Origin of the sequence: Bradyrhizobium sp. SZCCHNR1093, from assembly GCF_032381175.1 — a bacterium.
Taxonomy (GTDB): Bacteria; Pseudomonadota; Alphaproteobacteria; order Rhizobiales; family Xanthobacteraceae; genus Bradyrhizobium.
On the sequence record NZ_JAUHJJ010000002.1, the window covers coordinates 1 to 56,779 of the forward strand.

Here is a 56,779-nt window from a genome sequence, read left to right on the forward strand (position 1 = left end):
ATCCTCCGAGGGCCGGATGGTTCGGAAATCCAATCCTAACCCTTCTTGACCACCCGCCGCCCCATAGGATCTGTGGTACCTGCCGCCTGCATTTTTTTCTGCAGGCGGGCCGCAGGCCTCAGCCGAGGCCTGGCCTTCCCTGCGCCCTCTATTTGCAGAGGGCGGATGAATGGGCAAAGCTCGGACGCGAGATGCGTCGCGAGAACGATGATGTGCGGCGTGAGTACAGGATCCATCGTATTGCACTTCGTCCGCTGGCGCGTTGTCGGAAGCTTGCCGGGACGACAGCGGGCCAAACATCGGCAGGCGAGGCGAGCCGCAAGGACAAGGTATTGAACGTCGAGAGCAGCACAAGAGACAGCGAGCGGATGACTGGGGAGCAGTCGAACTGCATGCCTTCTCAGCTAATTCAACACCCGCTTGCCGTCGGGGCTGTCAAGCGAGAAGGCTGGCACGGCGATGTCGAAGTGCTCACCGCTCTCGCTCTCCATCTGGTACGAGCCGGCCATGAAGCCGGACGCGGTGGTGAGCGGGACGCCGGAGGTGTATTCGAAGCGCTCGCCCGGCGCGAGCACCGGCTGCTCGCCGACCACGCCCTCGCCGCGGACCTCCTGCTGCCGGCCGATCCCATCGGTGATGATCCAGTGCCGGCTGCGCAGCCGCACCGTCTCCTCCCCGCTGTTGGTGATGACGACGGTATAGGACCAGAACCAGCGGCCATCGGCCACCGACGACTTCTCAGGCAGGAAGTTCGGTTCGACGGTCACTTCGATGTGGCGAGTCACGGCGCGATACATGGTGGCATTGTAGCGGAAACCAGCGCCGGAACCAATCGGGACGCCATCGTGCTTTCAACACAGTTCCGCATTATGGCACCAGAATCGCGGACTCTGTCGCCCGTATGCGCGATCCGTTCCTTGGGCTCGGATCGGGCGCGGCTGGCAGCACCCTGGCGGTGATCGCCCTGTCCTGCGTCGTGCGATCGCCACCAGCCGTCCGCCAAGGTCGAAAAACTGGGCACGGCCCAGCTGATAAGTCCTTCATCGCTTGCGCGAAAACTGCGCAGCCCTACATTTCCCCTGCCGGGCCTCGAGGGCTGGCAGCTTTGACGCGGTGCCTGATGACGTCGATTGTCGATCGCCTTGCCGGACCGTCCGCCCCCGCAGCCAGCGCCGCACCCGCGCCGGCTACGGAGACTGCCGCTGCGGCGAGCGCGGCTGCACCCGCGGTTGCATCTGCATCTGCCGTCGCGGCTGCGCCGGCCGTCACCGCTGCACCCGCCAACACCGCCACCACCGCCGTCCCTGCGATCACCTTCCCGGCGGTCGGCGAGCGCGAACTGCGGCTCGACCTGTTTCGCGGGCTGGCGCTATGGCTGATCTTCATCGACCATCTGCCGCCGAACCTGCTGACCTGGTTCACGCTCCGCAACTACGGCTTCTCCGACGCCACCGAGATCTTCATCTTCATCTCAGGCTACACGGCGGCGTTCGTCTACGGCCGGGCGATGCAGGATGCCGGTTTCATCGTCGCAACCGCGCGCATCCTGCGCCGCGTTTGGCAGATCTACGTCGCCCACGTCTTCCTGTTCACGATCTTCCTCGCCGAGATCTCCTACGTCGCGACCAGCTTCGAGAACCCGCTCTACACCGAAGAGATGGGAATCATGGATTTTCTCAAGCAGCCGGACGTGACCATCGTGCAGGCGCTGATCCTGCGCTTCCGCCCCGTCAATATGGACGTGCTGCCGCTCTACATCGTGCTGATGTTGTTCCTGCCGTTGATCCTGTGGCTGATGCGCTGGCGGCCCGACGTGACGCTAGGCCTATCCGTCATTCTCTATGCCGTGACCTGGGAGCTCGATCTCTATCTGACGGCCTATCCCAACGGCTTCTGGGCCTTCAATCCGTTCGCCTGGCAATTGCTGTTCGTGTTCGGCGCCTGGTGCGCGCTCGGCGGCGCGCGGCGCATGTCGCGCATCATCAACTCGCCGATCACGCTCGGGCTCTGCGTCGCCTATCTGGTCGCGGCCTTCTGTGTGACCCTGACCTGGTACATTCCGCAGCTCGGCCATCTGATGCCGCGCCGAATCGAGCAGTGGATGTATCCGATCGACAAGACCGACCTTGACGTGTTGCGTTTCGCGCATTTTCTCGCACTCGCAGCACTCACCGTGCACTATTTGCGCAAGGATTGGCCGCTCTTGAAGTCGCCGTGGCTGCGTCCGCTGATTGTCTGTGGGCAACACTCGCTCGAGATCTTCTGTCTCGGCGTGTTTCTGGCGTTTGCGGGCCACTTCGTCCTTGCCGAAGTGTCCGGCGGCGCCATGATGCACGCGGTGATCAGCCTTTGCGGCATCCTCATCATGTGGGGGGTGGCGTCGTTGATTTCGTGGTACAAGCGTGAGGCCGATAAGGGCGCGACGCGAAAAGGTGCGCGCAGCAACGCCGATCTGGCGGGAGGGGGCTGATGAAGTCCGTCTCGTGGTTAAGGTTTGGTATCGCAGTGCTGGCTGTTTCGCTGGCGGCCTCTGCGCGCGCGGAAGAGGCGCCGCAGAACTGCGAGGTGCCGGCCTACCTGCTGACCACCGAGAGCCCGCTCCCGAAGGTTGCAGACGCCGTCAAGAACGGCCGCACGCTGGATATTCTCGTCGTCGGAAGCAGGTCATCCTCCATTGTCAGCACGTCCGACGCCAATGCCTACCCCGCCCGTCTGCAGGCTGCGTTGAAGGACAAGCTGCCAACCGTCGCCGTCAATCTCAGCATCGAGCTGCAGCCCAAGAAGACGGCCGAGGAGGTCGCGGGCAATCTCGTTAAACTGGTGGAAGGAAAAAGGCCTAATTTGGTCATCTGGCAGACCGGCACGGTCGACGCCATGCGGTCGATCGATCCTGATGAGTTCCGGCAGGCGGTCGACGACGGTGTGGCGACGCTGCAGAAAGCGGGAGCTGACGTCGTCTTGATGAACCTGCAATACAGTCCGCGGACGGAGACATTGATCTCCGTGCCGCCCTATGTCGACAACATGCGTGTGGTGGCGCAGCACCGGGACATTCCGCTGTTCGATCGGTTTGCCATCATGCGGCAATGGAACGAGCAGGGCGATTTCGACCTGTTCAATCCGACGCACGGAGTCGAGCTGGCCAAGCAGGTTCATGACTGCCTCGGCCGGGCGCTGTCGAAGTTCATCATCGACGCGGCGCATATCGGGCCGGCGCAGCAGAACTAGGGTTATGTCGTTCATGACGTCGAATGAGTGTCACCGCGTCTCCGGGACATGGGAGAAGCTTTCGGCCGTTGCGGTCATTGCCATTGCCATCGCCCTCGCGCTGAGCCCGCAGAAGCTACGGGCGCAGAGCGCAGCGCCGGCTGCGCCCGCCGCGCTTTCCGATGTGGAGAGCTCCGATCCAAAGGCTCCGCTGATCAGCGGGCTGCGACCGAGCATCGGTCACGTCACGGTGGCGCAGGCGAGCGATCAGGTGCCCGGGCCGATCGCCGTGGCGCGCCCGGCGGCCACGACCTCGCCGCCTGCGGCGACGACCGCGCCGGCCATGACGGATGCACAGCCGCCGGCTGCAGCCGGGCAGGCCGTCGCGGCGACGCCGCCGTCGCGCAGCATCACCGAGCGGGCGATCGACAAGGTCAAGCAGGTCGCGAAGTCGGCCACCGACATCTTCAACCGCGTGCCGTGCCTGACGCCGAAGGGCGTCGCCAAGAAGAATTTCATTTCGCTGCCGCACGTCGCCAACAAGCTCGCCTCCGGCCTGCCGGTCGTCATCGTCGCCTTCGGCTCGTCGTCGACGCAGGGCTATGGCGCGAGCGCGCCGGACTACACCTATCCGAATCGGCTTGCCGCGCAGCTGCGCCGGCAATATCCGATGGTCGACATCAGCGTCATCAATGCCGGCGTCGGCGGCGAGGATGCGCCGGAGATGATGAAGCGGCTGGAGACGTCGGTGATCGACCGGCATCCGGATCTCGTGATCTGGCAGGTCGGCACCAATGCCGTACTGCGCGATCTCGATCCCGCCGAGACCGCCAAGCTGGTCGATGACGGCGTCGCCAAGATCCAGGCGGCGGCCTCCGATGTCGTGCTGGTCGACCTGCAATATTCCCCGCGCGTCAACGAGCGCTCGGAGAACGCCAGCCGCATGAACAAGCTGCTCGGGCGTATCGCCGAGCTGCATCACGCCGGCATCTTCCCGCGCTTCGAGGTGATGCGCGACTGGCACGAGCGGCAGGCGATCCCGATCAACGAGTTCGTGATCTCGGACGGTCTGCACATGAGCGATTGGGGCTATGCCTGCTTCGCCCAGCTGCTCGGCGACGACATCATCCGTTCGGTCGGCCAGGTCAAGCTCGGCATCAACACGCCGGCCAACGTGCTGACCTATCGGCCGATGTGAGAGTGGCGAGTAGGGAATAGCGAGTAGCGAATAGGATGCAATCGGTACGCCCTATTCGCCATTCTCTATGCGGCCATTCGCTACGCGGCCCTCAGGGCCGCATCCAGATCCTCGATCAGGTCGTCGGCATGCTCGAGCCCGGCGGAGAAGCGGATGAAGCCCTCGCTGATGCCGAGCTCGGCGCGTGCCTCCGGCGTCAGCCGCTGATGCGTCGTCGTCGCCGGATGCGTGACCAGCGTCTTGGCGTCGCCGAGATTGTTGGAGATGCGCGCGAGCTTCAAGCCGTTGAGCGTACGGAAGGCGCTGGTCTTGCCGCCCTTCACCTCGAAGCCGACCAGCGTCGAGCCGGCGCGCATCTGCTTGCGCACGGTCGCCGCCTGCGGATGGTCCTCGCGGCCGGGATAGATCAGCCGCGAGATCTTCGGATGCGCCGCGAGAAAGTCGGCCACCTTCGCCGCCGTCTCGGTCTGCGCGCGCACGCGCACCGCCAAGGTCTCCAGGCCCTTGAGCAGGACCCAGGCGTTGAACGGCGAGATCGACGGACCGGTCTGGCGCATGAAATTGTGGATGTGCTCGGCGATGAACGCCTCCGACGACAGGATCACGCCGCCGAGGCAGCGGCCCTGGCCATCGATGTGCTTGGTCGCGGAATACACCACGACGTCGGCGCCGAGCGCGAGCGGGCTCTGCCAGATCGGGGTCGCGAACACGTTGTCGACGATCAGTCGCGCGCCACGGGCGTGCGCGATCTCGGCGATCGCGGGAATGTCCATCACGTCGAGCGTCGGATTGGTCGGGCTCTCCAGGAAGCACGACTTGGTGTTCGGCCTGACCGCCTTCTGCCATTGGTCGAGGTCGAGCCCATCGACCAGGGTCGATTCGATGCCGTAGCGCGGCAAGAGATCTTCGACGACGTAGCGGCACGAGCCGAACAGCGCCTTGGCGGCGACGACGTGATCGCCGGCACGGAGGGGAGCGAGGATTGCCGTGGTGACTGCGGCCATGCCGGTTGCGGCCGAGCGGCAGGCCTCGGCGCCCTCGAGCTCGATCATGCGGCGCTCGAACATTGCCGTGGTCGGGTTGGAGAAGCGCGAATAGATGAAGCCGGGATCCTCGCCCTTGAAGCGCGCCTCGCACTCCTCGGCGGTGGCGTAGACGAAGCCTTGCGTCAGATAGAGCGCCTCGGCGGTCTCGCCGAATTCGGAACGCAAGGTGCCGGAATGCACCAGACGGGTTTCAGGACGATAGCGGGCGAACGACGCCGGGGCCTTCGCGGGGGACTTCGACATGTGACCTCCATCGTGACCACCGCCTCCAGCGATGGGCACAAAAAAACCGGCCTGGGAAAACTCCTCACGGCCGGGATCACAATCGTCCCCGGCCTGTTTAGCGACTTATTTAACGTGGCTGCAAGCCGGCCGGCTCAAATCACCACGGGATAAGTCGTGCTCATAGTCGCAACCGGCCTTTCCGTCAAGCCAGCCATCGGATAACCGGTAAAAAGACCCTATATAGGCTCGATAAGCCGCCGTTCCGGCGCCTGCAAAGGATCAGGTCTTGCCGTTTTCGCTCAGCCCCGACGCCCACGGCATCCTCCCCGATCGCATGATCGTGGCGATGGCGGAGGCTGGCCTGATCATCCCCGCATACGATTTTGTCGAAAGCCAGATCCAGCCGGCGAGCCTGGACCTGCGGCTCGGCGACATCGCCTATCGCGTGCGGGCAAGCTTTCTGCCCGGGCCGGGCGCGACGGTCGCCGAGCGCATCGACGAGTTGAAGCTGCACGAATTCGCGCTCGCCGACGGCGCAGTGCTGGAGACCAACTGCGTCTACATCGTGCCGCTCTTGGAGAGTCTCGCGCTGCCGAAGGACATCGTCGCGGCCGCCAATCCGAAGAGCTCGACCGGGCGGCTCGACGTGTTCACCCGCGTGATCGCCGACGGCACGCGACGGTTCGACATGATCGGCGCGGGCTATCACGGCCCGCTCTACGCCGAGATCAGCCCGAAGACGTTTCCCGTTTTGCTGCGCGAAGGCTCGCGCCTGTCCCAGGTCCGCTTCCGCTACCGCGACGCGGTTCTATCGGAGGACGAACTGATCGCGCTGCATCAGGCCGAGCGGCTCGTGGATCGCGATGATGCGGATCTCGTCGGCGGCGTCGCTCTTTCCGTCGACCTGTCCGGCAGCAATGCCAACGGCTATGTGGGCTATCGCGCCAAGCGCCATACCGGCGTCGTCGACGTCGACCGCCGCGCCGGCTATGCCGTGGAGGAGTTCTGGGAGCCGATCAAGGCGCGACCCGACGGCAGCCTCATTCTCGATCCCGGCGAGTTCTACATCCTGGCTTCGAAGGAGGCCGTGCAGGTGCCGCCGGACTACGCCGCCGAGATGGTGCCGTTCGATCCGCTCGTGGGCGAATTCCGTGTCCATTATGCCGGCTTCTTCGATCCCGGCTTCGGCTATGCCGGCGCCGGCGGGCAGGGCTCGCGCGCGGTGCTCGAGGTGCGCTCGCGCGAGGTGCCGTTCATCCTCGAGCATGGCCAGATCGTCGGCCGCCTCGTCTATGAGAAGATGCTGGCCCGGCCGAACGCGATGTATGGCAGCCGCATCGGCTCCAACTACCAGGCCCAGGGCCTGAAGCTCTCCAAGCACTTCCGCCTCTAGGCCCGGCTGCGCGCTGACCGCGCACCCGCAATGCGCCCGCTGCACGGGGCGCGGCCCGGCGGTGTGCTAGGAGGAACGACAAAGGTCCCGCCAGATGGCGCGGCCAAACGGGGAGCGAGCATGTCCGAGATCGGCTTGGCCGACAGTCCGGTCGGCGAGGGGCGTACGTTGCCGCCCATCGCGAAGCCGGTTCGGAATGCGCTCGTCGACGGCCCCATTCTGCGCACCCTGCTGTCGCTGGCCTGGCCCAACATCATCGCGAACACGGCAGGCACCTGCGTCGTCATCGCCGAGACCTCCTATATCGGCCGGCTCGGTATCGAGGCGTTGGCGGCGATGGCACTGGTGTTCCCGCTGGTGATCCTGACCATGACGATGTCCGGCGGCGCCATGGGCGGCGGCGTGGCCTCGGCGATCGCGCGGGCGCTCGGCGCCGGCGACACCGAACGGGCCTCGACCCTCGCCACGCACGCGCTGCTGATCGCGCTATTGTTCGGCGCGACCTTCATGATCGGCATGCTGGTGTTCGGACCTGCCTTGCTGGAGGTGCTCGGCGGCCGCGGCGCGGTGCTGAGCCATGCCACGGCCTATCTGCAGATCTTCTTCGGCGGCGCCATCCTGCCCTGGCTGATGAACTCGATGGCCGGCATCCTGCGCGGCACCGGCAACATGAAGCTGCCGTCGTTCATGATCCTTAGCTCGGCCGTGCTGCAGATCGTGCTCGGCGGCACGCTGAGTCTGGGCCTCGGGCTCGGCATGCGCGGCGTCGCCGCCGGCGCGCTGCTGGCGTTCTGCGTCAGCATCTCGGTGATGGGCTGGTATCTGTTCTCCGGCCGCGCGCGCGTCCGGCCGAAGCTGCGGGGCCTCAAGATCAGCCGTGCGATGTTCGCCGACATCCTCAAGGTCGGCGCCATCGCCTGCTTCTCGCCGCTGCAATCAGTGCTGTCGATCGCGATCTTCACGCACATGCTGGCATCGTTCGGCACCGCCGTGCTGGCCGGCTACGGCATCGGCGCACGGCTCGAATTCATGGTGACCACTGTCGCGTTCTCCGTCGGCATGGCCTCGGTGCCGATGGTCGGCATGGCGATCGGTGCGGAAAGAATCGTGCGCGCCCGCCGGATCGCCTGGACGGCGGGGCTGGTCTCTTTCGCGTCGGTGGGTGCGCTGTCGACGCTGATCGCGATCGTTCCGCAATTGTGGGTCGACATCTTCACCCAGGACGAGAGCGCGCGCAGCGCGGGTCGGCACTATCTTCAGGTCGCAGCGCCAATGTATGCCTTCATCGGCCTGGCGATCTCGATGTACTTCTCCTCGCAGGGCGCAGCCAGGGTGATCGGTCCGGTGCTGGCACAGACGGTGCGGCTCGTCTTCATCGCCGCAGGCGGCAGCTATCTGCTGAGCCATGCCGCGACCGAGGGCGACTTCTTCATGCTGGCGGCGTCCTCGATGGTCCTGCTCGGAGTGCTGACGCTCGCCACCGTCATGCTCACCCGCTGGGGCCCGAAGCCGGCCGCAGCGCTGGAGCTGCGCCCGGCCGTGCTGGCGGCCGAGCTCGGCTCGGGGGCGCAGATCCCGCCATCTCCGCATGTCGGCTGACGGCTGCTCGGCTCGTCTAGGCGCGCAGCCCGCCTAGGGCGTCCTGCATCGCGCGCGTGCCGAGCGCCATCTGCTGCTCGATATAGGGCGCGATGGCGTGCGGCAGCACGTCGGTGATCCAGAGCATCCGGCAACCCTGCGCGCCGTCGGGGATGATCTGCACGGACGCGTTGTGATGCGTCACGCGTTCGCTCTCGATCGTGTAGACCAGACGCTGCTGCGCCTCGTCGCAACTGACGAGGCGTTCGCGCGCCACATTGCCGTTGGCGAAGGTCACGATCCGGACGTCGCCGTCGAGCTGGCAATCGACGACGAAGCCGGGCGCCAGCCGGGTATGAACGGCGCCGAAGTCGCGCACGGCGTCCCAGACGGCGGCTGCGGAGGCTGCGATCGGGATGTCCTTCTGAATCGATGCCATGGCCGGGACCTCACGGACACACGGCTTCGATGTTGTTGCCGTCGGGATCGATCAGGAAGGCGGCGTAGTAGGTCGGACTGTAGTCCGCGCGCGGCCCGGCGCCGCCATTGTCGCTGCCGCCGGCCGTCAGACCCTCGCTGTGGAATCTGGCGACCGCCGCGTGGTCCTGGGCGCGGAACGCGATATGGGCGGCGCCTTTGCTGGCGCCCTTGTCGAGATACAGCCACAGCGCCGGCTCCCCCTTCGGGCCGATGCCCGCCGACGCCTCGTCCTTGGAGCAGAGGATGTGGCCGAGCGGCGCCAGCGCCGATGTGTAGAAGCGTACGCTCGCGTCCAGATTGCCGACCTTGAGGCCGATATGATCGTACATCGATGATCTCCATGCTTCGCGTGCGGCCGTCGCACGCGCTGGGATCATCCAATCAATGGCGGCTCAGATGATCTTGGAGAATCTTGCGCTCGCCGCGCGACGCCTTGCGAAACTTCGCCGGCGACACGCCGGCAGCGCGCGCGAAGGTGCGGGTGAAATTCGACAGATCGGCAAAACCCGAATCGTAGGCGATGGTGGTGACCGGCGTATCCTCCTCGCTGAGACGCCGTGCGGCGTGCCGCAAGCGGGAGCGGATCAGATATTGATGCGGCGTCACGCCGATCGTGGCCGCGAACAGCCGCAGGAAATGGAACGGGCTGACGCCGGCCTCACCAGCCGCAGCCGCCAGATCGATGTCGCGCGCCGCATTGTCGTCGATCCACAATGCGCTCTCGACCGCGCGCCGGCGATCACGAAGGCTTGGCGTCGCCGCCCGTTCCTGCTGGCCCGTGGCGGTCGCGACGAAGCGGCTGGCGATGATCTGGCCAACCTCGTCCAGACCGAGGTCCTGCTCGCGCGCGGCGACGGCCTCCGCGAGCTCACCGAGGACCATGAGCTCCGGCAGCGGCGGCATCGCGCCAACCCGCCAAGCCTGCCTGTTGCCGCCGATCTCGTCGATGAGCGCATGATCGAAGAAGAATGACAGGCATTCGTCGCCGCAGACGTGATCGTGCGTGCACATGAACTCATCGCCGGGATGGCCCACCAGCAGCGAGCCGGTGACCAGCTCGAAGAAGCGGCCGCGGTGCCGACAGCCGAAGCTCCCCTTGCGCACATAGGACAGCGAGTAGCCGGAATACTGCTCGACATAGGGACGCTCGCCCGGAACCGCCGCACAGCGGAACTCGGAGACGGTGACGTCACGGCTTTCGAACAGGATGGTGGCGGTCATCCTGCAAATCTAGCGCATTGCGGATGAAAGAGGAGGGCTGCGTCCGAGATAATATCGCGCGCAGCGAGGCGCCCGCTTACAACGCGCGCGGCCGGTCGACCGCGAGAAACGCGTCGAACAACGTCAGGCCCGCATGAGGCCGTGCGCCTTCGAGCGACAGCAGCCGCCGCTTGGAGATGACGCCGCTGTTGGGCGACGGCTTGTCGAGGCCGTTGCCGATGTCGCGCACGCGGTGACAGGGAACGATCAGCACGAGCGCATTCTTGCTCAGCGCCTGCGCGATCGAATTCAGCGCCTTGGGAACGTGCAGTTCGTCTGCGATCGCGTCGGCGCTGCGCGTCTCGCCGCGCGGAATGGCACGAATGCAATCATAGACGCGCTGGTTGAATGGTGTCACGCCGCCGAGATCGAGCACGACATCGGAGAAGTCGACCTCCTGCCCGCGCAGCATGGCGGTGATGCCTTCGATGGCGAGTTCAATATTCGAACACGGGCGCTGCTCCCGCGCTTCGGGAAATTGGCGAAACAGGCGCCGCCGCGTCTCGATTTCCCGTGCTTCCGGCAGTTGTACGCCGGTGATTCCGGCATCGCTCCACGCAATGCCGCAACGGCCGAGGGCCGTATCAAAGATCGTATACCCACGCCCCATGACGCCACCCCAACCCCACGTCACATCATATCATCGTCACGATCGCCCGCATCAACTTTGTTTACAAAGTGTTAACAGCGCGGCGTGACCGGGGCGGGTTTGCCCTGATTTGGGTGATGGTTGTCAAGCGTCCCGTTGCGATCGTTGTCTGCGATCTCTGTCATCGGCATCGCGATCGCGGAATGCGGCGCAGCGCGCAGGCGAGGTGCGATCGACCAGAGGCGCTACGGCTGGCTCACCAATGCAGGCCTATCGCCAGCAAAATCAGGATCGTGCGCAAGCCACAGTTCGAGCAGGCTCAGGAAGGTCACGGCGATCCCGATCGTGATGCTGACATGCATCGCCGACGTATGCACGAACCCGAGCAGCCACGGAGCTGCAATCAGCCACAATCCAAGCGCGACCTTCAGCCACTCCTCCCAATCGGCAAACGCCAGGAGGCCGCCGAGCGAGAGCACGACGACGGCAGCCCCCGCCAACGCAGCATCGATCCGGCCGGCGCTGCCGACAAAGCCGAACAGCCAGGGCGCGACGGCAAGGAACAGACCGCAGCCGAGGGTGTAAAGGTCGAGCGCCGACGGGCCCGCCATGATGGCGAGGGCTTTCGAGGTTGCGGTCTGAGACGCGGGGCTGTGGCTCTGCATGATGTGAGCTCCCAGGACATTGACGGCGGACCTTGACGGCGCGGCGAAGCAGCGAGGGGCGCCGCCTCCAACGGGCAAAAGCGCGACCGGCCCGATCCGTTCCGGAGCCGGCGGTCGCGGCCGATCACGATCCGGAGATCAGGCCGATGGAGAACTATTGCGTCCGCCACTCTTGGGCCTGGCGGTGTCGCGGCAACAAGCCGCTTGGCGAAACGCATGGTCTCGGCTAAGCATTGGCGAACGCGGGCGTAGTTCAATGGTAGAACGGCAGCTTCCCAAGCTGCATACGAGGGTTCGATTCCCTTCGCCCGCTCCAATGCCGCAATGTCCTGCTGCTACGCTCTGCAAAATCAGCTTCGTACGGTAGCCGATGGCCGCAAAGCTGCCGCGCGTTTTGCATAGATCGCCTCGATCTCCTTCGCGAAGCTCCGCTCGATCGCCGGACGCTTGTTCTTCAACGTCGGCGTGATCAGGCCTTCCTGCACGGTCCACGGCTCCAAGGTCCAATGCACCGCCTTCGGCGTCGCGTAGGACGGATAGGCCTTCGCGGCTCGCGCAATGTGGCGCAGCAGAGAGGCCGCTTCGGCCTCGGTGCCGCGCTGGCCGTGCGCCGCGAGCCTCGCCTGCTGCTCAGCCCAGCCGTTGGCGTTGAGCACGACGATCGCGGTCAGGAACGGCCGGTTCTCGCCGATCACGATGGCCTGCTCGAACAGCGGATCGGTCAGGATCGCGGTCTCCAGATCGGCGGGCGCGATCTTCTCGCCGGTCGAGGTGACGAGGATGTCCTTGATCCGACCGGTGATGGTGATGCGTCCGCCGTCGATGCGGGCCTGGTCGCCGGTGTGCAGCCAGCCGTCGGCTTCCCTGGTGCGCGCGGTCTCCTCCGGCCGGTGCCAATAGCCGAGCATCACGTTCGGGCCGCGCACCATCAACTCGTCATTGTCGCCGATGCGCACCTCGATGCCCGGCAGGGCGCGGCCGACGGTGCGAGGGTCGTTGTCGTCAGGCGTGTTGACGCTGACGACGGGCGATGTCTCGGTCATGCCGTAGCCCTGCAGCACCTCGAGCCCGAGCGCCAGGAACAGCCGCACCACCGGCTCGGCGATCGGGGCGCCACCGCTGACGGCGACGTGCAGCCGTCCGCCGAATCGAGCCAGTATCTTGGCGGCGACCAGGCGTTGCAGCAGCGGCCACGCGATTCGGTCGAACGCTGAAAGTCTGGTTCCGCGCCCATGCTGCGCATCGAAGCGCCGGCCGCCGATCGCGATGGTCAGGTCGAGCAGCGCCCGTTCGAGCGGGTTTGCGATCGCGCGGTGATGCATGATGACCGAGTAGATCCGCTCATAGATGCGCGGCACGGAGATCAGGATGGTCGGACGGACCTCCACCAGATCTTCGGACAGCTGCTTCACCGAGCGCGCATAGGCGACGCAGGCGCCGATGGCGATCGGGTAGTAGTAGCCCGCAGTGCGCTCGAACGTGTGTGACAGCGGCAGGAACGACAGGAATACGTCGTCGGTATCGGCCGCCAGCCGCTGATGAATGGCCTTGAGGTTGGAGACGACGTTGTCGTGCGACAGCATCACACCCTTGGGCCGGCCCGTCGTGCCCGAGGTGTAGACGATGGCGGCGAGGTCGTGCGGCGCGATGGCGATCCGGGTGCCGGGAAGCGTGGCGTTGCCGGCTGCGTTCAACCACGCCTCCAGATCGACGAGGCGCGGATCGCCGGTCGGCTGGGTCGTTCGCCGGTCGGCGCAGACGATCCGCCGCAGGTCGGGCAGGGCCTCGCCGACCGCTGCGATCTCATCCCAGCGTGTGTCCGAATCGACCAGCAGCAGCCGGGCACCGGAATCGGCGAGTATGTAGGCGATGCTGTCGGCATTATCGACGGCATGCATCGGCACCGGCACCAGGCCGAGCGAGAGCGCGGCCTGGTCGATGGCGAGATGCGCGATCCCGTTCGGCATCAGGATGGCGACACGCTCACCCTGGGCGAAGCCGTCGGCCGCAAGCGCCCGCCGCCAGCGGTCGACGACGAGATCGATCTCGCGCCAGCAGAAGCTCGCCCATCGGCCGCTTCCTGCGTCGAAATGTCGGTAGGCCTGCTTGTCCGGGCTCCGTTCGACGCGCCAGCGCCAGAGTTCGGGCAAGGTGGTGATGGCGGCCAGCGTGCCGGTCGCCATGGCGTGATCATCGATGGGATTTGACTGCTGCACGCCCGTCTCCGGCGATCCTGAACTCGTCGCGAAGCAGAAGCTCTGCAGCGGCGGACCGGATCCGACGTTGACGTAGCGCAATCACCACGAGACAGGTCGTGCGTCTGCGCATGGGAGCCCGGCCATCGCGGCAGGCCGACCGCACTGCGGAAGCCGGGCGGAACGGGACGTCCGTCAGGCGCCCTGCGGGACCTTGTCGAGAAACCCGGTGACGCGCTGGATGCGGCCGTCGGCCAGCTCGACGAAATCCGTGCCCTGGATCGGGGCTTCCGCATCCTCGGGGCCGAGCTCCCAGGAAAAGCGGAGATGATGACCGTGGCCGTCCGCGGAGCCGATCAGGCGAAAGCGGAAGTCGGGAAAGCGCTTCTGCACGCCCGCGACCAGGCCATCCACCCCATCGCGTCCTTCACCGCGCATCAGCGGGTCGACATAGAGCGCATCCGCGGTCCAGTGACGTGCGAGCAATGCACTACGCTGCGCGGCATCGCGTTCGTTCCACAGCGCGATGTAGCTCTCGGCGATCTCGGTCGGGTTGGTCATCGGTGCTCTCCATGTTGTGAACGATGAGGAGCCCATCATCGCGCCCGGCGCGCAGCGAATCGATTACGTCGAACGTCATCTCATCCGGAATGACAGAACTGTAAGTTGCCGCCTGTTTGCGCGAGGACTACTCCACGCGCGGAGGCGGTGCGGGGAATGCGTCTCATGATGTCCGACACTTGGAAGTGGATTGCCGTCGCAATCTGTCTGGTGCTGTTCACGGCGGATACCGTGCTCAAGCCGCAGGACAAGCCCAATCGCATGGTGTTCTTCGAGCTGCATCGCGGCGAGCGCCCGACGATGATCGGCATGATGCGCGACGACCTCGTCAAGCTGCCGGGACGCGGCGCCAGCCGCATCCGCGACGCGCTCGCGCGCGGCGAGACGTTAACGGTCTGGCAATATGAATTAAGAAAGATTGAAGACGGCAGCTATCAGGAGGTGCCGGAGCGGCAGATCCAGCTCAGCGCCGCCGATGCGCCGCTCGTCACGTTTGGAGCGCGGATTCGGCTGCCCGATAATTAGTTAACTTCACGGGGACCGAGGGCGTCGGGAGGCAGATCGCCCTCCCCGCTGCCAGCGCGATATCGGCCGGACCTCGCTCCATCTCGCGATCAGACGGCGCGCTGCTGGGAGTGATCCTGCCGCGCCCGCTTGCGGGGCGGGGCTCGGCACGGTCCAAACTTGTGATTGCATTGGTCGCATCTCCGGATTTCGGCCATGCCAGCCAGGGCTGGCGGGAGCCCGCACCCACGATCGTGATCGCACGAGCGCCCCTGGGCCGGCGATGAGAGGGGTGAGCGTCCCGCCGTCACCGGGCAACGGGGCGTGTGTCGCGCGGAAGCTCGGCCACCGGGCTTTTCCGGAGTGTCGTTTGTGCCGCCGTGACGCCGCTGCCGCGCCGATGGGCGAATCATGCCGGGCCTCTGCCTTGCTCGTGGCGCCATCGCCATGTCCGGAACCAGCGTTCGGCCATTTTCGGTGGTAGCGACTCATTGGTGCAGCGGGCTTGCAACACTCGCGGTGAATTTGGCTTTCGTCACCGCGCTGTCCTGGACAAAAACACGATCTCGAAACACGCTGCATTTGCGATTTGGATTTGGCTTTCGCGTTCCGGTTCTGCGGATGGGCTCGTGGTCGCAAGGTCCCGCCGCAGTCCAAGTATCAGAAGAAGCGCATCTCAAGACGCGTACCAAAGTCGGTCAGATCGGTTTCGCCGGGTTGAACTGGGGCTCGACATGAAATTCTGGACGGGGTTGCTTGCGGTCGTTCTGTTGCTGTCGGGGGTCGGCGCCAGCCAGGCCGTGGTCCGGATCGCCGATGACCGCGGCGGCCGGATCGGAACCTATGTCGACAAGTACCAGGGCCTGCGATCCTCCGGTGAGTATGTGATCATCGACGGGCTTTGCGCCTCGGCCTGCACCATCGTGCTCGGGGCGATCCCCCACGAGAAGATCTGCGTCACCTCGCATGCCAATCTCGGATTCCACGCCGCCTGGGATTTCGGCGCCAACGGCCGCGCCGTCACCAACCCCGAGGCGACCCAGATGCTGTACTCGATGTACCCGTCGCCGATCCGCCGCTGGATCACCCAGCGCGGCGGCCTGACGCCCCGGATGATCTTCCTGAAGGGCAAGGAGCTGCAGGCAATGTACAAGCCCTGCTATATGGATGCCCAGGCATCCTCTCCGGCCTCCTCGCATGTCGCGCCCAATGCGCCGGCCATCTCGCCGGCCGCGGCCAAGGCCTCCGCTTCCCATTGATGACGCCGGCCACCGGCCGTTTCGGGTGATCGGCTGCCCGTCCGCGGCGCTTGCCTGGACCGGCCGCGGGGCTTATCTGAAGCGCGAGGGGCGGGCCGCTCGGGCCAGCACCCGCCCGATGAGTACGTCATCATGCAGCCTCTTTCAGCGCCGCAAGAGATACCGTCCGCGTCGGGTGACCGGCGTTCGGCCTCCGCTTCGGCCATCGTGGCTGGGGTTGCGGCGATCGGGCTCGTCGCCGGCGCCGTGACGATGTGGGTGCAGTACGGGACCGCGGTGTTCTTCGAGACGATCGCGGCCGGCTGGCAGGCCTGCTTCTGAGAGACAATGAAGGAGCGCGCAATGCCATCCAATGCCACCCGCCCCCTGGTGATCGTCGGAGCCTTTGCCGCCAGCCTCGTGGTCGGGCTTTCGCTGATGTTCCTCATCATGGGCGGCGGCCGAAACATCGCGGCGCCGGCCGCGATCGGCGGACCGTTCCAACTGACCGACCAGAGCGGGGCCGTCGTCACCGAGAAGAGCCTCGAAGGCCGTCCGACCCTGATCTTCTTCGGCTTCACCCATTGCCCGGACGTCTGTCCGACCTCGCTGTTCGAGATCTCCGAGGTGCTGCGCGCGATGGGCAAGGACGCCGACGGCGTCAACGCCTATTTCGTCTCGGTCGACCCCGAGCGCGACAATCCGGCCGCGATGAAGGACTACCTCTCCAGCTTCGACCCGCATCTGAAGGGTCTGACCGGCGATCCCGAGGTCCTGGCGAAGGTTCTCACCGAGTACCGGGTCTATGCCAAGAAGGTCCCGCTGAAGGACGGTGATTACACCATGGACCACACCGCCCTGGTGTATCTGATGGACCGCAACGGCCGGTTCGTCGCGCCGTTCAACCTGAAGCGGACGCCCGAGGAAGCGGCGGCGGATCTCAAGAAATACCTCTGAGCGCGTTGACGCTCCAGCCGGGCGGCCGCCTCCGGGCCGAATCCAGCCTCGAATTTGCGCCGGGATGGTCTATAAGGCGCTGACCATCGGGACCGCTGATGCAGACCGTCTTATCAAAGCCCGTGAAATCCGCGCCTGCGGCCCGCGCCGCCATCGCCAGCGCGCTGCTCTGCTTCGGTCTCGCCGCAGCCGGCTCGGAGGTGCGCGCCCAGGCGCCCGTGCGGCCCGCCGTCGAGGCGGCGCCGCAGGCCGTCCCCGGCTTCTGGGACCCGCGACGCCGGCCCGACCGGCCCGATTTGTCGCGCCTCACCGTGATTCGTTTCCTGACCGAGACCGACTATCCGCCGTTCAACTTCACCGGTCCGGACGGCAATCCGGCCGGCTTCAACGTCGATCTGGCACGGGCGATCTGCGACGAGATCAAGGTCACCTGCACCGTCCAGATGCGCCGGTTCGAAACCCTGCTCGATGCGCTGTCCTCGAACCGGGGCGATGCGATCATCGCCTCGATCGCGGTGACGCCGCAGATGCGGGCGCGGGCCGACTTCTCCGATCCGTATTACCGGGCGCCCGCCCGCTTCGTGTCCCGCCGCGATGCCGTCATGACCGAGATCCGCCCCGAATTTCTCGAGGGCAAGAAGATCGGCGCCGTCGCCGGCACCGCGCACGAGGCCTACCTCAAGGCGATGTTCACCGACGCCGAGATCAAGACCTATCCGAACGACGAGGCGCTGCGGCAGGCGCTGCGCCGGGCCGAGGTCGACCTGATCTTCGGCGACGGCATCTCGCTGGCGTTCTGGGTCAATGGCACCGATTCCGGCGATTGCTGCGCCTTTTCCGGTGGACCTTTCGTCGAAAGCCGCTATTTCGGCGAGGGCGTCGGCATCGCCGTGCGCAAGGGCAACGACCTCTTGCGCCAGGCGCTGAACTGGGCGCTGTTCCGGGTCTGGGAAAAAGGCCGCTACACCGACCTGTGGCTGCGCTACTTCTCGATCAGCCCTTTCTAGCGCTTGCCGTCGTTCCGGGGCGCGTCGAAGACGCGAACCCCGGAACCTCGAGATTCCGGGTTCGATGCTTCGCATCGCCCCGGAATGATGGGTATCATGACCGCTGTTTTGCACTGACGTCTTCGGAGAAGTCTTTTTCACGATGTCCACGATCGATCTCGTCCAGACCAGCCCGAGCGACTTGCGCGCGCTCGCCGAACAATCCAACGCCTGGCCGTTCGAGCAGGCGAAAGCGATCGTCAACCGGCTGAAGAAGAACCCCAAGGACGAGGTGCTGTTCGAGACCGGCTACGGCCCGTCCGGCCTGCCGCATATCGGCACCTTCGGCGAGGTAGCGCGCACCACCATGGTCCGCCACGCCTTCCGCGTGCTCACCGAGGACAAGATCAAGACCCGCCTGATCGCGTTCTCGGACGACATGGACGGCCTGCGCAAGGTGCCGGACAACGTGCCGAACAAGGACATGCTGGCCACGCATCTGGGCAAGCCGCTGTCGCGCATCCCGGATCCGTTCTCCAACGAATATCCGTCGTTCGCCGCTCACAACAATGCGCGGCTGCGCGCCTTCCTCGACCGGTTCGGCTTCGACTACGAGTTCGCCTCCGCGACCGACTACTACACCTCCGGCAAGTTCGACGCGGCTCTGCTGCGCATGCTGGAGCGGCTCGAGAAGGTGATGGCGATCATGCTGCCGAGCTTGCGCGAGGAGCGCGCGGCGAGCTACTCGCCGTTCCTGCCGATCTGCCCGCGCACCGGCCTCGTGCTGTATGTGCCGATCGTCGAGCACGACGCCAAGGCCGGCACCATCTCCTACGACGATCCGGAGACCAAGGAGCGCATGACCGTTCCGGTGACCGGCGGCCATTGCAAGCTGCAATGGAAGCCGGACTGGGCGATGCGCTGGCATGCGCTGGGCGTCGACTATGAAATGGCCGGCAAGGACCTGATCGATTCGGTGAAGCTGTCGGGCAAGATCTGCGCGGCGCTCGGCGGCACCCCGCCTGAGGGCTTCAATTACGAGCTGTTCCTCGACGAGAAGGGCCAGAAGATCTCGAAGTCGAAGGGCAACGGGCTGACCATCGACGAATGGCTGCGCTACGCCTCGCCGGAATCGCTGTCGCTGTTCATGTATCGCGAGCCGAAGGCGGCGAAGCGGCTGTATTTCGACGTCATCCCGCGCAACGTCGACGACTATCAGCAGTTCATCGATGGTTTTCGGAAGCAGGATGCCAAGCAACAGCTCGGCAATCCGGTCTGGCACATTCATTCCGGCAAGCCGCCGAAGGCCGACATGCCCGTCACCTTCCAACTGCTGCTGACCTTGGTGTCGTCGTCGAACGCGGAGAATGCCGAGACGCTGTGGGGCTTCATCGGCCGCTACCGGCCCGGCGTGACGCCGCAGACCCATCCCAAGCTCGACGCGATGGTCGGCTACGCCATCAACTACTATCGCGACTTCGTCGCGCCGACCAAGACCTTCCGCGAGCCGACCGAGGGCGAGCGCGTGGCGCTGCAGGACCTGCGCGATGCGCTGTCCAATCTTCCGGCGGAGGCCACGGCCGAGGACATCCAGAACGTGGTCTACGAGATCGGCCGCCGCGAGCCGTTCCTCGACCACGCCAAGAAAGGCAAGGACGGCCGCCCCGGCGTGTCGCTGGACTGGTTCAACATGCTCTACCAGGTGCTGCTCGGCCAGGAGAAGGGCCCCCGTTTCGGCTCCTTCGTCGCGGTCTACGGCGTGAACAATGCGGTGGCGATGATCGACGGGGCGCTGGCGCGGAGCGCGTGAGGGGCTCGCTCGTCGTCACACAAAAAGGTGTCGTCCCGGCCCTGAGCCGGGATCCATAGCCACGAGCCGAGGTGAGGTGACGGATATCCGCCACCTCGCAAGACAACTGAGATTCCGCGGTATGGGTCCCGGCGTTCGCCGGGACGACAGCGGAGAACTCGGCGGCCGCGTCAGTCCGAAGCGGCCATTCGTACTACACCCCGTGCAGCACGAAGCGGCGGTCGAGCTTCTGCACCGGGCGCGCGTTCATCGGATACAGCTTGGCGAATTTCGTGACGTCCGCTTCCGCGACCGAGACCGGCTCGCTCAGCAGCAGCCATTCGACCACCTCTGAGCAGGGCGGCGTCGTCAGCGAGCCGGCATAGCGATAATAGGAGCGGCGTGCCGGCAGCATCATGTTGGGGTTGATGCGCGGATCGGCCTTGACCGCGGGACCCTCCTTGTCCGGCATCGTCGCCACGATCTGCGCGAAGGCGGGATTGGGCCGGCCGGTGGTCATGAGAACGCCGACCACGGCGAGCCCGCCCGACGCGGCGCGGTGGACGAAATGCGCCTCCATCGGATAGTTCTTGCCACCGATCTGATGCTCGCTCGGGCGATGGAAATGCACCTGCAGCAGCTTGTAGGTGGTGCCGTCGAGCTTCAGGGTGCTGCTGCCGTCGGCAAAGTTGAGCTGGATGGTGTGACCATTGTTGACGATGGTGTCGGCGGTCCTGGCCCAGCTCAGCTTGAAGTTGGGCAGTTGGGCCCGGGTCGAGTGCTCGATGTCGATGGGCGATTGCTGGGTGCCGACGCCGCAGACCTTGTTGGCCGCATCGAGATCCCCCCAATTGGCCGGTCCGGTCGCGCCCTCATAGCTCCAATGCGGGGCGCCCTCGGCGGCGAAGCCCGGGGTCGCGCAGGCGGGGCAGAGGGCGAGCCCCGCAAGAGCCTTCAAGACGTGGCGGCGGTCCATGGCAATCTCCAAAAGGTTCAAGCGTGGGCATGATCGGTTGCGAATCGCGCGCAACAGGAAAACCGAATCAGGTTAACCCTTGCTGAGGAACCGGCTGCGTCCTCGCGAACTCGCAGTCACTCGGGTGCAGCCTGAGCGGGGCGGCCGCCGGGCTGTCCCGGGCAAACGATGCTTGAGTTCGCCGCCCCCTGCCGATACGGTCGGCCGCTCCGAAAACATCAGCAAACTCAAGCTCGAGCCAGGACCGCGCGAAGGTGCCCAAAATCTACAAAATCTGCTCAGCTTCGGCCTGGCGCGAGGCGGAGCGGCTGGGCGTGTACCGCGGTAGCGCCGACGATCTGCGCGACGGGTTCATCCATTTTTCGACCGCCCCCCAGGTGCCGGAGACGGCCCGGAAGCACTTTTTCGGGCAGAGCGCGCTGTTCCTGGTCGAGGTCGAGGCGGATGCACTGGGTGCAGGCTTGCGCTGGGAGCGCTCGCGCAACGACGAGCTGTTCCCGCATCTGTATGGCGAGCTCGATCTCGGCGCCGTGACCGCCGTTCACCAGTTGCACAGCCGTGCCGATGGCGGCCATGACATTCCGGACCTGAAGCCGTGATCCGCGCTTTCGACCAGCTCTCGCTGCCGCTGCTCCGCTGGCTCGACGCCGAGGATGCGCACCGGCTCGCCATCCAGGGCCTGAAGCTCTTGCCGGCGATCAAGCCGCGACCGGACGATGCGAAGCTCGCGGTGCGCGCCTTCGGGCTCAACTTCCCGAATCCGGTCGGCATGGCCGCCGGCTTCGACAAGAACGCCGAGGTGCCGGACGCGCTGCTGCGGCTCGGCTTCGGCTTCGTCGAGATCGGTTCGGTCACGCCACGGCCGCAGAGCGGAAATCCGCGCCCGCGGCTGTTTCGGCTGGAGCGCGACGAGGCGGTGATCAACCGCATGGGCTTCAACAATGACGGCGCCGAGATCGTGTTGCGGCGGCTTGCCGGCCGCGCCCATCAGGGCGGCATCGTCGGCGTCAATGTCGGGGCCAACAAGGATTCGGCCGACCGCGTCGCCGATTACGTCCGGCTGATCGAGACCTTCGCGCCGGTGGCGAGCTACTTCACCGTCAACATCTCCTCGCCCAACACGCCGGGCCTGCGCAACCTGCAGCAGGCTTCTCAGCTCGACGAACTGCTATCCAAGGTGCTGGAGGCGCGCGACCGTATCCGCCGCAAGGCCGGCGACACCCCGGTGCTGCTCAAGATCGCGCCGGATCTCAGCCTCGCCGAGCTCGATGACGTCGTCCATGTCGCGCGCTCGCGCGGCGTCGACGGCATGATCGTGTCGAACACGACGCTCGCTCGGCCCAGCTCGCTGCGCGAGCAGTTGCGCGCCAAGGAGCAGGGCGGCCTGTCCGGGCGGCCGCTGTTCCGGCTGTCGACCCGGATGGTGGCCGAGACCTTCGTGCGCGTCGAAGGCGCGTTCCCGCTGATCGGCGTCGGCGGCATCGACACGGGCGGCGCCGCGCTCACCAAGATCCGCGCCGGGGCCAGCCTGATCCAGTTGTATTCCTCGCTGGTCTACAAGGGCCTCGGCCTGGTCGAGAGCATCAAAGCCGACCTGACCTCGACGCTGCTGCGCACGGGGCGTGACTCCCTGGCGGAGATCGTCGGCGCCGATGCCGCGACGATCACGGCCGAGGATTGGCCGGTTTAGTTGCAGCCGAGCTGTCGCATCGTTCACGCACGGCTGTCATCCCCGCCTTCGGACGATGACAGCTTACATTGTCGGTCGAGTCGGGCTCTTCCCGAACGACGCCCGCAGCAGCGCCGGATAGCGTGCGGCCTGGAAGCCGCCGCGGGCGGCGTAGAAGCCGAGCATCGCGATCCACAGGCCCGTATTGCCGAAGCCGCGCAGCGCCAGCCAGATGCCGAGGAAGACGATCAGCGCCGCCACCATGAGATTGCGCATGTCGCGCGCCCAGGTGGCACCGATATAGACGCCATCGAACGCGAAGGCGAACACCGACAGCAGCGGCGACGCCACCACGAACGGCAGATAGTCGCGCGCTGCGCGGCGCACCGCATCGTTTGCCGTCATCGCGTCGATCAGCACCGGACCGAACAGCGCGAAGATCACCGCAACGGCGAGCGCGAAGCCGAAGCCCCAGGCGAGCACCAGCCTTGTGGCGCCGGAAAAGGCGTCGCGGTTGCGCGCGCCGAACGCATAGCCGCACAGCTGCTCGGCGGCGTTGGCGAGCCCGTCGAGGAAAAACGCGGCCACCAGCAGGAAATTGTTCAGCACCGCGTTGGCCGCCAGCGTCGTGTCGCCGGCACGCGCGCCTTGTGAGGTGAAGAACAGGAAGGCGACGATCATCGCCGCGGTGCGGATCATGATGTCGCGGTTCACCGCCATCATGTGCATCAGCTTGGCGCGGTCGAGCAGCGCAGCGCGCGATATCCGGGCGTCGGCTTTGACCAATCGGCGCGCCAGCACGAGGCCGATCGCGACACCGACCGTCTCCGCGATCACGGCGGCAATCGCCGCGCCGGCGATACCGGCCTGCAGTATCTGGACGAACAGGATGGTCGCGGCCATGTTGATCAGGTTGATCGCGACCTGAACGGCCAGCGCCAGCCGTGCGCGCGCCAGTCCGACGAGCCAGCCGAGCAGCACGTAGTTGGCGAGCGCCAGCGGCGCCGACCATATCCGGACGATGAAATAGCTGCGGGCCGCGCTCAACACGGCGTCGCTGCCGCCCATGATGTCGAAGATGATCGCGCCCAGCGGCAGTTGCAGCGCGATCAGGGTGACGCCGATCAGCGCGGCCAGCGCCAGGCCGCGGATCAGGACCATCAGGATCTCGTCGCTCTCGCCGGCGCCGAGCGATTGCGCGGTGAAGGCGAGTGTGCTGGCGCGGAGGAAGGCGAACAGCCAGAACAGGCAATCGAAGATCACCGAGGCCATGGCGACGCCGCCGAGCATGGCCGCTTCGCCGAGCCGGCCGATCGCCGTGGTCGAGACGATGCCGATCAGCGGCGTGGTCAGGTTGGCGATCATCGCGGGACCCGCGATGTCGAACACCTGCGCTGTCGTGATTTTCGCTGAAGCGGTCAAGAACGTCTCGCGGATTGGCAAAGCGCGCGGCACGCGCGTCTCTCCTGGTCTTAGCGGCCTTTCGCGTCTCTCAGCTAGAGGTCGATGCTCATGCCGTCATGCGCGGCCACATGGCCGATGCGGTCCAGCCGGCCCAGCATGTCGTCGCTCATATGGGTGAGCACCAGCCGCTTCGGCCCGATCTCGCCGAGATGCCCCTCCAGCGCCGCGAGGCTGAGATGGTTCTTCACCGCCTTGTCGTAGGTGTAGGCCTCGGCGATCAACAGGTCGGCGTCGCGGCCGAGCGGGATCAGGCTGTCGGTCCACTCGGTATCGGCGGTGTAGGCGACGATCTTTCCCTCGGCCTCGATCCGGTAGCCGAGAAACGGTCCGCCCGAATTGCCGTGGACGACTGGAAACGGCGTCACGCAGACCGCGCCGAAGCGCGTTGGCTGCTCAGGCGCGAGCTCGATCACGGACAGTTCGAACTTCCGCGGCGTGCGCGACGAATGCTCGAACAGCGCTTCCATCACCTGCGTCAGCCGCGCCTCGATGCCGGCCGGGCCGGCGATCACCAGCGGCTGCGTCCGGCGCGAAAACTGCGCATCGAGCAGCAGGAACGGCAGGCCGGCGAAATGATCGCCATGGAAATGCGTGATCAGGATCAGTTTGATATCGTTGCAGGCGATGCCGAGCCGCTTCAGCGCCGGCAGCGACGAGGCGCCGCAATCGATCAGGAGATTCGTGCGCGAGCCGGTCAGATGGAAGCAGGTGTTGGACCTGCCGCCCGAGCCGAACGCGTCACCGCAGCCGACGAAGCGGAGCTGCATCGGCTGCGTCTCTCTACCGGCCGCGCGGGGCGAACAGCCGCGACAGGAACCAGATCGGGATCACGATCACGGCGCCGAGCAGGAAGTAGCGCCACAGCCAGTTGAAGGCGTCGAAGCCGAGCTCGTACAGCCGGATGAACAGCAGCCGGATGCTGTGCAGGATGTTCAAGGGATCGAAGCCGATCGCCGACAGCACCACGCCGACCAGGATCGACAGCAGGACCAGCCGGAACGCCACCGACAGCGGCGAGCCGCCGAGAAAGCGATACAGGCCATCCGAGCTGCGGGCGCGGGCCGGATAGTCCCTGATGTCGTTCGACATGTCATCGTCTCCAGGCGGGTTCGTCGGATTCGCGAGCCCGATTATAAAGCACGGCAGGGCAGGTGGGGAACCCGGCTCGCCGCCGCAAGCTGGTTACTGGCATTTAATGTTCCCGCGCTGTCACGCCGGGGTCTCGCTCTTCAGCATGCGCTCCAGCGTCTCCAGCCGGTCGGCGTCGCGCGGTGGCTTGTCCCAGCGCAACCGGTTGATGCGCGGAAAGCGCATCGCGATGCCGGATTTGTGCCGCGGCGAGCGCTGCAGGCCCTCGAACGCCACTTCGAGCACGAGCCCCTGCCCGGGCTCGTGCACGACGTGGCGGACGGGACCGAACTTCTCCGTGGTGTTGCGGCGGACGAAGCGGTCGATCTGCAGCAGCTCCTCGTCGGTGAAGCCGAAATAGGCCTTGCCGACGGGCACCAGCTGATCGCCGCCGTCTCCCGCCGTCCAGACGCCGAACGTGTAGTCGGAGTAATAGGACGAGCGCTTGCCGTGGCCGCGCTGCGCATACATCAGCACGGCGTCGATGATGTGCGGATCGTGCTTCCACTTCCACCACTGCCCCTTGGGACGCCCCGGCAGATACAGCGCGTCGCGCCGCTTCAGCATCACGCCTTCCACCGCTTCGGCATCGTCGCCGGCCCCGGCCGAGGCGGGATTGGCGCGCGCGGCCTTCAACGCATCCCAGGTCGCGAACGCAATGGTCGGTGACAGGTCGACGCGCGGATCGTCCAGGCGCTTGATGAACGCCTCCAGCTTCGCGCGGCGCTCGGCGAACGGCAGCTCGCGCAGGTCATTGTCCTCATCGCCGAGCAGGTCGTAGGCCCGCAGGTGGATCGGGTACTCCTTCATCAGCTTCGGCGACACCGTCTTGCGATTCAGCCGCTGCTGCAGCACGTTGAAGCTCTGTACGCGCTGATCGCGCACCACCAGCAGCTCGCCGTCGAGCGCGCCAGGCAGATGCAGCGACGGCAGCAGGTCCGGAAAGCTTCCCGTGATGTCCTCGCCGCTGCGCGAATACAGCCGCGTGACGATGCGGCCATCCGCCTCGCGGCCGCTCACCGCCTGCACGCGGATGCCGTCCCATTTCCATTCCGCGATGTAGTCGGCCGCGTTCATGCCGGCGAAGTCGTCGTCCTCGACCGCATGCGCCAGCATCACAGGGCGGAACGGCGCGGGATCGCGGTTGATCGGCCTGTCGCCGCGGCCCTCGAGCCAGGCGAACAGGTCGAGATAGGGCGGCGCGAGCCCCGGCCAGATCAGCTCGACCTCGTGCGGGTCCTTGTCGCCGAGCGCGGCCGCTGCGGTCTTGGCAAGCCGCGCGGAGATGCCGATGCGCAGCGCGCCGGTGACCAGCTTCAACAGCGCCCAGCGCCCGGTCTCGTCGAGCTCATCCAGCCATTGCGCGAGTTGCCGCGGCATCTCGGTCTTGCCGAGGGTGCGCAGGGTGGTGACGACCTCGGTCAGCGTCGGCGGTGGCGGGTTGTTGTGGCCGGATGCTCTCGTAAGACCACCTGTGTGGCACCCCCCTCCCTGACCCTCCCCCACAAGGGGGGAGGGAACGGAGAGAGCAGTGCTCGGAGGAGCAAGATCACTTGTTGAGCCCCTGTTGGCTATCGAACGAGATGCAAGCTCCGAGTGCCACTCGGCTCCCTCCCCCCTTGTGGGGGAGGGGTGGGGAGGGGGGTACCCAGGAACGAGCTGCTGATGATGCGCCCTGTCCTTCGGCCACATCAGCGCGACGGTCTCCGAGAGATCGCCGACATAGTCATACGACAGCGCGAACAGCACCGGATCGGTGCGCGCGGCGATGAGGTCGCGGATCAGCGCCGGCTTGGCGTGCTTGAACGACAGCGCGCCCGTCAGCGCGCCCAGCGCGTAGCCGCGACCGGGATCCTCGACCTCGCGGAAGTACGACGTCAGCAGGCGCAGCTTGTTGTTGCGGCCGGGCTCATAGGCGAGGCGGTCGAGCAGCTCGGCGAAGCGGTTCATGCCTCCGCGTCCTCCGTCGCCACCACCTCGCTCTCCTCCTCGTCGCCATAGCCGACCAGGTCGAGCGGCCGGGCCGCCAGGCCCTTGCTCCGGCACCAATGCACCAGCGCGTCCTCCTGGCCGTGGGTGACCCACACCTCGCTTGCGCCGGTCGCCGCGATGGTGGCGGTCAGCCCGTCCCAGTCGGCATGGTCCGAGATCACCAGCGGCAGCTCGATGCCGCGCTGCCGGGCCCGGGCGCGCACCCGCATCCAGCCCGAGGCGAACGCGGTGACGGGATCGGGAAAGCGGCGGGTCCACAGGTCGGAGGTCGCACTCGGCGGCGCCAGGGTGATGGTGCCGGCAAGCTCGGCCTTCTTGACGCCCTTCACGGGCCGGAGCTCGCCGAGCGCGATTCCCTTGTCTTGATAGTAGCGCGTGATCTTGTCCATCGCGCCATGCAGGTAGATCGGCCGATCATAGCCGGCCTCGCGGATCAGCGCGATGACACGTTGCGCCTTACCGAGCGAGTACGCGCCGACCAGGTGCGCGCGCTCGGGAAACAGCACCACCGAGGCCAGCAGCTTGTTCACCTCCTGCGCCGCGTCGCCGTGACGGAACACGGGCAGGCCGAACGTCGCCTCGGTGATGAAGACGTCGCATTGCACCAGCTCGAACGGTGCGCAGGTCGGATCGCGCGCATCCTTGTAGTCGCCGGAGGCGACGATGCAGGTGCCGCCGCAGGACACCTTGATTTGCGCCGAGCCCAGCACATGGCCCGCAGGGTGGAAGCTGACGGTGACGTCACCCAGCCTGATCCGCTCGCCATAGCCGATCGCCTGCGTGGAGCCTGCAAAGTTGTCGCCATAGCGCAGCCGCATGATGTCGAGCGTTTCCTGGGTCGCCAGCACCGCGCCGTGGCCGGGGCGGGCGTGGTCGGAATGGCCATGGGTGATCAGCGCCCGCTCGACCGGGCGCACGGGATCGATGTGAAAGCCGCCGGCCTTGCAGCAGAGGCCGGACGGAACGGGCAGCAGAATGTCTTGCGGACGCATGTGGGTCATATAGGTCATGCAAGACGCGTTTTCAGGTCGTGCCCGTTTCCATCTCGTCATGCGCGGGCTTGACCCGCGCATCCATCTCCTCGATGAAAAGTTCGCATTGACGACGATGGTTCCCATGCCCCACCGCCTGTTCCTGTCCTCCGGCGATCTGATCGCCGACCGCCGCTACGAGTTCGCCCGCGACCTGCAATTGAAGGGCGACCTGGTCGCGGCCGCCGAGGTGATGGAGCAGGCCATCGAGGTCGCCCCCAGCTTCGCCTCGGCCTGGTTCGAACTCGGCAAGATCAGGATCGCGCTCGGTGAAACCGACAAGGCAATCTCTGCCTTCCGGAACGCCTGCGTCGCCGATCCGGATGACCGCCACGGTGCCGCTGTGCGTCTGATGCAGCTCGGCGCCGCGCCGCTCTCGGACATGCCGAAGGCCTATGTGCAGTCGCTGTTCGACCAGTACGCGCCGCGTTTCGAGACCGAGCTGATCGAGCGGCTGCACTACCGTGCGCCCGCGATCCTGTTCAAGGCGGTGATCGCGGTGCGCGCGGCCGAGCGCAAGCTGGCCTATTTCAAGCGCGCGATCGATCTCGGCTGCGGCACCGGGCTGGGTGCGGCGGCGTTCGCCAGCAACGTCGATAGCTTCATCGGCATCGACCTGTCGGCCGGCATGATCGCGGAGGCGCGCGCCACCGGGCTCTATGCCGGGCTCGAGGTCGACGACATGACCGCAGGGCTGCAGCGCCAGGACGTTGCGTCTGCTGATCTCATTCTCGCAGCCGATGCGATGGTCTATGTCGGCGACCTCGGCCCGGTGTTGCGCGAGGCGCAACGTGTGCTGACGCCGGACGGGCTGCTGACCTTTACCGTTGAGACCCATGACGGCGACGGTGTGATCATGGGGAAGGGGCTGCGTTATGCCCATGGAGCGGAATATGTCCGTGGCGTGATCGCGGCCGCGGGATTGAAGCTGGCCCATCTCGAGCCGGCGTCGCCACGCACCGAGGAGCAGCTGCCGGTGCGCGGGCTGGCCGTGGTCGCCGTCAGGACTTGAGTCTACACGCTATTGAATGCGCTGCACGCAGCGTCCAATGCGGCAACTTCGCTCTTGCCGCAGCTCTCCCGATGCCAAAAAATGTCGGTAGTCTAGGGAGAGACAAAAAATGAAAAAACATCTGACGCGGCGCGATTTCTGCGCCACCGCGCTTGCGACCATCGGCGCTTCGACCATCGCCTCGCCTTACGTCTGGGCTGCCGAGAAGAAATATGATGCCGGCGCCAGCGACACCGAGATCAAGATCGGTCAGACCATTCCGCATTCCGGTCCCGGTTCGCTGTACGGCGTGCTCGGCCGGGTGGGTGAAGCCTATTTCCAGATGCTCAACGAGCAGGGCGGCATCAACGGGCGCAAGGTCAAGTTCTTGACCATGGACGATGCCTATAGCGCACCGAAATGCGTCGAGGCGACGCGGCGGCTGGTCGAGCAGGACGAAGTGCTGGCGCTGTACGGCTCGCTCGGCACCGCGCCGCAGACCGCCGTGCACAAATACCTCAATTCCAAGGGCGTGCCGCAGCTGCTGCTCAACACCGGCGCCTCGAAGTGGAATGATCCGAAGAACTACAAATGGACCATGGCGGGGCTGCCGCTCTATCCGACCGAGGCGCGCATTCTCGCCAAGCACGTGCTGAGCGTGAAGCCGGAAGCCAAGATCGGCATCCTCTATCAGAACGACGATTTCGGCCGCGACTTCCTGGGACCGTTCAAGAAGGTGCTGGCCGACGCCGGCGGCAAGGCGCAGGTGATCATGGAGCAGACCTATGATCTCACCGAGCCGACGGTGGACTCGCAGCTGATCAATTTGTCGAAGTCCGGCGCCGACGTGTTCTACAACATCAGCACGGGAAAGGCCTCGTCGCAGTCGATCCGCAAGGTGGCCGAGCTCGGCTGGAAGCCGCTGCAGCTGCTGTCGGCGGGCTCGACCGGCCGTTCGATCCTGTCCGCCGCCGGCCTCGAGAATGCCAAGGGCATCGTCGCGATCCGCTATTCCAAGGACGCCGGCGTGCCGCAGTGGAAGGACGATCCGGACGTGAAGGGCTTCGAGGCGCTGCGCGCCAAGTACCTGTCCAGCATCGATCCCGACAACACCATCGCCTATGCCGGCTACGGCCAGGCGGTGTCGATGGGCGAGATCCTGCGCCGCTGCGGCGATACGCTGACGCGCGAGAACGTGCTGAAGCACGCCACGACACTCGCCGGCTTCCACTCGCCGTTCTTCCTCGACGGCGTCAACTATGCCTACACGCCGGACGACTACACGCCGATGAAGACGCTCTACATCTCGATCTTCGACGGCAAGGACTGGAGCATCTCCGAGAAGCCGATGACGGAGTAGGGGGCAGCGGTCTCGTTCGTCATTGCGAGCGAAGCGACGCAATCCAGAGTTCCTCCGCGGACGCAGTCTAGATCGCTTCGTCGCTTCGCTCCTCGCAATGACGATGTGGCGAGGGATGCAGCCTCAAACTCCGCTGTCGTCCCTGCCTAGTGCGCAATTGCGCACGCGGCGCAGGGATCCATAACCACCGGCTTTGTTGGGACGATGACTGGCAGTATGCGTCTCACCGATGCCGCGGTATGGGTCCCTGCGTTCGCGGGGACGACGGCGGAGCGTGGCGAGGCGCTGGCGCTTCAGGATAGGCTGGCACGGCAGCCGTGAAGGCTAAGGCGCCTATCCGCCCCTCGACGAACCGCGGGCGACTGCCTACCTTCCCCCGGTGCCGCCCCGCGTCTCACCAGTCCCGCCTGACGACAGCGCCGCCTTGCCCGACCATTTCACCGAATGGTTCGCGGCGCGCGGCTGGGCGCCGCGCGCGCATCAGCTGGCGCTGCTGGAGAAGGCTCGCGCGCAACGCTCGGCGCTGCTGATCGCCCCGACCGGCGCCGGCAAGACGCTCGCCGGGTTCCTGCCGACCCTGGTGGAGCTCGGCTCCGCCGTCGCGCCGAAGTATCGTTCTGTTCTTGCCAAGCCATCCGCTCTCTCCACTCCCTCCCCCCTTGTGGGGGAGGGGCGGGGAGGGGGAGGGGGGCCTCCGGCGGCGGTGTCGATGGTGGCACCCGGCACCGAGCCGAATGTACTGGTCGAACTCGCGAACACGGAAAAGAGCAAGCAGACGGCGAACCGCATCCCGCGACCCGCCGGCCTGCACACGCTCTATATCTCCCCGCTGAAGGCGCTCGCGGTCGACATCGCGCGCAATCTCGAGGCGCCGATCTCCGAGATGGGCCTGCCGATCAAGGTCGAGACCCGCACCGGCGACACGCCGGTGTCCCGCCGGCAGCGGCAGCGCCGCTATCCGCCGGACATCCTGCTGACCACACCGGAGCAGATGGCGCTGCTGCTGTCGTCCGACGATGCGCCGTTCCTGTTTTCCTCGCTGAAGCGCGTGGTGCTCGACGAGCTGCATGCGCTGGTCACCTCCAAGCGCGGCGATCTCTTGTCGCTCGCGCTGGCGCGGCTGTGGCGGCTTGCGCCGGACATGCGCATGATCGGCCTGTCGGCGACCGTCGCCGAGCCCGAGCAGCTCGCGCGCTTCCTGGTGCCGCAGCCGAGCGGCGGCATTGCTGCTGCGGATGTCGTGGTCGCCGGCGGCGCCGCGCAGCCGGTGGTCGAGATGCTCGACACGCAGGAGCGGCTGCCGTGGGCCGGCCACAGCGCGCGCCATGCGCTGGCCGAGATGTACGAGCTGATCAAGCGAAACAAGACCACGCTCGTGTTCGTCAACACCCGCAGCCAGGCCGAGATGCTGTTCCAGGAGTTCTGGCGCATCAACGACGACAATCTCGCCATCGCCCTGCATCACGGCTCGCTCGACGTCGCGCAGCGCCGCAAGGTCGAGGATGCGATGTCGGCAGGCAGGCTGCGCGGCGTCGTCTGCACCTCCTCGCTCGATCTCGGCGTCGACTGGGGCGACGTCGATCTCGTCATCAATGTGGGCGCGCCCAAGGGCTGTTCGCGGCTGATGCAGCGCATCGGCCGTGCCAATCACCGGCTCGACGAGGCTTCGCGGGCGGTGCTGGTGCCGGCCAACCGCTTCGAGGTGCTGGAATGCTCGGTCGCGATCGACGCCATCGCCGACAATGCGCAGGACACGCCGCCCTTGCGCACCGGCGCGCTCGACGTGCTGGCGCAACACGTGCTCGGCTGCGCCTGCGCCGAGCCGTTTCTCAGCGACGAGCTCTATGTGGAGGTCATCACTGCGGCCCCCTATGCGTCGCTGTCGCGCGCTGATTTCGACGATGTCGTCGACTTCGTCGCCACCGGCGGCTACGCGCTGAAGACCTATGAGCGCTTCGCGCGCATCAAGCAGGATGCAAAAGGACGCTGGCGCGTCGCCAATCCCAAGGTGCGGCAGAGCTATCGCCTGAACGTCGGCACCATCGTGGAAGAAGCGATGCTGAAGGTGCGGCTGGTGCGCTCGCGCGGCGGCGGCGCCGGTTCGACCGGCGCGATCGCGCGCGGCGGCAGGCTGCTGGGTGAGATCGAGGAGGCGTTCATCGAAGGGCTCACGCTCGGCGACACGTTCGTGTTCAGTGGCGAGATCGTGCGCTATGAGGCGCTGGCCGAGGACCAGGTGTATGTGTCGCGCGCCAACGATGCCGATCCCAAGGTGCCGTCCTACATGGGCGGCAAGTTTCCGTTGTCGACCTATCTCGCCGATCGCGTCCGCGGCTTGCTGGATGATCGCCGCGCATGGTCGGCCTTGCCGGAGCAGGTGCGCGACTGGCTGTTGCTGCAGAAGGACGTGTCGCGCGTGCCGGCGCGCCGCGAGCTCCTGGTCGAGACCTTCCCGCGCTCCGACAAGCATTATCTCGTCTGCTATCCGTTCGAGGGCCGGCTCGCGCATCAGACGCTGGGCATGCTGTTGACGCGAAGGCTGGAGCGGGCGCGCGTCCGGCCGCTCGGCTTCGTCGCCAATGAATATGCGCTCGCGGTGTGGGTGCTGGGCGACATGTCGTTGATGGTCAGCCAAGGCCGGCTCGATCTCGCCGCCTTGTTCGATCCGGACATGCTGGGCGACGACCTCGAAGCGTGGCTGGCCGAATCGGCGCTGATGAAACGCACGTTCCGGTCCTGTGCGATCATCTCCGGCCTGATCGCGCGGCGTTCGACGACCGAAGAGAAGACCCGCCGCCAAGTGCTGTTCTCGACCGATCTGGTTTACGACGTGCTGCGCCGGCATCAGCCCGATCACATGCTGTTGCGCGCCGCGCGCGCCGATGCCGCCACCGGCCTGCTCGATCTGAAGCGGCTCGGTGATATGCTCCAGCGCATCGAGGGACGAATCACGCATCGGGAACTCGATCGCGTCTCGCCGCTGGCGGTGCCGGTGATGCTGGAAATCGGCCGCGAATCCGTCTATGGCGAGGCCGCTGACGAGCTCCTGGCGGAAGCTGCCGAGGAACTCGTGAAGGAAGCGATGGGGTAGATCGAGAAGCGAGGCGGCTTTGCGGGGGACTGTCTGCGCATCGGGAATGATGGACGTCGCCGGCATCGCGCTGCGCGTCGATCTCTCCGGCGCGCTGGTGTGGGACGAGCAGCGCCTGCTCGTCGTTTCCGACCTGCATCTGGAAAAAGGCTCGAGCTACGCGTCACGCGGCACGCTGCTGCCGCCGTTCGACACCGCCGCGACCTTGCACCGGCTGGCCGCCGTGGTCGCGAACTACAATCCGCGCGCCGTGATCGCGCTCGGTGACAGCTTTCACGATCGCGACGCGCATACGCGCCTGACCGGTGACGATCGCGCCTGCATCGCCAACCTCCAGGTCGGCCGCGACTGGATCTGGATCACGGGCAATCACGATCCGGCCCCGTGCGGCATCGGCGGCGAGGTGGTCAACGAGATCACGGTCGGCGCGATCAGCTTCCGTCACGAGCCGACCGGCGCGCGTGGAGAGATCGCCGGCCATCTGCACCCCAAAGCGCGGGTGGCGACGCGGGCGCGCACTTTGGAGCGGCGCTGCTTCGTCTGCGACGGCGAGCGCGCCGTGATGCCGGCGTTCGGCGCCTATGCCGGCGGCCTGAGCGTGCGCGACGCGGCCTTCGCCAAGCTGTTTCCGAAGCGCGCCTTCATCGCGCACGTGCTGGGAGATAGGCGCCTGCACAGCATCGCCGCGGCGCGGTGCTATTAGTCGGATGATGGAAATTCATTAGTTGGATCAGTGATCAGAGGTCGAACGGATCATTCGAAGCTGGACTGATCATGCCCGCTGCGCGCACCGCTGCGCCCTCTCCCCCGCTCGCGGGGGAGAGTTGGAGAGGGGGCGCCAAGCGCACCGCCGTCGGAGCGGCCCCCTCCCTAGCCCTCCCCCGCAAGCGGGGGAGGGAATGCACTTTGCTCGTGGCGCCATGGTCGCAGGAGTCGCGGACGTCTCGCTGCTATGCCGCCTTCGCCTGCACCTTCTCGCAGAACTCGGCCAGCCGGTCGGCCAGGCGCAACGTCGCCGGGCTCGCGTCGGGCGAGGCGACCAGTGCAACCTCCGTGCGCTCGATCGGCGCAAAGCCCTCGCGCGCCGTCAGCACGCGGTGCTCCGACTGCACCGATATCTCGGAGAGGATGCTCAGCCCCATCCCGGCCGCGACCGCGGCCTGAATGCCGGCGAGGCTCGACGATGTGTAGGCCATGTGCCAGGCGCGCCCTCTGCTCTCCAGCGCATGGATCGCCCGGGTCCGATAGAGGCAGCCGAGCGGGAAGCCGATCAGCGGGAGCGAGCGGGCGTCGAGGTCGACGGGATGGGCCTTGCTGGTCACCCAATAGACCTGCTCCGGCCATGCCGCGATCGCTGCCCTGGTGTCGTCGACGCCGCGCTTGAGCAGCGCCAGATCGAGATCGCCGCGCTCGATGTCGCGCTTCAGGTTGAGGCTCTGGTCGGCGCGCACGTCGAGCCGCAGATCGGGGTGGGCGCGCGAGAACGCGGCGAGCAGCTTGGCGAGCCGGTAGGCCGCGAAATCCTCGGGGATGCCGAGCTTCACCGCGCCGTCGGGTCCGGGCCGCGCCACGACATCGCGGGCCTCCTCGGCGAGTGCCAGCAGGCGGCGGGCATAGGACAGCAGCCGCTCGCCGGCCTCGGTCGGCGTGACCTCGCGGCCGTCACGGTTGAGCAGCGTCTGGCCCAGATCCTCCTCGAGCCGCCGGATCTGCTGGCTGATCGTTGATTGCGTGCGGTGGACGCGCTCGCCGGCGCGGGTGAAGCCGCCGGCCTCGACCACCGAGACGAAGCTGCGCAACAGGTCCAGATCGAGCACGCGGGACCTCCATTCGGAAAACCACTGAGTATCAGTCTATCATTTAATTTCCAAATGGGAAAGAACAGCCCTACACCGGCGACGAAGGAGAGCTCCGATGTCGTCCGTTTCCTCGGTTGCCGTGACCCCGATGAAGTCGAACCTGCTGCCGCTCGAAATCGGCCTGTTCTGCTTGCTGTGGAGCTTCGCCTTCGTCGCCGGCAAGGTCGGCGTGACCTATTGTCCGCCGCTGCTGCTGCTCGCGGCGCGGTTCTCGCTCGCCGGCGTCCTCATTGTCGTGGTGTCGGCGGTCCGGGGCGAGCTGCGTATGAGCTGGCGCGATGCGGCCGTGTTCGCGATCATCGGCATCGCCAACAACGCGCTCTATCTCGGCCTCGGCTACACCGGGCTGCAGACGGTGTCGGCGGGGCTCGGCGGCCTGATCGTCTCGGCCAATCCCGTGTTCACGGCGGTGTTCGCGGCGCTGCTGCTGGGCGAGCCGCTGACCCTGCGCAAGATCTCAGGCCTCGCGCTCGGCACCATCGGCGTCGCCATGATCGTCTGGCACCGCATGTCCGTCGGGACCGACCAGCTCGAAGGTATTCTCTATACGCTGGCGGCGCTGGCCTCGATCGTGACCGGCACCATCCTGTTCAAGCAGCTCGCCCCGAAGGGCAGCCTGTGGATCGGCAACGGCATCCAGAACCTCTCGGCCGGGCTGGTGCTGTGGCCGGTCGCGCTCGGCGTGTCGAACATGGGCGCGATCGTGCCGAATGCGCAGCTGATCGGCGCGTTCGCCTTCCTCGTGCTCGGCGGCTCGATCCTGGCCTATGTGCTCTGGTTCCATCTCTTGAAAGTCTGCGGCGCGACCGCCGCCAGCGCCTATCATTTCGTGATGCCGCCGCTGGCGATGATCTTCGCCTTCCTGGTGCTCGGCGAGCACGTGGCGCTGCAGGACCTGCTCGGCGTCGTTCCCGTCGCGCTCGGGATCTATCTGGTCACGCGGGCGCCGGCCCGTACCGTTGGAGCATCATCATGAGCGTTGCGATCACCCTGATCGGCGGCCCGACCGCCCTGATCGAAATCGATGGCTTCCGCCTGCTGACCGATCCCACATTCGATGCTCCCGGTCGCTATGAATTGCCGCATGTCGTGCTGGAGAAGCTCACTGGACCGGCGATGACCGCGGAGGCGATCGGCGAGGTCGATGCGGTGCTGCTGAGCCATGACCAGCATTCCGACAATCTCGACCACGGCGGCCGCGCCTTCCTGACACGTGCACCGCGCGTGCTCACGACGGAAGTCGGCGCAAGCAGGCTCGGTGCGCCGGCGGAAGGATTGGCGCCGTGGCAGACGACGCAGCTCAGCAAGGGCGGCAGGACATTGACGGTCGCGGCGACGCCGGCGCGCCATGGTCCCGCCGGCATCGAGCCGCTCGCGGGCGATGTGATCGGCTTCGTCCTGATCCCGCAGCACGGCGCGCCCGTCTATGTCAGTGGCGACACGGTGTTCTATGACGGCGTGGCGGAGGTGGCGCGGCGTTTCAAGCCTGGCGTCGTGATGCCCTTTGCCGGAGCGGCGCAGACACGCGGGCCGTTCCACCTCACCATGGACACCAACGACACGATCGAGACCGCGCGCGTGTTTGCCGAGGCCGCCATCGTTCCGGTTCACACGGACGGCTGGGCCCATTTCCGCCAGGACGCGCAGGATCTGCGCAAGACCTTCGATGCGCTCGGGTTCGGTGCGCGGCTGAAGCTTCTGGAGCCCGGTGTGAGGACGGTGATCGCCTCGTCGCCCAGCTCCTCGCAATGAGGCGGAAAAGATCAATCCCGACGGAACACGATCGAGGCCATCCATCCCGTCATCAGTGCCATCGCGGCGGTGACGAGACCATAGACGAAGCCGTTCTGCCGCGCTGAGTTCGCGACGAACTGCTCGAAGCCGACCTTGACGATCTCGAACGCGGTCTCGGTCTTGGTGACCAGCGCGCCGTCGGCGAGCAGCTTGATCTCGACCTCATAGGTGCCGATCGGCACCGCAGCGGGCAGAGGGATGCCGGTACGGAACAGGGTCGGCGTCAGGAGGGTCACCGCGGACGTGTCCTCGCGATACAGGCCGTGCTGCGACTGCAGTCGCACGAAAGCGCTACGGAACGCGTCGTTCGGGACCACGTCGGCATAGTCGGGACCGACGCGCTGGGTCAGCAGCACGTTGTTGAGTCCGAGCTGCTGCCGGCGCAGCACCTCGGGCGCGGCCATCGTGTCGAACGGGCGGTTGGCGAACAGCGCCAGATAGCCGGGCACTTTGAGGAACTGGCGCGAGTCGGTGTTGATCCAGATGCCGAACTTCCGCTCCTTGCGCCGCGTCACCATGTCGGCGCGCGGGCCCCGGACGGTGACGACGAGGTCATAGGCGGTGCGGCCCGGTGGGGTCTGGACGTCCTTCTCGACCGAGCCGAACAGCACCAGCTCCTCGCCGGAATAGTTCGGCGTCACCGTCACGCGATGGTTGGAGACCGAGACGATCAGCCGCTCGGCGCGCGCCGATGCGGCGCCGGCAAGCAGCAGCATGAAGGTGAGGCTGGCGAGGCGGAGCGGCGTCATCGGCTGATCTCGGTCTCGCGGATCGTGAACAGGTCGTCGGGCTTGATCACGAGCTCGATCGCGAACCGGATGCCGACGGCGAGGATCAGCAGGCCGAGCAGCAGCCGCAGCTGCTCGCCGCGGATCATCTGGCCGGCGCGGGCCCCGAACTGCGCGCCGGTGACGCCGCCGACCATCAGGATCAGCGCCAGCACGGCGTCGACCAGATGATTGCTCATCGCGTGCAGCATGGTCGCGATCATCATGGTCGCGAGCGTCAGGACCATCGAGGTGCCGATGACGGTCGAGGTCGGCACGCGCAGCAGGTAGATCAACAAGGGCACCAGAATGAAGCCGCCGCCGATGCCCATCACGGCGCCGAGGAAGCCGATGATGAGGCCGATGGCGATCACCGGAATGACGGAGACATAGATCTTCGAGCGCTTGAAGCGCATCTTCAGCGGCAGGCCATGGATCCAGACATGGCTGCCCGGACGCCGTACGGTCGCGACCGCGCCCTGGCGCGCGCGCATCATCGCCCGCAGACCCTCCCAGAACATCGTGCCGCCGACGCTCGTCAGCAGGGCGACATAGGACAGCGCGATCATCAGATCGAGTTGGCCGAGCGAACGCAACAGGGTGAAGGTGGCGACGCCGAGCCCGGTGCCGAGCGCGCCGCCGATCATCAACACCGAGGCCAGCGAGGGATCGATCGCGCGCCGCCGCCAATAGGACAGCGCGCCGGAGAACGAGGAGGCGGCGATGTGGCTGGAGACCGAGGCGACCGCGACCGCGGGCGTGATGCCGACGAAGATCAGGAGCGGCGTCATCAGGAACCCGCCGCCGATGCCGAACATGCCGGAGACGAAGCCGACGGCCGCGCCCATCGCCAGCAACAGGAAGATGTTGACCGGGATGTCGGCGATCGGAAGATAAATCTGCATCGGCGCGGCCTCTGCGAACCTTCGAGCGAGCATCCCGCGCATGCGAAGCAGGACGCCGGGCTCCTGCATAACCGAAAATGGGAGCGAAGGGATCAGTCATTCCCGCCCAAAGTGATATCCACCGGCGCCGAGCGTGGGGGTCTGGGCGCTCCGTCAGAGGGCCTTGAGCGGCGCGGTCACCAGCCTCATGGCCTCGGCATCGCTCGGATCGAGCCAGCGGATCTCGCGGGTCTGCGACATCGCCTCGATGACCTGCGACGATACGCCCATGCGTGTCATATAGCCGAGGATGGCGCCGGTCACGCGCTGGGTGTCGGCGACCGCGTCGGCGCCACGGGCCTCCGACGTGAAGCGGTGCACGCCGAGCGCCGAGCCATCGAGGCCATAGCGGGTCTGCCCGCCGGCAAAGGCGAACACGCAGGCGCTGGCGCAGAAGCCCGGACGGATGCGGCCGGAATTGTCGGCCACGCCGACGGCGGTGGCGAGTCCGTGAGCGCGGATGATCTCGCCCATCAGCACTCCCTGGTCGAGGTTGCCGCCGGGCGAGGACAGCAGGATCAGGTCGCCCGGCTTGAGATGGGCCTCGCTGATCCGCTCGCGCAGCCAGCCGGCCGCCGCGGGTCCGATGTGGCCGCTGACGGCGAGCACGGTGCGCCTGTCGCCCAGCCCGGCAAGCGCGGGGTCGGCGACCAGCGCCGCCGACAGACTCGGCGAGATGTACTGATCCTTCCAGAACGACCAGGCGTCGGGTCGCGACAGGTCGCGGTAGGCGCGAATGCCCCCGCCGAGTAGGATTGCAACGAAGAAAATGACGGAAGCCAGCCGACGCCATCGGAACGCCGCAGGATAGCCGTCGGTCACTTGCTGGATTGGTTGGCGAGGAGGCGGAGCGGGGGCGACGTTCGCCGTGGTCCGCGGCGGCACGCGGGGGCCCGTCGGCGACTGCAGGAAGCGCGCGCCGTCGTGTTGTTCGTTCCCCGCTGACACGCGTCGATGCTCCCTCGCGGCGCTCGTGATGATCCGCCGCGACAACCTATATCGATCGACCGCGCGACACTATGGCGGCGCGATCGCAAGCCGGGAGGATTTTGCAGGCCGCGCGCGAGCGCTCGTCAGCCTGCCCAGAGAAATGCCCTCGTCAGCGCAGCGCCGTCGCAGCCGCGCGCTTCGCCAGCGCCGCCTTGGCCGCGGCTGCCTTGGCGATCGCCTGCGTGCCATCCCAGCCGCCGGCGGGTGCCGGCACATTCACGGCGTCGTCGGGCTGCGGTTCGACCGTGAAGGTCTGGATCGCGAGCTTGGCCGCGGCGAGCGACTGGACATCGAGCCGCTTGGCGACATCGTCGCGCTTGCGCCCGGCATCGACGTCACCCTGCGCTGCGGCCAGGGTGAACCATTTGTAGGACTCGGCGAGGTTCTGTTCGACGCCGATGCCACGGGCATAGAGAATGCCGAGGTTGAACTGGCTGTCGGCGACGCCGCGCTCGGCGGCCTTGCGGAACCATTGCGAGGCGCTCTTGTAGTTCGCGCCCTTGCCGCCGCCGTCGGCATCCAGCACGGCGAGATTGTGCATCGCCTTGGCGCTGCCGCGCTCGGCGGCGACGACGTAGTAGCGGCGGGCGATGTCGGCGTCCTTCTTCACGCCGAGACCCTTCTCGTAGAAGGTGCCGAGACGGAAGACCGCCGGGATCAGCCCCGCCTGTGCCGCGCGGTCATACCACTTCGCGGCTTCCTCATAGTTCGCCGCGACACCCTTGCCCTCGGCAAAGCGCACGCCGACCTCGTAGGCGGCGGTCGGATCACCCTTCAGAGCGGCGTTGCGCAGCGCCAGTCCGCCGATGGCATCGGGCAGCTTCTCGGAGGCGGGCACCTGCACCAGACCGAGCTTCTGGCCGTTGGCGGCGGTTGGGATCGTGCCGGTGACATCAGTGGGGACGGCAGCGGGTACCGTGGCCGGCTTTTCGACGTCCTGCGGGATCGCGAGCATCGCGATCGTCTCCGCTTCGCTCGGCATGGCCCGGTTGTAGGACTGACGGTCGATCGGCGTCGGCGACGTCAACGACGGCACGCTCTGGTCGGGCGTCGTCGGCCGCGGCGACAGGCCCGGCGAGGCCGACGGCATCTGCGCCCGGGGCGCCTCGCCCTGGGTTTCCATCGGCGAGATCGGCGGCGGCGTGCTGCCGCTGTCGAGCAGCGACATCGCAAATTTGAAGGTGCCGAGCACGATCACCACGACGCTGGCACCGACCAGCAGCGAACGGATCTTCGACCCGATGGTCGAGACCTCCTCGTCACCCTCAGCGGTGAGAGCGAACGTCGGCTTGTCCTTGGGTTTGGCCTTGGGCTTGGCGACGTCGCTGGCGACTTCCTTGACGACGTCCTTGGGCGGCTCCTTGGCCTTCTCCTTCGGCTTGTCCTTCTTCGCCTTCTTGGCGTCAACGGGCTGTGCAGCCGCCGCGGCCTGCGCCGCGCGGCGCGCAGCCGCGATGAAGCTCGACGTCGACACCGGCTCCCGCTTGCCGGCGGGAAGCTCGCTCAGCGCATCCTCGGACGCGGCGATCCGCTCGGCGGGCGATGCGGTCCGGCCAGGCGGACGGGTGCCCGGTTCGAGCGGATGATCCGGTGGCAGCTCGGGGACGATGATGGTCGCACGGGGCGCCTGTGCCGCGTGCGGCTCCAGGATGTCGGCGATTGCTTTCGGCGGAATCGGCGGCGGCATGGCAGCCGCCGGCGCCTGAGCGGCGTGGAAGTCGCGCGAGGCGGCCGCGAACGCCTGTTGACCCGCGGCCGGAGCGACAATCTGTCCCGCTGGCTGCTCGGCCGCCGGATTGGGCAGCTCCGGCCGGTAGGCAGGCTCTGGCCTGGCCGGCTCGGCATGGGCCTGGGGCGCCGGCGCGCGTGCAGCCGGCATCGGCGACTCGATTGGCGGTGCCAGCGGCGGCAGCGCGGCCGGCGGGCCCGCGGTGGCGCGCACATTGCGCAGGTCGCCTTCGATCATGGCGAGGCGGTCGACGACGTGCCCCAGCGTGTTGTGGACGGCCTCGAGCGAGTCCTGGGTGTTGCGGTCGGTCTCGGTCTGGCTGAAGCGGATGTCGGACAGCTCGCGCTTGACCATGTCGATCAGGCCGCCGTCCTGCGACGTTTCGCGCTGCGACCGGCTCTCCGCCAGCGCTGCGAATGTCGCCTGCTGCCGTTCGAGATAGCGCAGGATGTCCTGCAGGCCGTCCTCGACGCGGGTCATGTTGCCGCCGCGCGGGTCGTTGGCGGCCTCGAGCCGCTCCAGCAGATAGCTGATCCGCTGTTCGAGATGGGTGATCGCCGATGAGCCGTCGTTGCCGACCTGCAGGCGGTCGATGCGGTCGGACAGGCCGCGCAGCGCGTCCTCGATCTGGGCGGTGTTGTCGCGCGCTGCCGGCGGCGGCTCGCGGCTCTCCAGCGTCGAGGTCAGCGCGGCGATGCGCTGTTCGAGCGCCGCAAAGGAATCATGGAACGACTCGTGATTGTCGCGCGCCTGCGTGACCTGGTCGACCTTCGACGACAGCTGCCGAAGATCGTCCGACAGCCGTTCCAGGGCGTCGTTGGAGGCGACATTGGCGACGATCGCACGCAGCGCCGCGATGGCGCTTTCGAGCTGCTGCACGGTGCCGGGGTCGTCGTTGGCGCGCAGGATCAGGTCGAGCTTGGCGCCGAGATTGCGGATCGCCTCGTCATAGACGGCGAGCTGCTCGGCAGGCTTCAGCGAGCCGACGACCTCGCGGATGTCGGTCAGCGCGCGCTCGATCCCGGCCAGTGCCTGGCCGTCGACGCCGGTGTTGCGGTTCTCGTCGATGCGGCGCGACAGCGAGCGAATCTCATTCTCGATCGACTCGATCGCCCGGCGCGGCATCGCCTCGGTGATGGCGTGACGAATCTCGGAGAGCTCGTTGCGGAAGCCGGCGATCGACTGCTCGATGCCGTCCTCGGGGCGATGCAGCGCCTCGATCTGGCTCGTGATCTTCAGCAGATGGCGTTCGAGCAGCGAGAAATCGGGCGTGGGGGCTGCCGGTTGCGGCGGCGTCAGCGGCGCGCTGATCGGGGTCATCAGCGGCGCTGCTGCGGATGCCATGGCAGGCGCGGTCGGCGGCGCCTGGTGCGGCGGCAGCGGGCGCGCATTGTCGAGCTCGCTCTGGCGGGCGCTGATCTCGGCGACGGCCACGTCGAACGAACCCGCGCTGAGCGGCTGGGCGGGCCGGTAGAGCTGTGCGGCGGCGCGCTCGACGCCGTCAGGACCACGATAGCGGTCTTCGGTGTCCGGCTTGCGCAGCGGCGTCGAGATCTGTGACAGGCGGGCGTCGAGCCGCGAGATCGCATCGTTCAGCTGACGCGCGACGCCCTGCTCGTCGCGTGGCGCATCCTTGCGCGCGACGGGGCGCGACATCTGCTCGATCTGCCGTGCGATGGAGTCGAGCCGCTGGTGGATGTCGGTCACCTCGCGGGCATCGCGGCTGACGGTCGGCGTGCTGCGCGGCGCGTGGCTGCCACGGAAGTCGGGCGGGGTAGATGCGCCGAGCGTGGAGTTGATCCAGTCGTTCAGCGTCATGCCGGCGCGTTGCGCCGCGGCCTCGGCCCTTTCACGGACGGACGGGTCGATGCCTTCATTACTCCACGGTACGCGCGAATTCATGTCTCGTCCGGTTCCGCTTCCAGCGCTCCACCAAGCGCCTCCAGCCTCCCCACGCGTCCCGGACATGAACATGAACGGGTCCGCGCAGATCGTCTGCTCCAGGTCCCGACTTTTGACTTTTACGGTAAATAACGCGTTAAGTTTACCGCCGGCGCGGCCAGAAGTTTTGCCCTATCAAACGGCGGGTATCAGCCGGCATTTTCACGTGATGATGGGTCGAGCGGCCGCACGCTGCTCGCGCCGGATATCGTCGACAGCGCGGTGATCGCTTCCTCGCACCATTCCGCCACCATGCGTTCGTGGCGCAGGCCGAGACGCAGGTTGAGGAGCTTGCCCATATCGGCCGGGGCCACGTTGCCGTCCGCATAATGCTTCTTGAGGATGCGATCGTAGCGCTCGGCGCGGTCGCGATGATGCTCGAGCCGCGCCATCAGGTCCGCCCGGATCGGCCCGATGTCGGCGGCGCCCAGTGCATAGAGCCGGACGAGAAGATCGTCCTTCGTCGAGGCCGGCGTGCTCGGCCGCGCCGCCCAGCTGCGAAACGCCGCGCGGCCCTCCGCGGTCAATGTGTACACCAGCTTGTTGGGCTTGCCGGTCTGCACCACCTCGCGACCCTGGATGTAGCCGCGGTCGCGCAGCCGCGACAGCTCGCGGTAGATCTGCTGGTGGTCCGTCTTCCAGAAGAAGCCGATCGAGGAATCGAACGTCTTGGCGAGCTCGTAGCCCGTCATCGGATGTTCGGTGAGGCAGGCGAGGATGGCGTCGCCGAGGGCCATGGCCGGAAACTGCTCCCGTTTTTCTGATCGTGTTCTGCCCCGCTCCACGCTTGACATTATGCACACTGGCGCATATGCGTCAATGCGCATATGGGGTGGTTGTGGTGCTGGCCTGTTCCGCCCCGAGGAGACGCCCAATGACAATGACCGGCCTCGATGGATGGTACGGCTACATGAGGTCTCACGATCTCGGCGCTTTGCGGGAGCTGCTGCATCCCGACGCCGTGTTCGAAAGTCCCGTCGTGCACACGCCGCAACGCGGCCGCGACATCACCTTCAAATATCTCGCGAGTGCTGAGAAAGTCTTAGGCGGTCCCGGATTCAAGTATGTCGGGGAGTGGCGTAACGCCACGGGCGCCGTGCTCGAATTCGAGAACGAGATCGAAGGCATCAAGCTCAATGGCGTCGACATCATCACTTTCGATGACGCCGGTCGGATTACTCACTTCAAGGTGATGGTGCGCCCGCTCAAGGCGATCAATTTGCTGCACCGCCTTATGGGCGAACAGCTGGCCGCGATGAGCAAGCCGTCGTGATGTGACCGACAGCCGCAAACGAATGGCTGCCGCAAGCTCTTAGAAGTCGCTACAGTCCGCGGCCAGCATTGCCTGCCGCGTCCTCACAATTTCAGTCTGAAACTTCAGCCTTCCTGCCGGAGACGCCGATGCCGATCTACAAAGCCCCCGTGGAAGATGTCACCTTCCTGCTCAACGACGTGTTCCAGATCGACCGCTACGACAATCTGCCGGGCTTCTCCGATGCCTCGGCCGATGTCCGCGAGGCGATCCTCGGCGAGGCCGCCAAGCTCGCCGAAGAGGTGCTGCACCCCCTGAATCGCGTGGGCGATCTCGAAGGCTGCAAGCGCCATGACGACGGCAGCGTGACCACGCCGAAGGGCTTCAAGGAGGCCTACAAGCAGATCGTCGAGGGCGGCTGGCTCGGCCTGTCGGCGCCGACCGAATATGGCGGGCAGGGCCTGCCGGTGACCTTGAGCCAGACCGTCAACGAATTCCAGTGCTCTGCCAACATGGCGTTCTCGATGTATGGCGGCCTCACCATGGGCGCCACCGCCGCGCTGATCGTGCATGGCAACGAGGAGCAGAAGAAGACCTACGTGCCGAAGATGGTGGCCGGCGAGTGGACCGGCACCATGAACCTCACCGAGCCGCATTGCGGCACCGATCTCGGTCTCTTGCGCACCAAGGCGGTGCGTCAGCCCGACGGCAGCTTCAAGATTTCCGGCACCAAGATCTTCATCTCGGCCGGCGAGCATGACCTCGCGGACAACATCATCCACCTCGTGCTTGCCCGCATCGAAGGTGCACCGGCCGGCATCAAGGGCGTGTCGCTGTTCGTGGTGCCGAAATTCATGGTCAATCCGGACGGCACGGTGGGCGCGCGCAACGGCGTCACCTGCGGCTCGATCGAGCACAAGATGGGCATCCATGGGAACTCGACCTGTGTGATGAACTACGACAACGCCACCGGCTGGCTGATCGGCGAAGAGAACAAGGGCATGCAGGGCATGTTCGTGATGATGAACGAGGCCCGGCTCGGCGTCGCCGTGCAGGGGCTCGCGCAGTCCGAGGTCGCCTATCAGAACGCGGTCGCCTATGCGCGCGAGCGCATCCAGGGCCGCTCGCTGACTGGGCCCAAGGCGCCCGACAAGGCGGCCGATCCGATCATCGTGCATCCCGACGTGCGCCGCACCCTGCTGTCGATCCGCGCCTTCAACGAGGCCGCGCGCGCCATGGTCGTCTGGACCTCGCTGAAGAGCGACGTCGCGCACCGCTCGCAGGACCCGAAGGACCGCCAGGCCGCCGACGACCACATGGGCCTGATGACCCCGGTCATGAAGGGCTACATGACCGACATGGGCTTCGCCAACGCGGTGCAGGCGCAGCAGATGTATGGCGGCCACGGCTACATCGCCGAGCACGGCATGGAGCAGTTCGTGCGCGATGCCCGCATCGCGATGATCTACGAGGGCGCCAACGGCATCCAGGCGCTCGACCTCGTCGGCCGCAAGCTGCCGCGCGACGGCGGCCGCGCCGTGATGGCGTTCTTCGCCGAGGTCGGCTCCTTCGCCAAGGAGCAGGGCGGCAATGATGCGATGAAGCCGTTCGTCGCTCCGTTGTCGACCGCGCTCGGCCATCTGCAGCAGGCCACGACCTGGCTGATGCAGAACGCGATGACCAAGCCGGACAATGCCGGCGCCGCCGCGACGGACTACATGCATCTCTTCGCGCTGGTCACCTTCGGCTACATGTGGGCGAAGATGGCCAAGGTCGCGCAGGACAAGATTGCGGCCGGCGACAGCTCGACCTATCTGACCACGAAGCTGGTCACGGGCCGCTTCTTCATGGAGCGCGTGCTGCCCGAGACGGCGGCCCATCTCGCGCGCCTGCAGACCGGCTGCGCGACCGTGATGGAGCTGCCGGCGGAAGCCTTCTGATGCTGCGGCGGTAGCCGGTGCGCCGCTCGCGCGCCGGCTACCGTCGAACACCAACGACAACGAATCCGATCAGATGAGGAGGGCGTGATGCCTGAGGCCTTTATCTACGACCACGTGCGTACCCCCCGCGGCCGCGGCAAATCCGATGGCAGCCTGCATGAGGTGACCGCGCTCGCGCTCGCCACGGTGCCTTTGAAGGCGCTCAAGGACCGCAACAACATTCCCGAGGACGCGGTCGATGACGTCGTGCTCGGCGTGGTCGATCCGGTCGGCGAGGCCGGCTCGGACATCGCGCGTTTCGCCGCGCTGAATGCGGGTCTCGGCGACGCCGTCCCGGGCATTCAGATCAGCCGCTTCTGCGCCTCCGGCCTCGACGCCGTGAATTTCGCCGCCGCGCAGATCATGAGCGGCCAGCATGAGCTGGTCATCGGCGGCGGCGCGGAGTCGATGAGCCGCGTCGGCATCGGCGCCTCCGGCGGCGCCTGGCCGATGGACCCGTCGATGGCGGTGCCGGCCTACTTCATGCCGCAGGGTGTCTCCGCCGATCTGATCGCGACGAAGTACGGCTTCTCGCGCGACGACGTCGACGCCTACGCGGTGCAGAGCCAGCAGCGCGCGGCGAAGTCCTGGGAGGAAGGCCGCTTCGACAAGTCTGTCGTTCCGGTCAAGGACATCAACGGCCTGACCATCCTCGCCAAGGACGAGCACATGCGACCGTCGACGACGATGCAGTCGCTGGCGCAGCTGCAGCCGTCATTCGCGGCCATGGCGCAGATGGGCGGCTTCGATGCGGTGGCGATCCAGTCGCATCCGGAGATCGAGCGCGTCAACTACGTGCATCACGCCGGCAACTCCTCGGGCATCGTCGACGGCGCCGGCGCGGTGCTGCTCGGCACCAAGGAGGCCGGGGCGAAGTATGGCATGAAGCCGCGCGCGAAAATCCGCGCCTTCGCCAATATTGGATCCGAGCCGGCGATGATGCTGACCGGCCCGGTCGACGTCACCGAGAAGCTGTTCGAGCGCTCCGGCATGAAGACCTCGGACATCGACCTGTTCGAGCTCAACGAGGCGTTCGCCTCGGTCGTGCTGCGCTACATGCAGGCGTTCGAGATCGACAAGGACAGGATCAACGTCAATGGCGGCGCGATCGCGCTCGGCCATCCGCTCGGCGCCACCGGCGCGATGATCCTGGGCACCGTGCTCGACGAGCTCGAGCGCACCGGTAAGGCCACCGCGCTGGTCACGCTGTGCATCGGCGGCGGCATGGGCACCGCGACCATCATCGAGCGGGTGTGACGAACCCCTAACGTAGGGTGGGCAAAGCGAAGCGTGCCCACCATCGTCTTCATCGACACCGTCGGTGGGCACGGCGCAAGGGCGCCTTTGCCCACCCTACGATCGCAGGATTTTTTGCCGCGCCGACCGGCTGCAGGCACGAGGGAGCACCACATGGCCTTCAAGAACTTCAAGCTCGAAACCGATGCCGACGGCATTGCGCTGATCACCTGGGACATCCCGGGACGTTCGATGAACGTGCTGGACGAGACCTCGGCGATCGAACTCGAGACCATCGTCAAGGAGACCACTGCTGACGCCGCCATCAAGGGCGTCGTCATCACCTCGGCCAAGGAGGCGTTCTGCGCCGGCGCCGACCTGTCCATGCTCGAGGGCATGAACCGCTCCTATGCCGAGGTGCTGAAGGGCAAGGGCGAGGAAGCCGCCAACCAGATGCTGTTCGACAACAGCCGGCGCTTCTCGCAGATCTACCGGGCTATGGAAACGTCGGGCAAACCGTGGGTCGCCGCGATCAACGGCCTCGCGCTCGGCGGCGGCTTCGAGCTGACCTTGGCCTGCCATCACCGCGTCGCGGCCGAGAACCCGAAGACCCGTCTCGGCCTGCCCGAGATCAAGGTCGGCCTGTTCCCCGGCGCCGGCGGCACCCAGCGCGTGCCGCGCATCGTGCAGCCGCAGGACGCGATGAACCTGCTGTTGAAGGGCGAGGCGCTGACGCTCGACAAGGCCAAGGCCTTGAAGCTGGTCGACGCCATCGTTCCGGCGGCTGACCTCATCAAGGCCGCCAAGGACTGGATCAAGGGCGGCGGCAAGGCCGTTCAGCCGTGGGACGAGAAGGGCTTCAAGCTGCCGGGCGGCCCGGTGTTCTCGAAGAACGGCATGATGATGTTCCCGGCCGGCAACGCCATCTACCGCCGCGAGACCTACGACAACTATCCGGCCGCGCGCGCGATCATGAGCTGCGTCTATGAGGGCCTGCAGTTGCCGATCGACGCCGCGCTGCGCGTCGAGTCGCGCTACTTCGCCCACATCCTGCGCTCCAAGGAAGCCGCAGCGATGATCCGCAGCCTGTTCCTGTCGATGCAGGAGTTGAACAAGGGCGCGCGTCGTCCGGCCGACGTGCCGCCAAGCAAGCTGAAGAAGATCGCCGTGATCGGCGCCGGCTTCATGGGCGCATCCGTCGGCTACGTCTCGGCGCGCGGTGGCCTCGAGGTCGTGCTGATCGACCGCGACCAGGAGAGCGCCGACAAGGGCAAGGCGCATGCCCAGAGCGTGGTCGATGGTCTGGTCAAGAAGGGCCGCGCCAAGCCGGGCGAGGCGGAGGCGATCATGGGCCGCATCACCGCGACCGCCGACTACGCCGCGCTGAAGGATTGCGACCTGGTCATCGAGGCCGTGTTCGAGGACCGCAAGGTCAAGGCCGAGACCTACGCCAAGGCGCAGCAGCATCTGAAGGACGGCGCGATCTTCGCCTCCAACACCTCGACCTTGCCGATCACCTCGCTGGCCGAGGAGTTCAAGGACCAGGGCCGCTTCATCGGCATCCACTTCTTCTCGCCGGTCGAGAAGATGATGCTGGTCGAGATCATCATGGGCAAGGCCACCGGCGACGTCGCGCTGGCGACCGCGCTCGACTATGTCCGCACCATCGGCAAGACGCCCATCGTGGTCAACGACTCCCGCGGCTTCTTCGCCAACCGCTGCGTGATGCGCTACATCGCCGAGGGCAACGAGATGTTCCTCGAAGGCGTGCCGCCGGCGATGATCGAGAACGCGGCCAAGATGGCCGGCATGCCGGTTGGCCCGCTGTCGCTGTCGGACGAGGTCGCGCTCGATCTCGGCCTCAAGATCATGAAGGCGACCGAGCACGATCTCGGGCCCAACGCGATCAACCAGGACCACAAGAAGCTGATGGTCGAGCTGGTCGAGAAGCAGGGTCGCTTCGGCCGCAAGAACGCCAAGGGCTTTTACGACTATCCCGAGAAGGGCAAGGGTCAGAAGAGCCTGTGGCCGGATCTCGCCAAGCTCCAGCCCAAGCATCTCGATCCCGACACGCTCGACGTCGAGGAGCTGAAGCAGCGCTTCCTGGTGGTGCAGGCGGTGGAGGCTGCGCGCACCGTCGAGGACCACGTCATCACCGACGTGCGCGAGGCCGATGTCGGCTCGATCCTCGGTTTCGGCTTCGCGCCGTTCACCGGCGGCACGCTGTCCTACATCGACTTCATGGGCACGAAGAAGTTCGTCGAGCTGTGCCACAAGTTCACAGAGAAGTACGGCTCGCGCTTCGCCCCGCCGAAGCTGCTGGAAGAGATGGCCGCCAAGGGCGAAACCTTCTACGGCCGCTTTCCGCCGAAGAAGGCGGCGGCTTGACGATTGCGGGCTGCCTGATGAGTCTCGATAGCACCGCATCGACGGTGCGCTCCCCTCCCCCTTGCGGGGAGGGGTCGGGGGTGGGGGTCTCAGGAAAAGGTCTCACAGTCCTGGAGACATCCCTCGCTGCGCCGGCCTTTTTATCACGAGCGTAGTCTGCAGAGGGGATAGCGTCCGTCCTGCGTTCTCGCGGTCGCGATGGAGCACGCAGGTCGGTGGACTCAGCGGGAGTCATCGTGTGGACCCCCACCCCCGACCCCTCCCCGCAAGGGGGAGGGGAGCTCACCGGCTTCGTGGCGTCGCAATCGCTTCGTAAGAAGCAAACCCTCACCCCGCCTTCATCAGCCCTTCCTTCGTCAGCGCCTCCTGCACCTTCGGCCGCGCGGCGACGCGGTTCTTGTAGGCCACCAGATTCGGCATCGCCGACAGGTCGAACTTCATCCGGTCCGCCCAGGTCAGGATGGTGAACAGATAGCCGTCGGCGACCGTGAACTGCTGGCCCATCAGATAGTCGTGGCCGGCAAGCTGGCCGTCGATATATTTGAACTTGCCCATCACGCGGTCCTTGAAGAACGCCTTGGCGTCGTCGGCGAGCACCGGCGAGAACATCGGGCTGAAATTCTTGTGCAGCTCCGAGGTGATGAAGTTCAGCCACTCCAAGAGCTTGTAGCGCTCGCCGCTGTCGCGCGCCGGGGCGAGGTTCTTGGTCGCCGCCCGGTCGGCGATCATCTGGACGATGACCGGGCCTTCGGTCACGATCTCGCCGCTCGGCAACCCGAGCGCCGGCACCTGGCCCTTCGGATTGACCTTGAGGTAATCGTCGCCATTTTCCAGGGTCTTGGCGCGCAGATCGACCTTGACGAGATCGTAGGGCAGGCCGGCCTCGAGCAGGGCGATGTGGGGCGAGAGCGAGCAGGCGCCGGGTGAATAATAAAGCTTCATTGGGTATTCCCTCCGTGAGACCATCGTCGTGGTTGGAACCGATCGCGGCGTCACACCCGCCCTTACATGCACTTGCATGGAATAGTCAAGATTGATGCAGGTGCATCGAATGCGCTAGAACGAGGACCTGAAGGATACGAGCCGGCCCATGAAACGCAAACCATCGACCGAGGCGACCGCCGCCTGGATCCGCCTGATGCGGGTCCAGAGCCGGGTGCTGGACTGCGTCGAGCAGGAGCTGAAGAAGGCCGGTTTTCCGCCGCTCGCCTGGTATGATGCGCTGCTGGAGCTGTCCCGGGCCCCCGCGGGCGAGCTGCGCCCGGTCGAGCTCGAGCGGCAGATGCTGATCCCGCAATATTCCACTTCCCGGCTGATCGACCGGCTGGTCGAAGAAGGTCTGGTCGTCCGGCGCGAATGCAAGATGGACAAGCGCGGCCAGTTCGTCGAGATCACCGAGGCCGGACGCGAACTGCAGAAGCGGATGTGGTCGGCCTATTCCGCCGCGATCGAGAAGCATGTCGGCTCCAAGCTGTCGGATACCGACGCCGCCAAGCTTTGCATGCTGCTGGATCGGCTTGGCTGCTCCTGTGGTCAGGCCGCTCCGTTGGCGGCTGGAGAGGGCGCGGCGACCCGATGAAGCATCCGTTCCCATTCACATCCGCGGCCCCCTGGGGTCCGCGGCCCTTCCTGTCACCACGCGCGACCCTCGAAGCGCTTCTGAACCGAGACTCCCATGGCGCGTGACCAGATCGATATGACCCCGCTGCAGTCGCGCGACGAACTGGTGGCGTGGCTCGCGGCCGGCGTGAAGCCGCCGTCCGCCTTCCGCATCGGGACCGAGCACGAGAAGACGCCGTTCACGCTCGACGGTCACCGCCCGGTCCCTTACGAGGGTGCGCGCGGCATCGGCGCGCTGCTCGAAGGCATGAAGCTCCTGCTCGGCTGGGAGCCGATCATGGAGCGCGGCAACATCATCGGGCTCTATGATGTCACCGGTGGCGGCGCCATCTCGCTGGAGCCGGGCGGCCAGTTCGAGCTGTCGGGCGCGCCGGTCGAGACCGTGCACCAGACGCATGCGGAACTGATGGCGCATCTGGCGCAGGTACGCGAGATCGCAACTCCGCTCGGCATCGGCTTTCTCGGCTTGGGCATGACGCCGTCCTGGTCGCGCGCCGAAATTCCGGTGATGCCCAAGGGCCGCTACAAGATCATGACCAGCTACATGCCGAAGGTCGGCCGTTACGGCCTCGACATGATGTACCGGACCTGCACCGTGCAGACCAATCTCGACTTCTCCTCCGAAGCCGACATGGTCAAGAAGCTCAGGGTCTCGGTGGCGCTGCAGCCGATCGCGACCGCGCTGTTCGCCAATTCGCCATTCACCGAAGGCAAGCCGAACGGCTTCCTGTCGTTCCGCTCCGAGATCTGGCGCGACACTGACAATCAGCGCTCGGGCATGATCCCGTGGGCGTTCGAGGATGGCATGGGCTTCGAGCGCTGGGTCGACTACGCGCTCGATGTTCCCATGTATTTCGTGAAACGCGAGGAGGCCTATATCGACGTCTCCGGCACCTCGTTCCGCGACTTCTTCGAAGGCAAGAACCCGGCGATGCCGGGCGAGCGTCCGACGCTGTCGGATTGGGCCAATCACCTCTCGACGATCTTCCCGGAGGTGCGCCTGAAGCGCTATCTGGAAATGCGCGGTGCCGACGGTGTGCCGTGGGGCCGGCTGCCGGCGCTGCCGGCGTTCTGGGTCGGCCTGCTCTACGATGACGTCAGCCTCGACGCGGCCTGGGACCTGGTCAAGACCTGGACCGCGTTCGAGCGCCAGAACCTGCGCGACGACGTGCCGCGCCTCGGCTTCAAGGCGCGTATCCGCAATCGCTACGTGTTCGAGATCGCCAAGGAATGCCTGACCCTGGCGCATCTCGGCCTGCGCCGGCGCGGTCGCATCGACCATCTCGGCCGCGACGAGAGCCGTTATCTCGAGCCGCTCGATCAGATCATCGATTGCGGCCGCTCGCCTGCCGAGGAGATGCTGGAGAAGTTCGACGGCCCGTGGGGCGGCTCGGTCGAGCCGGCCTACGACGAATATGCGTTCTGATCGGAACGGCTGAGCCTGCGACCGTCGCAGGTTCGCTGCGCCGCCTGCTCCACGTTGAGGCGGCTGGCGGCTTGGGTCCGCTGTTTTTTGTTGCGATTTGTGTCCCAGGTTCGATTCAGCGCCTGGGCGCCGCTGCGTTGCCTTCCGCTGCTCCCACCGGTCCGAGCCGTTCATCCGCCATACAGGTTCGTGGCGATCAAATGACTGCCTAAAAACTCGCAAGAAAACTCGAACATTAACAATGGGTCGGATGGTTCAGCGGCGGCGCGTGGGGCGCTTCATCGGGGCATGGCTGAGGGCACTGGCGTGCCTGTTCGCGGCTGCGTGCCTGACGCCGGCTTCAGCCCAGACCTATTCCGATCGTCCCGGCGGCGACTACATGAGCGCGCCGATCACCTCCGGCGACCCGGCCGATTGCGCGCTGCTGTGCGAGCACGACCGGCGGTGCCGCGCCTGGAGCTTCAACTATCCGACCGTGATGGAAGCGGGTGCGGTGTGCTGGCTCAAGAACAGCGTGCCGGCGCGCGTGCCGGACAATTGCTGCGTTTCCGGCGTGCGTGGCGCGGGCGTCGTCGAGATCCGCAACGATGCGGTCGAGACGTCGATCGACCGTCCCGGCGGCGACTACCGCAGCTTCGACATCAAGACCACCGATCTGAAGGGCGGCGACAAGGCCGAGAAGGCCGCCGACAAGGGCGACAAGAGCAGCGGTGACAAGGCGGCGGACAAGAAGGAAGAGAAGGCCGCCGACGCCGAGGAGATCTGCAAGGCCGCCTGCACCGGCGACAACAAATGCCGGGCCTGGACCTTCTCGCGGCCCGGCTATGCCGGCAAGGAGGCGCATTGCTTCCTGAAGAAGGAGATCAAGCCGCCGCGGCGCCGCGCGGGGTTCACGTCAGGCGTGGTGCGATAGCGCGGGGCGACGAGGGCCGCTATTTTGCGGGCCGGCTATGGGACGGCAAACGAAGATGCCTGCGTCCCTGTCGTTTCACGTGTTGGTCCAACAATGTTAGTCTTCCGCGACGATCACGGTGATCTCAGGCCACAGTGCCTTCCAACGTTCCGCCTTGGCGATGTAGTTCGTCGCCGAGAAATTGGCCGTGTGGTTCGGCCGCACGATCATCTGCGCGATGTCACCGAGGCCCTTGGGCGCATAGAGCTCATATCCATCGGCGACGGGGCGGAGCCCGACCTGCGTGTTGACGGTGAGAAACCGGTCGATTCCATCGGTTGATCGCGACACGGCGGAGTAGGGACGACCGTGCTTGGCGGGATACCAGAGATGGACGCGGGCCTGGTTGCGCACCTCCACCTTGGCTTCGATGTCATGGAGGCAGGATGTGATGCGCCGGATGACGGCGTCCTCAGCATCCCACGACGTATCCGGATCGAAATAGAAGATGTCGTAGTCGTTGATGCCGTGATCGATCGGACGGCCGGTCCGCACGTTCCAGACGCTCTGAGTCAGGCAGCCGGCGACGACCCAGGCATCGGGCACGGCCGTTTCACGCAGCACGCGCATGATCGCGGTGTTGACGGGGTTGCGCAGCGCGGCTGCGATGAAATCGTCTTTGGTCATGATGGTCGAAGGCATCAGAACATGGGTGCCGTCGGCACGTTCAATACACGAGATGGAGAACGGCGTGCAGCCCGTTTCAGCCGCGATCGAACACGGCTACGGCTCTCCTTGACGCCAGGGCCCGCCACTGCCGGCGCAACAGCGGCTCTGCGTCGGCGCGCTTCGCCTTCGACAGGCGCAGCAACACGATCGGATAGTCGCGGTAGTGATCGGTGAAATAGAACAGCCTTGGGCGCGTCTCGACCAGCATCGCGCGTTCGTCCGGCGGCACGCCCGGAAGGACGAGGCTGTCCCCGTCCTCCTTCAGCCGCGCCAGCATCTTCTTGCGCACCTTCAGCGCGGGCGTCCCGTAGGACGTGCCGTCCTCGACCTCCGGCCATGTCAGCGCAAGCGCCCTGACATCGTCGAAGGTCACGGCCGCGGTCCGCTCAGCGCACCGCGGTGAAGAAGCGATCCAGCCGGAAGCCCGACAGCCAGGCCCAGACCGGCTGGTTCTTGAAGCCGAGGTCCCAGGAGCCGACCACCGCATCGGCGCGGCCCACGAGGTTGTCGATCGGCAGCAGGCCAACGCCGCCGTCGCGCAAGGCAACGCGGCTGTCGGCGGAGTTGTCGCGGTTATCGCCGAGCACGAACAGCTTGCCGGGCGGAACGGTCACCTCCGGGGTGTTGTCGAGCCGGCCGTTGTCGCGCATCTTGAAGATCAAATGCGACACGCCGTTCGGCAGCGTCTCGACGTAACGATAGGCCGGCTCGTTGCGGCCGGTGTCGTCCTCGGCATCGCCGATGCCGTCCGGCTTCAGCGCGGCTGCCTGGCCGTTGATGTAGAGCTGGCCCTGGCGCATCTGGATGCGGTCGCCGGGCAGGCCGACGACGCGCTTGACCCAGGCCTGCGAGTTGTCGCCCGGCCAGCGGAACACGACGACGTCGCCGCGCTTCGGCGTCTCGCCGAACAGGCGTCCCGTCTCCGGCAGCGTGATCTGCATCGGCAGCGACGAGGTGCCGTAGCCATAGGGGAATTTCGACGCCAGCAGGGCGTCGCCGATCATCAGGGTCGGCTCCATCGAGCCGGACGGCACGTAGAACGGCTCGGCGATCGCGCCCTTGGCGACGAACACCACCATCACCACGGCGGCGAGTTGCGCAAGCTGACCGCCCCAAGTGGTTTCCTTACGCACGGCCTTGGTTCCGATCTTGCTCGTGGACATCTTGTCGAGGCTCATCGGCCCGTGCCTCCAACGGTGATGCGATCCATGCGAAGCGTCGGCTGACCGACGCCGACCGGCACGCCCTGGCCGTTCTTGCCGCAGGTGCCGATGCCGGTATCGAGCGACAGATCGTTGCCGATCATGCTGATGCGGTTCAAATCCGTCGGGCCGTTGCCGATCAGCATCGCGCCCTTCACCGGCGCACCGACCTTGCCGTTCTCGATCCTGTAGGCCTCGGTGCACTGGAAGACGTATTTGCCCGAGGTGATGTCGACCTGGCCGCCGCCGAAATTGACGGCATAGATGCCGTTCTTGACGGATGCGATGATTTCGGCCGGGTCGTGCTCGCCGGCCAGCATGTAGGTGTTGGTCATGCGCGGCATCGGCACATGTGCGTAGCCCTGGCGGCGGCCGTTGCCGGTCGGCGCCATGTTCATCAGCCGCGCGTTCTGGCGGTCCTGCATGTAGCCGACGAGAATGCCGTCCTCGATCAGCAA

General features: G+C 66.3%; 53 protein-coding genes, 1 tRNA gene and 1 riboswitch (1 of these 55 cut by a window edge). Of the genes, 28 read left to right on the plus strand and 26 right to left on the minus strand.

Annotated features, from left to right (window positions below):
* Positions 1-404: 404 nt before the first annotated feature.
* A complete protein-coding gene (gene apaG, locus QX070_RS05610) occupies positions 405-797 on the minus strand; it encodes a Co2+/Mg2+ efflux protein ApaG (RefSeq protein ID WP_315735770.1) in 393 nt (130 codons plus the stop codon).
* Between the two features lie 323 nt (positions 798-1,120).
* On the opposite strand from apaG, the gene QX070_RS05615 reads away from it, so the two are divergent.
* Genes QX070_RS05615 through QX070_RS05625 form a run of 3 tightly spaced genes read left to right on the plus strand, consistent with a single transcriptional unit; the run spans position 1,121 to position 4,405 of the window.
* On the plus strand, positions 1,121-2,470 hold the full coding sequence (locus tag QX070_RS05615; RefSeq protein WP_315735772.1) for an OpgC domain-containing protein: 1,350 nt from the start codon (positions 1,121-1,123) through the stop codon (positions 2,468-2,470).
* Positions 2,470-3,228, plus strand: a complete 759-nt coding sequence (locus QX070_RS05620) for an SGNH/GDSL hydrolase family protein (RefSeq protein WP_315735774.1) — start codon at positions 2,470-2,472, stop codon at positions 3,226-3,228. The genes QX070_RS05615 and QX070_RS05620 overlap by 1 nt, the downstream gene beginning before the upstream one ends.
* Positions 3,229-3,241: 13 nt before the next feature.
* Complete coding sequence (locus tag QX070_RS05625; RefSeq protein WP_315735776.1) at positions 3,242-4,405, plus strand: SGNH/GDSL hydrolase family protein; 1,164 nt, start codon at positions 3,242-3,244, stop codon at positions 4,403-4,405.
* An 80-nt stretch (positions 4,406-4,485) separates the two neighbouring features.
* On the opposite strand, the gene QX070_RS05630 is transcribed toward QX070_RS05625, so the two are convergent.
* Complete coding sequence (locus QX070_RS05630; RefSeq protein ID WP_315735778.1) at positions 4,486-5,694, minus strand: O-succinylhomoserine sulfhydrylase; 1,209 nt, start codon at positions 5,692-5,694, stop codon at positions 4,486-4,488.
* A gap of 76 nt (positions 5,695-5,770) precedes the next feature.
* A riboswitch (SAM riboswitch) is annotated at positions 5,771-5,850 on the minus strand.
* A gap of 112 nt (positions 5,851-5,962) precedes the next feature.
* Here QX070_RS05630 and QX070_RS05635 point away from each other — a divergent pair.
* Entirely contained in the window at positions 5,963-7,069 is a 1,107-nt protein-coding gene (locus QX070_RS05635) for a 2'-deoxycytidine 5'-triphosphate deaminase (RefSeq protein WP_315735780.1), read from the plus strand.
* A 120-nt stretch (positions 7,070-7,189) separates the two neighbouring features.
* Positions 7,190-8,668 carry an MATE family efflux transporter gene (locus QX070_RS05640; protein WP_315735782.1) on the plus strand — a complete coding sequence of 493 codons (1,479 nt, stop codon included), beginning with the start codon at positions 7,190-7,192 and terminating at the stop codon, positions 8,666-8,668.
* A 16-nt stretch (positions 8,669-8,684) separates the two neighbouring features.
* Here QX070_RS05640 and QX070_RS05645 read toward each other — a convergent pair whose 3' ends face one another.
* From QX070_RS05645 to QX070_RS05665, 5 genes are all read right to left on the minus strand, one after another.
* The gene (locus tag QX070_RS05645) at positions 8,685-9,086 is read right to left on the minus strand and encodes an SRPBCC family protein (protein ID WP_315735783.1); all 402 of its coding nucleotides are present in this window, start codon (positions 9,084-9,086) and stop codon (positions 8,685-8,687) included.
* A 10-nt stretch (positions 9,087-9,096) separates the two neighbouring features.
* A complete protein-coding gene (locus QX070_RS05650) occupies positions 9,097-9,456 on the minus strand; it encodes a VOC family protein (RefSeq protein ID WP_315735785.1) in 360 nt (119 codons plus the stop codon).
* 52 nt (positions 9,457-9,508) lie between these two features.
* On the minus strand, positions 9,509-10,348 hold the full coding sequence (locus QX070_RS05655; RefSeq protein WP_315735788.1) for an AraC family transcriptional regulator: 840 nt from the start codon (positions 10,346-10,348) through the stop codon (positions 9,509-9,511).
* Positions 10,349-10,424: 76 nt separating this feature from the next.
* Positions 10,425-10,997 carry a methylated-DNA--[protein]-cysteine S-methyltransferase gene (locus QX070_RS05660; protein WP_315735790.1) on the minus strand — a complete coding sequence of 191 codons (573 nt, stop codon included), beginning with the start codon at positions 10,995-10,997 and terminating at the stop codon, positions 10,425-10,427.
* Positions 10,998-11,221: 224 nt separating this feature from the next.
* A complete protein-coding gene (locus QX070_RS05665) occupies positions 11,222-11,641 on the minus strand; it encodes an SPW repeat protein (RefSeq protein WP_315735792.1) in 420 nt (139 codons plus the stop codon).
* A gap of 242 nt (positions 11,642-11,883) precedes the next feature.
* Between QX070_RS05665 and QX070_RS05670 the strand changes: the two genes are divergently transcribed.
* Positions 11,884-11,957: transfer RNA gene (locus QX070_RS05670), tRNA-Gly, on the plus strand.
* Positions 11,958-11,991: 34 nt separating this feature from the next.
* On the opposite strand, the gene QX070_RS05675 is transcribed toward QX070_RS05670, so the two are convergent.
* Together QX070_RS05675 and QX070_RS05680 are read right to left on the minus strand one after the other, a co-directional pair.
* Entirely contained in the window at positions 11,992-13,857 is a 1,866-nt protein-coding gene (locus tag QX070_RS05675; protein WP_315735794.1) for an AMP-dependent synthetase/ligase, read from the minus strand.
* A gap of 174 nt (positions 13,858-14,031) precedes the next feature.
* Positions 14,032-14,397 (minus strand): nuclear transport factor 2 family protein, encoded by a 366-nt coding sequence (locus tag QX070_RS05680; RefSeq protein ID WP_315735796.1) that lies wholly within the window; start codon positions 14,395-14,397, stop codon positions 14,032-14,034.
* A gap of 165 nt (positions 14,398-14,562) precedes the next feature.
* On the opposite strand from QX070_RS05680, the gene QX070_RS05685 reads away from it, so the two are divergent.
* From QX070_RS05685 to QX070_RS05715, 7 genes are all read left to right on the plus strand, one after another.
* Positions 14,563-14,922, plus strand: a complete 360-nt coding sequence (locus tag QX070_RS05685; RefSeq protein WP_315735798.1) for a hypothetical protein — start codon at positions 14,563-14,565, stop codon at positions 14,920-14,922.
* Between the two features lie 426 nt (positions 14,923-15,348).
* Positions 15,349-15,639, plus strand: coding sequence for a hypothetical protein (locus tag QX070_RS05690; RefSeq protein ID WP_315735800.1), 291 nt, complete (start codon positions 15,349-15,351; stop codon positions 15,637-15,639).
* Complete coding sequence (locus QX070_RS05695; protein WP_315735802.1) at positions 15,636-16,160, plus strand: hypothetical protein; 525 nt, start codon at positions 15,636-15,638, stop codon at positions 16,158-16,160. Before QX070_RS05690 ends, QX070_RS05695 begins: the two co-directional genes overlap by 4 nt.
* A 132-nt stretch (positions 16,161-16,292) precedes the next feature.
* Complete coding sequence (locus QX070_RS05700; RefSeq protein ID WP_315735804.1) at positions 16,293-16,481, plus strand: hypothetical protein; 189 nt, start codon at positions 16,293-16,295, stop codon at positions 16,479-16,481.
* A 21-nt stretch (positions 16,482-16,502) separates the two neighbouring features.
* The gene (locus tag QX070_RS05705; protein WP_315735806.1) at positions 16,503-17,096 is read left to right on the plus strand and encodes an SCO family protein; all 594 of its coding nucleotides are present in this window, start codon (positions 16,503-16,505) and stop codon (positions 17,094-17,096) included.
* A 98-nt stretch (positions 17,097-17,194) separates the two neighbouring features.
* Positions 17,195-18,103, plus strand: coding sequence for a transporter substrate-binding domain-containing protein (locus tag QX070_RS05710; RefSeq protein WP_315735807.1), 909 nt, complete (start codon positions 17,195-17,197; stop codon positions 18,101-18,103).
* 142 nt (positions 18,104-18,245) lie between these two features.
* On the plus strand, positions 18,246-19,892 hold the full coding sequence (locus QX070_RS05715) for a lysine--tRNA ligase (protein ID WP_315735809.1): 1,647 nt from the start codon (positions 18,246-18,248) through the stop codon (positions 19,890-19,892).
* Positions 19,893-20,085: 193 nt separating this feature from the next.
* On the opposite strand, the gene QX070_RS05720 is transcribed toward QX070_RS05715, so the two are convergent.
* On the minus strand, positions 20,086-20,847 hold the full coding sequence (locus QX070_RS05720) for a carbonic anhydrase family protein (RefSeq protein WP_315735811.1): 762 nt from the start codon (positions 20,845-20,847) through the stop codon (positions 20,086-20,088).
* Positions 20,848-21,101: 254 nt separating this feature from the next.
* Between QX070_RS05720 and QX070_RS05725 the strand changes: the two genes are divergently transcribed.
* Both QX070_RS05725 and QX070_RS05730 read left to right on the plus strand, forming a co-directional pair.
* Positions 21,102-21,446, plus strand: coding sequence for a DUF952 domain-containing protein (locus QX070_RS05725; protein ID WP_315735813.1), 345 nt, complete (start codon positions 21,102-21,104; stop codon positions 21,444-21,446).
* Positions 21,443-22,537, plus strand: coding sequence for a quinone-dependent dihydroorotate dehydrogenase (locus QX070_RS05730; protein ID WP_315735815.1), 1,095 nt, complete (start codon positions 21,443-21,445; stop codon positions 22,535-22,537). The genes QX070_RS05725 and QX070_RS05730 overlap by 4 nt, the downstream gene beginning before the upstream one ends.
* Before the next feature lie 63 nt (positions 22,538-22,600).
* On the opposite strand, the gene QX070_RS05735 is transcribed toward QX070_RS05730, so the two are convergent.
* The 5 genes from QX070_RS05735 to QX070_RS05755 form a co-directional block, all read right to left on the minus strand.
* Positions 22,601-23,905, minus strand: a complete 1,305-nt coding sequence (locus QX070_RS05735) for an MATE family efflux transporter (protein ID WP_315737001.1) — start codon at positions 23,903-23,905, stop codon at positions 22,601-22,603.
* A gap of 107 nt (positions 23,906-24,012) precedes the next feature.
* The gene (locus tag QX070_RS05740; protein ID WP_315735817.1) at positions 24,013-24,747 is read right to left on the minus strand and encodes an MBL fold metallo-hydrolase; all 735 of its coding nucleotides are present in this window, start codon (positions 24,745-24,747) and stop codon (positions 24,013-24,015) included.
* Positions 24,748-24,760: 13 nt separating this feature from the next.
* Positions 24,761-25,069, minus strand: a complete 309-nt coding sequence (locus tag QX070_RS05745; RefSeq protein ID WP_315735819.1) for a DUF6460 domain-containing protein — start codon at positions 25,067-25,069, stop codon at positions 24,761-24,763.
* Between the two features lie 120 nt (positions 25,070-25,189).
* Complete coding sequence (locus tag QX070_RS05750) at positions 25,190-27,058, minus strand: ATP-dependent DNA ligase (RefSeq protein WP_315735821.1); 1,869 nt, start codon at positions 27,056-27,058, stop codon at positions 25,190-25,192.
* On the minus strand, positions 27,055-28,101 hold the full coding sequence (locus tag QX070_RS05755) for a ligase-associated DNA damage response exonuclease (protein ID WP_315737002.1): 1,047 nt from the start codon (positions 28,099-28,101) through the stop codon (positions 27,055-27,057). The genes QX070_RS05750 and QX070_RS05755 overlap by 4 nt, the downstream gene beginning before the upstream one ends.
* Positions 28,102-28,216: 115 nt before the next feature.
* On the opposite strand from QX070_RS05755, the gene QX070_RS05760 reads away from it, so the two are divergent.
* The 4 genes from QX070_RS05760 to pdeM all read left to right on the plus strand — a co-directional run bounded on the left by QX070_RS05760 (position 28,217) and on the right by pdeM (position 34,276).
* Positions 28,217-29,143, plus strand: a complete 927-nt coding sequence (locus QX070_RS05760; RefSeq protein WP_315735823.1) for a methyltransferase domain-containing protein — start codon at positions 28,217-28,219, stop codon at positions 29,141-29,143.
* 109 nt (positions 29,144-29,252) lie between these two features.
* Positions 29,253-30,482, plus strand: coding sequence for an ABC transporter substrate-binding protein (locus tag QX070_RS05765; RefSeq protein ID WP_315735825.1), 1,230 nt, complete (start codon positions 29,253-29,255; stop codon positions 30,480-30,482).
* Between the two features lie 379 nt (positions 30,483-30,861).
* Positions 30,862-33,573: a ligase-associated DNA damage response DEXH box helicase gene (locus QX070_RS05770; protein ID WP_315735827.1), complete on the plus strand. Its 2,712-nt coding sequence runs from the start codon at positions 30,862-30,864 to the stop codon at positions 33,571-33,573.
* A 49-nt stretch (positions 33,574-33,622) separates the two neighbouring features.
* Positions 33,623-34,276, plus strand: coding sequence for a ligase-associated DNA damage response endonuclease PdeM (gene pdeM / locus QX070_RS05775; protein ID WP_315737003.1), 654 nt, complete (start codon positions 33,623-33,625; stop codon positions 34,274-34,276).
* Positions 34,277-34,523: 247 nt separating this feature from the next.
* Here the strand turns inward: pdeM and QX070_RS05780 are convergent, their stop codons facing one another.
* Positions 34,524-35,390 (minus strand): LysR family transcriptional regulator, encoded by an 867-nt coding sequence (locus QX070_RS05780; protein ID WP_315735829.1) that lies wholly within the window; start codon positions 35,388-35,390, stop codon positions 34,524-34,526.
* Positions 35,391-35,487: 97 nt separating this feature from the next.
* Here QX070_RS05780 and QX070_RS05785 point away from each other — a divergent pair, with 97 nt between their 5' ends.
* Both QX070_RS05785 and QX070_RS05790 read left to right on the plus strand, forming a co-directional pair.
* A complete protein-coding gene (locus QX070_RS05785) occupies positions 35,488-36,408 on the plus strand; it encodes a DMT family transporter (RefSeq protein ID WP_315735831.1) in 921 nt (306 codons plus the stop codon).
* Complete coding sequence (locus QX070_RS05790; protein WP_315735833.1) at positions 36,405-37,184, plus strand: MBL fold metallo-hydrolase; 780 nt, start codon at positions 36,405-36,407, stop codon at positions 37,182-37,184. Before QX070_RS05785 ends, QX070_RS05790 begins: the two co-directional genes overlap by 4 nt.
* 11 nt (positions 37,185-37,195) lie before the next feature.
* Here QX070_RS05790 and QX070_RS05795 read toward each other — a convergent pair whose 3' ends face one another.
* The 5 genes from QX070_RS05795 to QX070_RS05815 all read right to left on the minus strand — a co-directional run bounded on the left by QX070_RS05795 (position 37,196) and on the right by QX070_RS05815 (position 44,334).
* A complete protein-coding gene (locus QX070_RS05795) occupies positions 37,196-37,975 on the minus strand; it encodes a TIGR02186 family protein (RefSeq protein WP_315735834.1) in 780 nt (259 codons plus the stop codon).
* Positions 37,972-38,898, minus strand: coding sequence for a sulfite exporter TauE/SafE family protein (locus QX070_RS05800; RefSeq protein WP_315735837.1), 927 nt, complete (start codon positions 38,896-38,898; stop codon positions 37,972-37,974). The genes QX070_RS05795 and QX070_RS05800 overlap by 4 nt, the downstream gene beginning before the upstream one ends.
* A gap of 153 nt (positions 38,899-39,051) precedes the next feature.
* Positions 39,052-39,885: a hypothetical protein gene (locus QX070_RS05805; RefSeq protein WP_315735839.1), complete on the minus strand. Its 834-nt coding sequence runs from the start codon at positions 39,883-39,885 to the stop codon at positions 39,052-39,054.
* Positions 39,886-40,036: 151 nt separating this feature from the next.
* Positions 40,037-43,558 carry a hypothetical protein gene (locus tag QX070_RS05810; RefSeq protein WP_315735841.1) on the minus strand — a complete coding sequence of 1,174 codons (3,522 nt, stop codon included), beginning with the start codon at positions 43,556-43,558 and terminating at the stop codon, positions 40,037-40,039.
* A 188-nt stretch (positions 43,559-43,746) separates the two neighbouring features.
* The gene (locus tag QX070_RS05815; RefSeq protein WP_315717938.1) at positions 43,747-44,334 is read right to left on the minus strand and encodes a PadR family transcriptional regulator; all 588 of its coding nucleotides are present in this window, start codon (positions 44,332-44,334) and stop codon (positions 43,747-43,749) included.
* 137 nt (positions 44,335-44,471) lie between these two features.
* Here QX070_RS05815 and QX070_RS05820 point away from each other — a divergent pair, with 137 nt between their 5' ends.
* The 4 genes from QX070_RS05820 (at position 44,472) to QX070_RS05835 (ending at position 50,452) form a co-directional block, all read left to right on the plus strand.
* Positions 44,472-44,870, plus strand: coding sequence for a nuclear transport factor 2 family protein (locus QX070_RS05820; RefSeq protein ID WP_315735843.1), 399 nt, complete (start codon positions 44,472-44,474; stop codon positions 44,868-44,870).
* 128 nt (positions 44,871-44,998) lie between these two features.
* The gene (locus QX070_RS05825; RefSeq protein WP_315735845.1) at positions 44,999-46,789 is read left to right on the plus strand and encodes an acyl-CoA dehydrogenase C-terminal domain-containing protein; all 1,791 of its coding nucleotides are present in this window, start codon (positions 44,999-45,001) and stop codon (positions 46,787-46,789) included.
* Positions 46,790-46,876: 87 nt separating this feature from the next.
* Positions 46,877-48,085, plus strand: a complete 1,209-nt coding sequence (locus tag QX070_RS05830; protein ID WP_315735847.1) for an acetyl-CoA C-acetyltransferase — start codon at positions 46,877-46,879, stop codon at positions 48,083-48,085.
* Positions 48,086-48,238: 153 nt separating this feature from the next.
* Positions 48,239-50,452 (plus strand): 3-hydroxyacyl-CoA dehydrogenase NAD-binding domain-containing protein, encoded by a 2,214-nt coding sequence (locus QX070_RS05835; protein ID WP_315735850.1) that lies wholly within the window; start codon positions 48,239-48,241, stop codon positions 50,450-50,452.
* Positions 50,453-50,779: 327 nt separating this feature from the next.
* Here QX070_RS05835 and gstA read toward each other — a convergent pair whose 3' ends face one another.
* On the minus strand, positions 50,780-51,394 hold the full coding sequence (gene gstA, locus QX070_RS05840) for a glutathione transferase GstA (RefSeq protein WP_315735852.1): 615 nt from the start codon (positions 51,392-51,394) through the stop codon (positions 50,780-50,782).
* A gap of 148 nt (positions 51,395-51,542) precedes the next feature.
* On the opposite strand from gstA, the gene QX070_RS05845 reads away from it, so the two are divergent.
* The 3 genes from QX070_RS05845 (at position 51,543) to QX070_RS05855 (ending at position 54,411) form a co-directional block, all read left to right on the plus strand.
* Positions 51,543-52,031, plus strand: a complete 489-nt coding sequence (locus tag QX070_RS05845; RefSeq protein ID WP_315735855.1) for a helix-turn-helix domain-containing protein — start codon at positions 51,543-51,545, stop codon at positions 52,029-52,031.
* Positions 52,032-52,127: 96 nt separating this feature from the next.
* Positions 52,128-53,498 (plus strand): glutamate--cysteine ligase, encoded by a 1,371-nt coding sequence (locus QX070_RS05850; protein ID WP_315735857.1) that lies wholly within the window; start codon positions 52,128-52,130, stop codon positions 53,496-53,498.
* Positions 53,499-53,748: 250 nt separating this feature from the next.
* Positions 53,749-54,411 (plus strand): PAN domain-containing protein, encoded by a 663-nt coding sequence (locus QX070_RS05855; protein WP_315737005.1) that lies wholly within the window; start codon positions 53,749-53,751, stop codon positions 54,409-54,411.
* Between the two features lie 96 nt (positions 54,412-54,507).
* Here the strand turns inward: QX070_RS05855 and QX070_RS05860 are convergent, their stop codons facing one another.
* The 4 genes from QX070_RS05860 to tldD all read right to left on the minus strand — a co-directional run.
* The gene (locus QX070_RS05860) at positions 54,508-55,077 is read right to left on the minus strand and encodes a nucleotidyltransferase family protein (RefSeq protein WP_315735859.1); all 570 of its coding nucleotides are present in this window, start codon (positions 55,075-55,077) and stop codon (positions 54,508-54,510) included.
* 76 nt (positions 55,078-55,153) lie between these two features.
* Positions 55,154-55,492, minus strand: a complete 339-nt coding sequence (locus tag QX070_RS05865) for an MmcQ/YjbR family DNA-binding protein (RefSeq protein WP_315735861.1) — start codon at positions 55,490-55,492, stop codon at positions 55,154-55,156.
* A gap of 13 nt (positions 55,493-55,505) precedes the next feature.
* A complete protein-coding gene (gene lepB / locus QX070_RS05870) occupies positions 55,506-56,297 on the minus strand; it encodes a signal peptidase I (protein WP_315735863.1) in 792 nt (263 codons plus the stop codon).
* On the minus strand, positions 56,294-56,779 hold the 3' end of the coding sequence (gene tldD / locus QX070_RS05875; protein WP_315735865.1) for a metalloprotease TldD. 939 nt of this gene lie beyond the right edge of the window; 486 of the gene's 1,425 nt are visible here — the last part of the coding sequence; the start codon falls outside the window, past its right edge; the stop codon is at positions 56,294-56,296. Before tldD ends, lepB begins: the two co-directional genes overlap by 4 nt.

Coding starts and splice junctions, on each gene's coding strand:
- apaG (WP_315735770.1), bottom strand. CDS start 797: ATGTATCGCGCCGTGACTCGCCACATCGAAGTGACCGTCGAACCGAAC.
- QX070_RS05615 (WP_315735772.1), top strand. CDS start 1,121: ATGACGTCGATTGTCGATCGCCTTGCCGGACCGTCCGCCCCCGCAGCC.
- QX070_RS05620 (WP_315735774.1), top strand. CDS start 2,470: ATGAAGTCCGTCTCGTGGTTAAGGTTTGGTATCGCAGTGCTGGCTGTT.
- QX070_RS05625 (WP_315735776.1), top strand. CDS start 3,242: ATGACGTCGAATGAGTGTCACCGCGTCTCCGGGACATGGGAGAAGCTT.
- QX070_RS05630 (WP_315735778.1), bottom strand. CDS start 5,694: ATGTCGAAGTCCCCCGCGAAGGCCCCGGCGTCGTTCGCCCGCTATCGT.
- QX070_RS05640 (WP_315735782.1), top strand. CDS start 7,190: ATGTCCGAGATCGGCTTGGCCGACAGTCCGGTCGGCGAGGGGCGTACG.
- QX070_RS05645 (WP_315735783.1), bottom strand. CDS start 9,086: ATGGCATCGATTCAGAAGGACATCCCGATCGCAGCCTCCGCAGCCGCC.
- QX070_RS05650 (WP_315735785.1), bottom strand. CDS start 9,456: ATGTACGATCATATCGGCCTCAAGGTCGGCAATCTGGACGCGAGCGTA.
- QX070_RS05655 (WP_315735788.1), bottom strand. CDS start 10,348: ATGACCGCCACCATCCTGTTCGAAAGCCGTGACGTCACCGTCTCCGAG.
- QX070_RS05660 (WP_315735790.1), bottom strand. CDS start 10,997: ATGGGGCGTGGGTATACGATCTTTGATACGGCCCTCGGCCGTTGCGGC.
- QX070_RS05665 (WP_315735792.1), bottom strand. CDS start 11,641: ATGCAGAGCCACAGCCCCGCGTCTCAGACCGCAACCTCGAAAGCCCTC.
- QX070_RS05680 (WP_315735796.1), bottom strand. CDS start 14,397: ATGACCAACCCGACCGAGATCGCCGAGAGCTACATCGCGCTGTGGAAC.
- QX070_RS05685 (WP_315735798.1), top strand. CDS start 14,563: ATGATGTCCGACACTTGGAAGTGGATTGCCGTCGCAATCTGTCTGGTG.
- QX070_RS05690 (WP_315735800.1), top strand. CDS start 15,349: ATGTCCGGAACCAGCGTTCGGCCATTTTCGGTGGTAGCGACTCATTGG.
- QX070_RS05695 (WP_315735802.1), top strand. CDS start 15,636: ATGAAATTCTGGACGGGGTTGCTTGCGGTCGTTCTGTTGCTGTCGGGG.
- QX070_RS05700 (WP_315735804.1), top strand. CDS start 16,293: ATGCAGCCTCTTTCAGCGCCGCAAGAGATACCGTCCGCGTCGGGTGAC.
- QX070_RS05705 (WP_315735806.1), top strand. CDS start 16,503: ATGCCATCCAATGCCACCCGCCCCCTGGTGATCGTCGGAGCCTTTGCC.
- QX070_RS05710 (WP_315735807.1), top strand. CDS start 17,195: ATGCAGACCGTCTTATCAAAGCCCGTGAAATCCGCGCCTGCGGCCCGC.
- QX070_RS05715 (WP_315735809.1), top strand. CDS start 18,246: ATGTCCACGATCGATCTCGTCCAGACCAGCCCGAGCGACTTGCGCGCG.
- QX070_RS05720 (WP_315735811.1), bottom strand. CDS start 20,847: ATGGACCGCCGCCACGTCTTGAAGGCTCTTGCGGGGCTCGCCCTCTGC.
- QX070_RS05740 (WP_315735817.1), bottom strand. CDS start 24,747: ATGCAGCTCCGCTTCGTCGGCTGCGGTGACGCGTTCGGCTCGGGCGGC.
- QX070_RS05745 (WP_315735819.1), bottom strand. CDS start 25,069: ATGTCGAACGACATCAGGGACTATCCGGCCCGCGCCCGCAGCTCGGAT.
- QX070_RS05750 (WP_315735821.1), bottom strand. CDS start 27,058: ATGAACCGCTTCGCCGAGCTGCTCGACCGCCTCGCCTATGAGCCCGGC.
- QX070_RS05755 (WP_315737002.1), bottom strand. CDS start 28,101: ATGACCCACATGCGTCCGCAAGACATTCTGCTGCCCGTTCCGTCCGGC.
- QX070_RS05760 (WP_315735823.1), top strand. CDS start 28,217: ATGCCCCACCGCCTGTTCCTGTCCTCCGGCGATCTGATCGCCGACCGC.
- QX070_RS05765 (WP_315735825.1), top strand. CDS start 29,253: ATGAAAAAACATCTGACGCGGCGCGATTTCTGCGCCACCGCGCTTGCG.
- pdeM (WP_315737003.1), top strand. CDS start 33,623: ATGGACGTCGCCGGCATCGCGCTGCGCGTCGATCTCTCCGGCGCGCTG.
- QX070_RS05785 (WP_315735831.1), top strand. CDS start 35,488: ATGTCGTCCGTTTCCTCGGTTGCCGTGACCCCGATGAAGTCGAACCTG.
- QX070_RS05790 (WP_315735833.1), top strand. CDS start 36,405: ATGAGCGTTGCGATCACCCTGATCGGCGGCCCGACCGCCCTGATCGAA.
- QX070_RS05795 (WP_315735834.1), bottom strand. CDS start 37,975: ATGACGCCGCTCCGCCTCGCCAGCCTCACCTTCATGCTGCTGCTTGCC.
- QX070_RS05800 (WP_315735837.1), bottom strand. CDS start 38,898: ATGCAGATTTATCTTCCGATCGCCGACATCCCGGTCAACATCTTCCTG.
- QX070_RS05810 (WP_315735841.1), bottom strand. CDS start 43,558: ATGAATTCGCGCGTACCGTGGAGTAATGAAGGCATCGACCCGTCCGTC.
- QX070_RS05815 (WP_315717938.1), bottom strand. CDS start 44,334: ATGGCCCTCGGCGACGCCATCCTCGCCTGCCTCACCGAACATCCGATG.
- QX070_RS05820 (WP_315735843.1), top strand. CDS start 44,472: ATGACAATGACCGGCCTCGATGGATGGTACGGCTACATGAGGTCTCAC.
- QX070_RS05825 (WP_315735845.1), top strand. CDS start 44,999: ATGCCGATCTACAAAGCCCCCGTGGAAGATGTCACCTTCCTGCTCAAC.
- QX070_RS05830 (WP_315735847.1), top strand. CDS start 46,877: ATGCCTGAGGCCTTTATCTACGACCACGTGCGTACCCCCCGCGGCCGC.
- QX070_RS05835 (WP_315735850.1), top strand. CDS start 48,239: ATGGCCTTCAAGAACTTCAAGCTCGAAACCGATGCCGACGGCATTGCG.
- gstA (WP_315735852.1), bottom strand. CDS start 51,394: ATGAAGCTTTATTATTCACCCGGCGCCTGCTCGCTCTCGCCCCACATC.
- QX070_RS05845 (WP_315735855.1), top strand. CDS start 51,543: ATGAAACGCAAACCATCGACCGAGGCGACCGCCGCCTGGATCCGCCTG.
- QX070_RS05850 (WP_315735857.1), top strand. CDS start 52,128: ATGGCGCGTGACCAGATCGATATGACCCCGCTGCAGTCGCGCGACGAA.
- QX070_RS05855 (WP_315737005.1), top strand. CDS start 53,749: ATGGTTCAGCGGCGGCGCGTGGGGCGCTTCATCGGGGCATGGCTGAGG.
- QX070_RS05860 (WP_315735859.1), bottom strand. CDS start 55,077: ATGACCAAAGACGATTTCATCGCAGCCGCGCTGCGCAACCCCGTCAAC.
- lepB (WP_315735863.1), bottom strand. CDS start 56,297: ATGAGCCTCGACAAGATGTCCACGAGCAAGATCGGAACCAAGGCCGTG.